A 57671-nucleotide genomic window follows, 5' to 3' on the forward strand; every position below is an offset into this window, starting at 1 on the left:
GTTCATGCGGGTATTGTCGCCGATGTGAGGCTACACGTGGGACGGGGCAAGGGATGGGGACTTGTTCAGAGGTTCCCAAACCGCGTGATCGACCTTTCCATATGCCATGCAGCAAAGGAGCGTCACGCCGCATGAGAACACTTGCATGGATCGCCTGCATTGCCACTGCTTCATCTACATCGGTATCAGCCACACCACCGGAGGCCTGTGCTGATCAGCCGCTTGCGACACTTTCGCTCCGCTATGAAACGAGCCCGGCGTGGGGCGAAGATGTCGGTTCCCGTGGAAAAGCGACCGTCCATCAGACAGGGAAAGGACTGCTGATCTGCGTCGCCGTCGAAGCCGAACAGATCAATGCCAGCCGAGCGCCGCACGACAAGTCAGCGATCGACGATCACGTAACTCTCTATATCCGCCCGCCGCAAGCTCAGTACGCGTATGAGTTCAAGGTCAACGCAGCAGGAGCCACGCGCGATGCGATCGTGTCCAGCACGACCCTCGGCAATAAGAGGTGGACAGGCCGTTGGACCGGCAGTGCAAGGCAGACAACTGCTGGCTACGTGGTTTCGTTCATTGTTCCTTGGAGGACTATCGGCATGAGTGGCTCAGCCGAAGTCGGGCTTCTGGTGGAGCAAGAGACCACTAGTGGCCGGAAAGCACGCTACAGCTCAGCGCCCATAGATACGCGGCTTCCATGCTTCGAATGCCAATTCCCTGCAATCACGGTTGAGGCCTCGCAAGATGAAATGAAAGACAAGGAGGCTGAAGTCCAGTGGCTACCGTACACCATCGGCTTCTCGGAAGAACGATGGGATCCGTTCACAGGCGAGGCCATCAGCGAAACAACAAATTTCGATGTCGGCCTTGATGTTTCTGCGAAATTCAGAGGCGGAAACACAGCGGCATTGACCATCAACCCGGACTTTTCCGACATTGAGTCCGACAGATTCGTATCGTCGATCAACCGTCGTTTCGCAGCGACGTACACCGAGCATCGGCCATTTTTCACACGAGAAGCAGGCGTGTTCCAGGACCCACTTGGCCTTGTCTACACCCGCGCAATCCGAAACCCGAACGTTGGAGTACAGGTTGTGCGACGTACGGCAACGTCATCTCGGGCATTTCTTCTGGCAGATGATGAAACCACGACGTATCGTGAACTCGGCAGCAGCAGCTCATACGAAGTCACAATGCCGACGCGCTCATGGAATCTGGTGTATCGATCCATTGAGTCGCGCGAAGACGGTTCTTCGTGGGGGACATTCGCGACTGCCCGTACAACTGACGGCTACACCAACGTTGTGGCGGCGATGGACGGCCGTTGGACCTCCGGCGCACATAGCTTGATGGGTGAAGTGGTGGGAACGCACTCTGCTGTCAGTCTAGAAGCCCAGAATGCGTCTGCAACGGGCTATGGCGGATTCATTTCCCACCGCTATGCGAAAGGTTCCTACGAATCTGTGACTTCTGCAACTTCATTCAGCGACGAATTTCGACCCGACCTCAGTAGTGGTGTTCGCGTAGGGACACAGGCGACATCACACGCATCGACTTGGACTGTAGTCCAATCACAAGGTCCGCAATACCAGTTCGGCATTTCCTCGGACGGGACATTTGACGGCTCGACCCTACTAGACGGAGAGGTTGGGGTCAGTGCAGGTGCCGGCCTCACAAACGGCATGACGTTAACCGGATCGATTGGCGGTATGACATCGCGAGTCGGCGGCAAGTTACTCGACGGCAAGCTCGCCTTGATCACGGTTGACGGGACGATCGGACCCTATCTTCTCGTTGCCGGAAGCATGGGTATCGGCTCAACCCCTGACTACGATGTTGGTGTAGATGGACGTGCCAAGCAGGCCAGCCTATTGCTTGCGTTGCAGGGTTTCGAAACTGTCGATGCATCCTTCTCGGCAACCCATGATTCACTGCGCTTGCCGGCAGGCGGTGGTTACACGATCAGGACTGTGACATTCAAGGCCGGCTTGCACCCAACTGAGCACCAGCACATCGCACTATTGGTCAACGGAGCGCGGTTTGATGACTATCGAGACCTGACTACACCACGCACTGAACCAGATGATCTCGTGCAGTATCAGTTTCGATATACCTATGAGCCAGCCAGATTCACACGCCTGATCCTGGGAGTTTCCAGCAGCGGCATCAGTGGCTTCGGTATCAATGGTATCGCCATGACAAAACGATTGATATTCTCCAAAATCGTAGTTGCCTTTTGAATCCCATTTCCGCCACAAGGCCTGCACTGAATTTTTCCACCAAGCGATGAAAATAATATCGACAGGCTCTATTGCCTGATCCATTTGAAGAATAGCCCCATCGACCGGGCGCTACTCTGCGACAGCCAGCCTCATCGCACCACCACCTCTCCCTATGCTTCCGTCGCTCGCCCCGCCTTCCGCACCCGCTTCAACACCCGCCGTGTCGCCAGCTGCAAGTCGTCCAAAATGGCGTAGATCGTCGGCAGGAACAGCAGGGTGACCACGGTGGAGAACGCCAGTCCGCCGGCGATGGCGCGCGCCATCGGGTAGTAGGGCGGGCCGCCGCCGGCGATCTGGGTGGTGGAGAGGCTGATCGGCACCATGCCCAGGATCGCGCAGCCCATGGTCATCAGGATCGGCCGCAGGCGATCGCGGCAGCCCTGCACCAGCGCCTCGGTGCGGGGCAAGCCGCCGCGCCGCAGCGTGTTGATGTGCTCCACCATCACGATGCCGTTGTTCACCACCACGCCCATCAGCACCAGGATGCCGATCGAGGCCATGATGGTGAAGGTGGTGCCGGTGAGCGCGAACAGCCAGAACACGCCGAGGATCGAGAACCCGATGCCCGAGAGGATCGCGGCCGGGAACAGCAGCGACTCGAACACCGCCGCCATCACCACATAGATCATCACCAGCGCGATCAGGGTGTTGAACAGCATCTGCTGGCCGGCTTCGTCGTTCTGCCGGAACGCGCCCTCGAAGGTGTAGCCGTAGCCGGCCGGCAGCGTGGTGGCCGCCATCACCGCCGCCATCGCGCGGCGCGCATCCGGCGCGGTGGCACCGGGCGCGAGATCGGCCTTCAGTTCCAGCATGGTCTGTCGATCCACGCGGGTGACCTGGGTGGCGGACGGGCGAAGGTCCGCGTCGATCAGGGTCATCAGCGGGATCTGCTCCCCGGCCGCCGAGCGCAGCATGAAGCCACTCAGGTCGGAGATGCGGGTCTCCTCGGCATCGGCGAAGCGCAGCTGCACCGGAATCTCGCTGCCCTCGCGGCGGAACTCGCGCAGCGGCGTGCCACGCAGCGCGATGCCGACGTAGCTGGCCACCTCCTGGGCGGAAAAACCGTAGCGCGCGGCGCGCTCGCGATCCACGTGGATGGCCAGCTCGCTGTTGCGGTCGCCGGTTTCCACGCGCACGTCGCGCAGTTCGGGGCGCTGCGCCAGCAGCGGCACCAGGGCATCACCCAGTTCGCGCAGGGTTTCCGACGAGTCGCCCACCAGCGCCATCGAGATGCCCTCCTGCGCGCTGCCTCCGCCGCCCTGCCCGCTGTCCTGGAATCCGATCGTGGCGCGCGCCGACTTGGGCAGCCCGCTGCGGATTTCCTCCATGATTTCCTCGGTGCCGCGCACGCCGCTGCCGCTCGAGCGCAGGGTGAGGCGCGTGCCGCCCCAGCCCTGCTCGCTGAACCAGGAATAGACCTGCTCCACCTGCAGCGCATCGCGGTGCCGGCCGACCCAGGCCTCGACCCGATCGATCTCCTGCTGCATCTGTTCCAGGGTGTAGGCACCGCGCCACTGGTAGTTGAGGTTCAGCGTGCGGCCCTGGTCGCTGGCGAACATGTCCACCTTCATGAACTTCATCGGCACCAGGCTCACCGCGACAATCACGAGGATCGCCATCACGCTCCATCCGCGATGCACCAGGCTCCAGCGCAGAAGGTCGGCGTAGCGCTGCCGCATCCTGCCGATGAATCCGCCTTCGTCGGTCGCCGCCGGCGGCGTCTTCATGCGCGCGGCCAGCATCGGTATCAGGCTGATCGCCACCAGCCACGAGGCCAGCAGCGAAACGGTGATGGTGACCGCGATCTGCACCATGAAGATGCTGATCTGGTTGGTTTCGCCGAACAGGTTGGGCACGAACACGATGCAGTGGCACAGGGTTCCGGCCGACAGCGCGATGGCGACGTGGCGGGTGCCGATCACGGCGGCGAGGCGCGGCCTGCCGGGATGCTTCTCGCGCTCCTGGTAGATGCTCTCCACCACCACCACGGCGTTGTCCACCAGCATGCCCACGGCCAGCAGCAGGCCCATCATCGAAAGCACGTTGAGGGTGACGCCGAAGAAGTGCATGAAGCCCAGCGTCATCACGAAACACACCGGGATCGCAAGCGACACCATCAGCGTGGATGGCCAGTGGCGCAGGAAGAAATACAGCACGCCGATGGCCAGCAGCAGGCCGATGATGCCGGCCTCGGTCAGCTCCAGCAGCGATTCGGTGACGTTCTTGCCCTGGTCGTCGAAGGAAATGAAGCGGATGCCGGCGAACTCCGGCTCCTGGGCAATGGCATCCAGCTCGGCCGACGCGGTGCGCGAAACGTCCACGAGGTTGGCATTGCGCTCGCGGTAGATGTCGATGCCCACCGCCGGACGCCCATCGAGCTGGCGGCGGTAGTTCATGCGCGCCGGCTTGAGCTGCACCTTGGCCACGTCGCCGAGACGCAGCCCGCGGGCATTCAGCACCAAATCTCGCAGTTCGGAAAGATCGCGCAGTTCGCCCACCGGCTGCACCCGCAGGCGGCGCGTGCCCTCGTCGATGCTGCCGCCTGATACGGAAAAATTCACCGCCTGCAGCTGGCGCGAAAGATCGTTGAGGCTCAACCCGTGCGCAGTCAGGCGGTCGGGATCGATGGCGATTTCCACCTCGCTGGGCGGCGCGCCGGAGACCTCGACCTTGGCCACCCCGGGAAGCCGCTCCAGCCGGCGCTTGAGACCGCGGTCGATCAGGTCATAGGCCGCGGTCAAGTCGATGGAATCGGACGCCAGGCGAATGCGCAGCACCGGATCATCGGTCGTGGAGAACTTGAAGACGAAATAGCGCTGGAAGTCGTCGGGCAGGTCGGCGCGGATCGCGTCGATGCGGTCGCGCGCCTCGGAAGCGGCGATCGCGATGTCGCGGTCCCAGTCGCTGAACTCCATGAAGATCGAGCCGCCGTCGGCGCGCGCCTGGGCGCGCATGCGCTTGATGCCGGGAAGCGTGGCGAGGGTTTCCTCCACCGGCCGCACCAGGGTGCGCTCCACCTCCTGCGGAGTGGAGCCGGCGTAAGGCAGCGACACCATCAGGAACGGCGCGTTGATCTCGGGGAACTGCTCCAGCGGCAGGCGCACGCTGGCGATCGCGCCGATCACGAGCAGCGAGAGGAAGAACATCACCACCGTCACCGGTCGGCGCAGGCTGGTCTCGACGATGCTCACGCCGGCAGCTCCCCGCCTTCGGCTTCGCCAATGGCCTTGGCGCGCTCGACGTAATGGGCATCGGCGCGGCGATCCAGCAGCGCGTACATCACCGGGATCACGAACAGGGTCAGCAGCGTCGATACCGCCAGTCCACCGATGACCGTGATCGCCATCGGCGCGCGCACCTCCGAACCTTCGCCACCGCCGATCGCCAGCGGCAGGAAGCCGAACAGCGCGGTGATCGTGGTCATGGCGATCGGTCGCAGGCGCGAGACCGCGCCCCCGGCGATGGCCTCGTACTTGGCCACGCCCGCCTCGCGCAGCTGGTTGACCTTGTCGATCATCAGGATCGCGTTCTTCACCACGATGCCCACCAGCAGGATCAGCCCGATGAACACCACCACCGAGAGGCTGTATCCGCTCATCCACAGCGCCAGCACCGCGCCCACCAGCGCCAACGGGATGGTGAAGAGGATAACGAAGGGATGCAGCAGCGACTCGAACTGCGAGGCCATCACCAGATAAACAAGGAAGATCGCGAGGGTGAAGGCGAACAGCAGCGACATCATCGAGTCGTTCAATTCCTCGCCCTGGCCGCCAATGTGCAGGCCGAGGTCGGCACCGATGGGATTGGCCGCCACGATGTCGCGCACTTCCTGCATCGCGCTGCCGAGATCGCCATAGGCCAGGTTGGAGGAAATCACCGCCACCCGCACCTGGTCGGCGTGGTGGATTTCGCTCGGCCCCTGCGTCGCCACGATCTCGGCCACGGCGTCCAGCGTCACCGGACGCGCGCTCTCGGGATTGACGATCAGGCGGTGCAGCGCGTCGACCGAGTTGCGGTCCGACTCGCGCGCGCGCACCAGCACGTCGATCTTGCGGTCGCGGAAGCTGTAGCGCGTGGCCACTTCGCCGCGCACCTTCTTGACCACCACGTCGGCCACCTGGCGCGTGGTCATGCCCAGCGCCGCTGCGCGCTCCTGGTCGAAGCGGATCTGGACTTCCGGGTAGCCGTCGGCCACCGAGGACTTCACGTCCACGAAGCGGTCGGACCGGCGCATCTGCTGCGCCAGCCGGTTGCCCGCGACCCGCAGGGCTTCGAGGTCGTAGCCACGCAGCTCGATCTCCAGCGGGGTGGAAAAGCTGAAGATCTCCGGGCGGCCGAACTTGGCCTCGATGCCGGGATAGCGCTCCAGCGTGCCGCGCAGGCTGTCGGTGAGCCGCGCCTCGGTGCCGCGCGGCACACCGTGCTCCATCACCACGCTGAGCTTGCCGATGTTGTCGCCTGACTCGGTCGGATTGGCGTCCATGCGCGTGCCGGTGCCGCTTACCCCGTACAGCGCGCGGATCCCGTCCTCGCCCCGGTGCGCCACGGACACCGCGCGCACCAGCGCGTCGGTATCGCGCAGCGGGGTGCCGGGCGGCAGCTTCATGGTCAGTTCGAAGCGATCCTGCGCGAGCTGGGGGATGAGATCCACGCCCAGCGTGGGCACCAGGGCCATGGTGCCGGCGAACGCCGCCAGCGCGATTCCCAGCACCAGTCCGGGACGATGCAGCGCGCGCGGCAGCAGTTCGGCGTAGCGCGCCGCGGCGACATCGTAGGGTTTCATCACCACCGCACCAACGCGCAGCAGGACGCCGCCCACCGCGCGCGACAGCAGCCGCGACAGGCGCGAAACGACGTATCCCAGCGCGAAGAACGCCGCGCCGATGGCGCGCCGGATGCCGCGGGAAACCGCTGCCAGCCCGCGCAGCGGGGCCTGGCGCGGCGCCCATTCCTGGCGCGGGGCTTCCTCCGGAAACTGCAGCGGCGCGCGTGATTTCAGCGACGACAGCATCGGAATCAGGGTGAGCGACACGACCAGCGACATCAGGATCGCGATGGACACGGTCAACGCCTGATCGCGGAACAGCTGGCCGGCCACGCCTTCCACGAACACCAGCGGCAGGAACACCGCGACGTTGGTGAGCGTCGAGGCCACCACAGCCATGCCCACCTCGCGCGTGCCTTCCACCGCCGCACGCAGCACACCCAGGCCGCGCTCGCGCGCCTTGGCGATGGATTCGAGCACCACGATGGAATCGTCCACCACCAGGCCCGTGGCCAGCGCCAGGCCGCCGAGCGACATCACGTTGAGCGACAGTCCGAAGCGCCCCATGAAGAAGAACGTGGCGATGATCGACACCGGCAGCGAAAGCGAGATGACGAAGGTGCTCCAGCCATCGCGCAGGAAGAAGAAGATCATCAGCACCGCGAGCAGGCCGCCGATCAGCGCATCCACGCGCACCTCGTGCAGGGCCTGGCGAATGAAGACCGCCTGGTCCTCGATCACGGTCAGCTCGGTGCCCGGCGGCAGCATCTGGCGGGCGGATTTGAGCGCCGCGTGCACCGCATCGGCCACGCTCACGGTGTTGGCGTCGCCTTCCTTGTAGATCGCAAGCTCCACCGCCTCGGTATCGCCCAGACGGATGATGGCCTCGCGCTCCTTGTAACCCTGCTCCACCGTGGCGATGTCGCGCAGGCGGATCGGCAGGCCGCCGCCGGGGGCGCTGGAATCACCCTGCGCGGCGGCATTCGCCGCCGCCGCCGCCGCCGCGGCCTCGGCCGACAGCGCGGCGATGCGCGAGGTCGCCAGCGCCGCTTCCTGCGCGGCTTCGCTGCCGCCGCCGGCGCTGCCGCCGGTGATCAGCAGGTCGCGCATCTGCTCCAGGTTCTCGAACTGGTTGATGGTGCGCACCAGGTAGCGCTGGCTGCCCTCTTCCAGGCGGCCGGCGGAAATGTTGACGTTCTCCTGCGACAGGCGGCTGATGACGGTGTCCAGCGGCAGGCGCAGCTGCGCCAGGCGGCCCTGGTCGATCAGCACCTGCACCTCGTCCTCCAGACCGCCGCCGACCTTGACCGCGGCGACGCCGGCGACCGGCTCCAGGCGCTTCTTGAGTTCGTCGTCGGCATAGCGGCGCAGGCGCATCAGCGCCGCTTCGGAACTTTCCCCCGCGCCATCACCGGTGAGCAGAAGGCGCAGAATCGGCTCGGTCGACGGATTGAAACGCAGCAGCACCGGTGCCTTCACCTCCAGCGGCAGATTCAGCGTTTCCAGCTTGTCGCGCACCTCCAGGCTGGCCTGGTCCATGTCGCTGCCCCAGGCGAACTCCAGCACCACATCGCTTTGCCCGGTGCGCGAGATCGACTTGAGCCGGCGCAAGCCCTTGACCACGCCCACCGCCTCTTCCACCGGCTCGGTGACGAGGGTTTCGATTTCTTGAGGCGCGGCACCGGTGTACTCGGTGCGCACCGTGAGGGTGGGATAGGAGAGGTCCGGCAGCAGGTTGACCTTGAGCTCGGCCAGCGCGATCAGGCCGAACAGGACGACCGTAAGCGTGGCCATCGCCACCGTGACGCGTCGGCGCACCGAAAACGCGGCGAGGCCACCGCCCTGACCCGCCGGCATCGAAGAAGGCGCGTCCATCAATAGCCGGCCGTGTCGGCGTTGCCGGGAAGCTCATCGGGAATCGCGGTCGCGCCGCCGATCACCTCGACCAGGGCACCGTCGCGCAGCGCCACCTTGCCCGTGGTCACCACGGCGTCGCCCTGCGCAAGCCCGCCGCGGATCTCGGCCAGCTCACCGGAGAGATAGCCCAGCTGCACCGGCGTGCGGACGGCCTTGCCATCGACCACCCGATACACCGCCGCCTCGCCATCACCTTCCAGCAGCGCCACACGCGGAACCGTCAGCACGTCCTGGCGCTGGTCGAACACCACCGCGATGCGGCCGAACATGCCGGGCCGCAGGCGCTCGTCCGGCTCGATCGCACACACCACGCGGAAAGTGCCGCTGCCCGCATCCACCACCGGGCTGACGCGATCGATGCGGCCGGCAAATACCTGCCCGGGCAGCGCATCGAGCCGCAGTTCGACCGGCGCTTCGGCGCGCAAGGTGCCGATTTCGCGCTCGGGGACGTTGAGCGTCGCCTCCAGGCGCGAGGTGTCGACAATGCGGAACACCGAGGCGTTGAGCTGGATCAGGTTGCCGACCTTGGCCGATCGCTGCGCGATCACGCCCGAGATCGGGGCCACGATGTCGGTGTAGGACAGCTCCAGCCGGGCCATGTTGTAGACCGCGCGCTGGGTATCCACGTCATAGCGGATCTTCTCGTAAAGATCGGCCGCCACCAGCTTGCGCTCGTACAGCTCCTTCGAACGCGCGAGCTCGGCTTCGAGCTTGCGCAGCAGGGCTTCGGCGCGCTGCACTTCCAGACGCGGGCGCTCGGGGTCGATCTTTGCCAGCACCTGTCCCGCCTTCACCCGATCGCCCTCCTCCACCAGGAGCTGCAGCAGCACGCCCGAGGTCTTGGCCACCACCTGCGCTTCATTGGGTGCCTCCAGCGCGGCGGTGGCGTTGTAGCTGGCGCTGATCGGCTGCAGGCTCGCCGTGGCGATTTCCACGACCACCGCCGCAGGTGCGGCGTCCGGGCCGGCCTTGCCGCCGGCAGCGGAACCGGGCTTGTCCGGCCCGCCGCAGGCGGCCAGCGTCAGGATCAGTGCGGCCAGCGCCAAGCGGCCGACACGCGGCGCGGGGCGGACAGTCGGGGATGAGAGGTTCATGCGAGCTGCTCCAATAGTGTTATAGCTAACTATAACACTAGATTATTCCAGTGTCACGGGTGCCGCAGCATGGGCGAGGTCACCGCGCGGCGCGCGTGTCGCAAGTCACGCCGCCGCGCGCGATTCAGCCGCCGGTGAGCCGCCCGATCGCCGTCCCGCCAGCGTGGGGAATGTCCGGACTATGGCCGCAATCGGCGCGGCGTGCGTATACTTGCCGGCAGCGTGCATCGTGATCGCGTTCAGGTGCCCGTCATCCACCCGTCAGTGCCGGAACCGCCCACCATGCCCATGCTTCGACTTGCCGCCACGCTCGCCCTGTCCCTCGCCACCTTCACCGCCTCCGCCCAGGGAGACGTCGAAGCCGGCAAGGTCAAGGCCTACACCTGCACCGGATGCCACGGCGTCACCGGCTACAAGAACATCTACCCGCACTACAGCGTGCCCAAGATCGGCGGGCAGAACTACGATTATCTGGTCGCCGCGCTGACCGAGTACAAGAACGGCAACCGCGCGCACCCGACGATGGAGGCGCAGGCCGGGAGCTTCACCGACCAGGACATCGCCGATGTCGCCGCCTACCTCGCCAGCCTCGCCACCGCCAAGTAAGGAGCCCCCCATGATCTTTCGAGCGGCCCTGCTGGCCACTACCCTGATCCTTCCCCTTTCCGCCCTCGCCGCCAACACCGGCGACGTCGATGCCGGCAAGGCCAAGTCCGTCATCTGCCAGGCCTGCCACGGTGCCGACGGCAACGGCATCGGCGATCCGCAGTATCCGCTGCTCGCCGGCCAGTTCCCGGACTACCTCGCCAAGGCGCTGCGCGACTACAAGTCCGGCGAGCGCGACAACGCGATCATGAAGGGCTTTGCCAGCACCCTGAGCGATCAGGACATGCTCGACCTCGCCGCCTACTTCGCCGCTCAGCCGACCAAGCTGCGCGACCTGCAGGGCATCCACTGACGCCTTCGTGACCGCGTCACGCGATGCGACACGCCCCACGATCCCGGCCTGCGCCGGGATCGTCGTTTCGGAGCGCCGGACACGGCCTTTGCGCAGCCATCCACCCGCGCGCCGCACCGGTCACGCCCTGTGCATCCGGCTAGAATGAGGCGATGAGCACCGCCACGTTTCCCGACTCCGCCCGCCTGTCGCACTGCATCGACGCGCTGATCCTCCATACCGGGGAACTTGCGCGCCTCGGCCAGACGCCGGCCACCAGCAGCAATTTCTCCATGCGCCTGGACGCCGACCACGCGGTCATCACCGTGTCCGGACGCGACAAGGGCCGGCTGGTGTCGGAAGATTTCATGGTGGTGGATCTCGACGGCCGCGCGGTGGGCAGCGATCACCGCCCGTCGGCGGAGACCGGCCTGCACACCCAGCTCTACCGACGCTTTCCCGACCTCGGCTGCGTGCTGCACACCCACTCGCACAACCAGACCGTGGCTTCGCGGCTGTTCGCCCGGCGCGGCTACCTGCGCCTTGCGGGCTACGAGCTCCTCAAGGCCCTTGCCGGCAATGACACCCACGACACCGCGGTCGAACTGCCGGTGCTGCCCAACAGTCAGGACATTCCGGCGCTGGCCGCGCGGGTCGAGCAACTGCTCGATGCCGGCCCGCACTGGGGCTACCTGATCGAAGGCCACGGGCTGTACGCCTGGGGCCGCGACATGACCGAAGCGCGGCGCCACCTGGACGCCTTCGAATTCCTGCTCGGCTGCGAGCTCCACCTGCAGAGGTTCACATGAGTCGCCTTCGCATCTTTTCCGACACCCGGCCCGCAACCGCGGAACTGGTCACCGAGAACTACTCGCGCATCCAGGCCGAACTGGACGCGCTGGGCGTGCGCTTCGAACGCTGGCCCGCGCCGCATGCGCTTTCCCACGACGCAAGCCAGGAAGATGTCCTGGACGCCTACCGCGCCGAGGTGGACGAACTGGTGAAAGAGTACGGCTTCCGCAGCATCGACGTGGCCCGGGTGACGCCCGATCATCCCGACCGCGCGGCGCTGCGCGGCAAGTTCCTGGAAGAACACTCGCACATGGAGGACGAGGTTCGGTTCTTCGTCTCCGGCTCCGGCCTGTTCTCCCTGCACGTCCGCGGCAAGGTCTACGAGGTGCGGTGCGAGGCCGGCGACCTGATCTCGGTGCCCGATGCCACCCCGCACTGGTTCGACATGGGCCCGGAACCCGACTTCACCGCGATCCGCTTCTTCACCGAGGCGGACGGCTGGGTCGGCCACTTCACCGGCAGCGACATCGCCCGGCGCTTTCCCCGCTACGAACCCGGGCAGGCGGGATGAAGCGCGCCATCCTCACCGACATCGAGGGCACCACGAGCTCGATTTCATTCGTGCGCGAGGTGCTGTTCCCCTACGCACGCGCCGCCCTGCCCGGCTTCGTGCGCGAACGCGGCCACGAACCCGAAGTGCGACGCTGGCTGGATGCCGCTGCCGTTGATGCCGGCAGCGTCTGCCAGGACGCGTTGCTGGCCGAAGTGCTGCAGGGCTGGATCGACGAGGATCGCAAGCACACCGCGCTCAAGGCCCTGCAGGGGCTGATCTGGATCGAGGGCTACCGCTCGGGCGACTACCGCGCCCACATCTATCCCGATTCCGCACCCGCGCTGCGCGCCTGGCATGCCGCCGGGCACGCGCTGCACGTTTACTCCTCCGGCTCGGTGGCGGCACAAAAGCTCTTCTTCGGGCACACCGAGGCGGGCGACCTGCGGGATCTTTTCTCCGGCTGGTTCGATACCGAAACCGGCGGCAAGCGCGAGGCCGCCAGCTACCGTGCCATTGCCCAGGCCATCGGGCGCGCGCCGGACGACATCCTGTTCCTCTCCGACGTGGTGGAAGAGCTCGACGCCGCGCGCGAAGCCGGACTTCGCACCGTGCTGCTGGACCGGCGCGAGGACTATCCGCAGCCGCGCTGCGGCGAAGCGGCGCACGGGCACCGCCGAGTCGAAAGCTTCGCGCAGGTGGATCCCCAGGCCGAATGAGTACGTTGCGCACCCTGCTGCGCGACGGCCTGCGCCTGGCGCTGCTGCGCGCGCCGCGCAAGATCCCGGCGCAGGTCGGAATCGGCCCGGTGCTGCTGCTGGTCGCGCTCGATGCCCTGCTGGGACTTCCACGCGTCTGGTCCTTGATCGAGGCTCCGCGAACCTTTGCCATCAACGGGCTGGCGGGGCCGCTGATCGCCTTGGCGCTGCTGCTCGTGGCCGGTGCCGCCCTCGCCCGACTGGCGCAGCGCCCGACGCTCACCTTCACCGTGGCCGCATGGCTGGCGACGGCGGGGCTGGTTCCGACCCTCGCAGGTGTACTGCCGGTCGCAACATCCTTTGCCAACGAACATCTCGCCGCGCGCTGGGTGATCCATGTGGTCTGGTGGTGCGCCATCGTGCTGCGCCTGGCGTGGTTCCTCGCTCCCGGCATCGGCCGCGCGTTGGCCGGGGCGGCGGCCGCCGCCGCCATCAGCGTGCTGCCCTGGCTGGCGATGGATGTTCCGGAACTGATCGAAACCGACTGGCTCGCCCATTACGAACAGATGGCCGCCCGCGGCGAAGGCGCGGACTACCGCGAGCCAGGCGAACTTTCCGACCCGGAAGCCACCTTCCATGCCCAGACGGCGCTGCTGGAACGCGCCCTGGAGCAGCTCGCGCCGCAGCGCCCCGGCCAGATCGACCTCTACGTCCTGGGCTTCGCCGGTGATGCCAGCGAAGGCGCGTTCCGCAACGAGGTGGATTTTCTTCCCGAACTGGCCGCACACCGCTTCGACGCCGCCGGCCGCAGCCTGCGGCTGGTCAATCATCCAGGCAGCGCCGACGCGGTGCCGCTGGCCACCGCCACCAACCTGGAGCGCGCGCTCCGGGGCATCGGGCAGCGCATGGACGTGGACGAGGACATCCTGTTCCTCTACCTCTCCAGCCACGGCAGCGAAGACCCCGAGCTGTACGTCAACCAGCCGCCGCTGCCGCTGGATCAGCTCGATCCGGCGCGACTGCGCGATGCCCTCGACGCCGCCGGCATCCGCTGGCGCGTCATCGTGATTTCGGCCTGCTACTCGGGCGGCTTCATCGACACCCTGCGCGGTCCGCGCACCCTGGTCATCACCGCCGCACGCGCCGACCGCACCTCGTTCGGCTGCGGCAACAGCGCCAACGCCACCTGGTTCGGACAGGCGTTCCTCGTGGACGGGCTCAACCACACCACCAGCTTCCGGCGCGCCTTCCTGCGCGCCCGCCACCGGATCGCCGAGCGCGAGAAGGCCGAGGAATACGATCCCTCCGAACCCCAATGGGCGGCCGGCGAGGCCATCACCGAACGCCTGGCGCGCTGGCGCGACGCGCTGCCGCCGGGCCGGGCCGTGAGTTTCATCCCCAGCGTGCAGGTGGTCGATGACGACAGCGCCACATCACGTCCTGCGGCGGCTCCACCGCCAGACGGCGACGATGAACCCGCCGACCCTCCCGCCCCCGCCAGCGACGGAAAAGAGGGCGTGTAAATCCACGGCCTGGCGTATGATGCGCGCTGCAGCACGCGGTGGGAGAAGCCGGTTCCACAACCGGCTGCCGAAGGCGCAACGCCCGTAATCGCTCAGGCCCCGTACCTTCGCGTGCACACAACTCTGGAGAGACCGGCCCGCGCCGGCGCCGAAGGGGCAAAGGTGCAGCACCACGCACCCCAAACTCTCAGGCAAAAGGACAGAGGGGCGAGCAGGGATTTCGAGCAGCGAAGCTGCGAGCCTGCGAGCGCCCGGCTGCATGCAAGCAGCCGGGCCGGGCAGGAAACTCGACAGCCAAGCCGCAAGCCTGCAAGCGCCAGTGGGCATGCAAGCCCACTGGCCGGAACGAGCAGGGATTTCGAGCAGCGAAGCTGCGAGCCTGCGAGCCCTCCCACTCCCGTCGCCCACCCTCCGGATACCCACCATGTCCAAGCCCACGCTCCACGATCTCGAACAGCACGACGCCTTCGTCGCCCGCCACATCGGCCCCAACGAGGCTGAAATCGCGCAGATGCTGCACACCATCGGGCACGATTCGCTCGATGCCATGACCCGCGCCATCGTGCCGGCGAGCATCGCCGGCACCGGCGAACTGGCCCTGCCCGAATCACTGACCGAAGTGGATGCGCTGGCGAAGATCCGCGCGATCGCCGACAAGAATCAGATGTTCCGCAGCTTCATCGGCCAGGGCTATTACGGCACCCACGTGCCGAACGTGATCCTGCGCAACATCCTCGAGAATCCGGCCTGGTACACCGCCTACACCCCCTATCAGGCGGAGATCTCGCAGGGCCGCATGGAAGCGCTGATCAACTTCCAGCAGATGGTCGCCGATCTCACCGGCATGGAGATCGCCAACGCCTCGCTGCTGGACGAGGCCACCGCCGCGGCCGAGGCGATGACGCTGGCCAAGCGTTCGGCCAAGTCCAAGTCCAACATCTTCCTGGCCAGCGGCGACACCCACCCGCAGACGCTGGAACTGCTGCACACCCGCGCCGAGCCGCTGGGCATCAGCGTCGAGGTTGCCAACTCGGAAGCCGAGTGGAACGCCGCGCTGGCCAAGGGCGATTTCTTCGGCGTGCTGGCGCAGTACCCCGCATCCAGCGGCTGGCTGGCGGACTGGGAGAAGGACGCCGAGGCGATCCATGCCAGCAACGCCCTGTTCGTCGTCGCCAGCGACCTGCTGGCGCTGACCCTGATCAAGTCGCCCGGCGAAATGGGTGCCGACATCGTGATCGGCAACTCGCAGCGCTTCGGCGTGCCGTTCGGTTTCGGCGGCCCGCACGCCGGCTTCATGGCCTGCCGCGACGCCTACAAGCGGCAAATGCCCGGGCGTCTGATCGGAGTTTCCATCGATGTCCACGGCAACCCGGCCTATCGCCTCACCCTGCAGACTCGCGAGCAGCACATCCGCCGCGAGAAGGCCACCTCCAACATCTGCACCGCGCAGGTGCTGCTGGCGGTGATGGCGGCCATGTATGCGGTCTACCACGGCCCCGAGGGCCTGACGCGCATCGCGCGCCGCGTGGCACGCTACACGGCCATCCTCAAGGCCGGCCTGCAGCAGCTTGGCTGCAACCAGTTCCACCACGACAGCGCGTTCGACACCCTGAGCCTGAAGACCGGCGAGAAGACCGACGCGCTGATGGCGCGCGCGGCATCGCTGGGTGCCAACCTGCGCAAGGCATGGGACGAATACATCTGCATCTCGCTGGACGAAACCACCACCCGCGCCGACATTGAACTGCTGTGGCGCATCTTCTCCAGCGACAGCGCTGCCCTGCCCTCGATCGACGCGCTGGACGCCAGCGCGCCGGATCTGATCCCGGCCGACTTGCAGCGCACCAGCGCCTTCCTGACGCACCCGGTGTTCAACAGCTACCACAGCGAGCACGAGATGCTGCGCTACCTGCGCCAGCTTGCCGACAAGGATCTGGCGATGGACCGCACCATGATCCCGCTCGGCTCGTGCACCATGAAGCTCAACGCCACGGCCGAGATGATCCCGATCACCTGGCCGCAGTTCGGCAACATCCACCCGCTGGCACCCGCCGAACAGACCGGCGGCTACCGCGAGCTGATCGATTCGCTCGAAGCCATGCTGGTGGACATCACCGGCTATGACGCGGTCAGCTTCCAGCCCAACTCCGGCGCGCAGGGCGAGTACGCGGGCCTGCTCGCCATCCGTGGCTACCACGCCTCGCGCGGCGAGGCACACCGCAACATCTGCCTGATCCCCGAGTCCGCCCACGGCACCAACCCCGCATCCGCGCAGATGGCCGGCATGAGCGTCGTTGTCACGAAGTGCGACGCCAACGGCAACGTCGACGTGGCCGACATCCGCGCGCAGGCCGAAAAGCACTCGGACAACCTCGCCGCGATCATGCTCACCTATCCCTCCACCCACGGCGTGTTCGAGGAAGACGTGGTGGAAATCTGCGAAATCGTGCACCGGCACGGCGGACAGGTGTATACCGACGGCGCCAACATGAACGCACTGGTCGGCCTGGCCAAGCCGGGCGCGTGGGGGTCGGACGTGTCGCACCTCAACCTGCACAAGACCTTCTGCATCCCGCACGGCGGCGGCGGGCCGGGCGTGGGTCCCTGCGCGGTGAAGTCGCACCTGGCACCGTTCCTGCCGCGCGGTCACAGGGCAGCCGACGGCTCGGTGTCCATGGTGTCCGCGGCCGCGCACGGCAGCGCCAGCATCCTGCCGATCAGCTGGATGTACATCGCGATGATGGGCCGCGACGGCCTGCGCCGCGCCACCCAGGTCGCGATGCTGGCCGCCAACTACGTCTCGCGCCGCCTGGCACCGCACTACCCGACCCTTTACACCGGCCGCAACGGCCTCGTCGCGCACGAGTGCATCCTCGACGTTCGCCCGCTGGAAAAGGCCACCGGCATCAGCGCCGAGGACGTGGCCAAGCGCCTGATCGACTTCGGCTTCCACGCGCCGACGCTGAGCTTCCCGGTACCCGGCACGCTGATGGTGGAACCGACCGAATCCGAATCCCTGCACGAGCTGGACCGCTTCATCGACGCCATGATCCAGATCCGCGAGGAGATCCGCCAGATCGAGCGCGGCGATCTGGATCGCGACGACAACCCGCTCAAGCACGCCCCCCACACCGCCGCCGCCGTCAGCGGCAGCGACTGGACCCACGCCTACCCGCGCGAGCTGGCGGCCTTCCCGCTCGCCTCCCTGCGCCAGTCCAAATACTGGCCACCGGTGGGCCGGGTGGACAACGTGCACGGCGACAAGAACGTGTTCTGCGCCTGCATCCCGGTGGATGCCTACAAGGATGAGGGCTGACCTGCGCCATGCGGTATAATCGGCCGCATGATCGAAAAGGCCCCGCGGTGCGGGGCCTTCATCATTGTGCGGCCACGAAAACCCTTCAGTCGCGGTGCCCTGCCCCGTGCACGTACACCAGCCGTCCGCCCATGTGGCCGGCACCGACCAGCAGCAGGAATCCGACGGCGCTGGTGCCCAGGGCAAGGGGGTCGGGCGCGACGGGCGTGGTGCCGTCCAGGCGCAGGAAGAGGCTTGCCGCATAGGCCACCCAGGCACCCAGCGCCAGCAGCATGTGGCGCGATGCATCGCGCGCGGCCGGATGCTCTACGGGAAGGCGGACCAGCTCGTGGAAACCTGCGGCCGCAGCCAGCAGGCCCGTCGCACAGCCAACGACCAGCAGCCAGAACGCCGGCTGCCAGAGCGGCCAGCGCGCCCACCACAGACCGCCGAAATCCGCCAGCGTGCCGAGCGTCCAGCAGGCGACGGGAAAATGCACCAGCGCCGGATGCAGCGGCTGCTTCACGGCATCAGGATCGCAAGGATCAGGAGGGTTACGCCGGTCACCGCGAACGCGGCGTGCGTGAACACATAGCGCTTGAGCGCCACGCGCTTGCCCAGATGCACCGAGGCCAGGAAAAAGCCCAGCAGCGCGGTCACGGTCAGGACACCCAGCGCGATCACGGGCAGGCCGCTGAGCTTGCCCATCAGGATCGCGATGATCAGAAGCGTGAGGCCGGCGGCACCGAACAGCGCGTGCAGCGCGGATACGACCCAGGGTGCAAGCCGGCCGCGCAGCACGTGCGTGGCCATGTAAAGACCGCCTGCGGCACCGATGAGGAAAATGATGAGTGCGTACTTGAGCATGGTTCGAACCCCCGGGTTTTCGTTGCTGGAATGGATCAGGTGTTGGCCGGGAAATGGCCGTCGAGGCGCGCAAGCACCGCGTCGGTCACGCGGCTGCAGCGTCGGCCGAGGAACGGGAAGGTGCCGCCCAGCGCCGCTTCGGCGCGCTCTCGCAGCTCGCTTTGCAGGAGCTGCCGGGCACGGTGCAGCCGGGTCTTGACGGTCTCGCTGCGGATCGCCAGCAGTTCGGCGGTTTCCTCGGTCGAGCAGCCTTCGACATCGCGCAGCAGGAAGACACTGCGAAACGTCGGCGGCAGGGTGGCCACTGCGCGTTCCAGCAGCCGGTGCAGCTCGTCGCGCGCGACCGCCGCCGCAGGATCGCCGTCCGCTGCGCGAAGCGGCAGGGAAACGACGCTGCCCGCGTCGGGCGCGGCATTGTCCAGGTTGTCGATGTCCACGGTCGGGTGCCTCCGGCGCAGGCGTTGGATGGCTTCGTTGATCGCGATGCGGCTGATCCAGGTGGCCAGCGAAGAAGCACCGCGAAAGGTCTCGATCTTCTCGAAGACCTTCAGGTAAGCCTCCTGCATCACGTCCTCGATCTCCGCTTCGTCGTCCAGCACGCCGCGCACCACGCGATACAGGCGCTGGTTGCAGCGTTGCATCACCTGCCGGAATGCCTCGCGCTCCCCGGCGCGCACGCACACCACCAGCGCGGCGTCATCGAGCGCCGCGTAGTCGCGCGCCAGCCTCGTATTTGCTTCGCTCACGGCGCTCCCCGTCGCGTTCATGCCGATGGCCCCGAAAGCATTGCATCACACCGCGGCGCAACGTAATGCGAGCGCGAAGCGGATCGTGTCCGGATCACGAGGTCGTGGAACAGCACGCCGGGCGGCGACTCGAACCAAGGGGACATCAGCCGACTCCGCAGGAGTGGATTCATCCAGGCAGACGCAGCGGCACGAAAAAGGTTCCCGCTACGAACCGGACAAGGCCGCATTCTCCAAAAGCCCATGGTGCCGCACCCGCGACAACCTGCCTGCGGCGGCACCTCAGGCAGGATCAGTGCGCGTCGCCATGCTCTTGCGCAGGTAGCGCCTGCACCACGATCCCGTTGGGGAGCATCCGGTCGCCCGGACGCATGTCGGCCGGGCAGTCGCCCAGCCGGCGTGCCGAAAATTCGCGCACCTCGCGGCAATCGGGCAGGTTACGCGGGCACGTGTCGCGGTAGCGGGTTTCAAAGCGGCCGCTGTAGTCGGTCCGGAAATCGCCGCCGAAGGTGAAGATCGTGTCGATACGATTGTCATGCACGCGACAGGCGGTGCGGACTTCCCAACCGGAACCGGTCTTGCGCACGTCGGGCGAGGCGCAGTGCTCCTGCCCGGGTGCCAGCGAAAGCAGCAGCCGCGCATCCACCTCGGCGCTGGTGCATTCGCGCGTCACCACGGGGCGCGGGCGGCGCGCGCCCTCGTCCACGAGAGTCACTTCCCAGAGGCCGGCATCGCGCCGGGGCAGCTCGACGACCGCGCCCCCCGCGCATCCGGCGAACAAAAGGATCAATGACAGGCCGCAGGCGGCGGAACGCATCGCCGGGCGTCTCCAGGAGGAACGGCAGATACGCAGACGCGCGGGGCGGATCGCCGCCCCGCGCGCTGCACTAAGGACATCAGTCAAACAGGCGGCGGCGGGTCGCAAGGCCACCCAGGCCGAGGATCACCAGGCCCATCAGGATCAGGCCCCACTGGCCCAGGGTCGGCACCAGCGTCGGCGGGGCACGGCAGATGTCGAGCACGGTGCGGACCAGCGGCCCAAGCTGCGTGATCAGGGCCGATGCCGGGTCGTTGCCGGAAATCGTGTAGTTGCCGTTGTTGAGCGAGTTGCCCGTGGCCGAGGCCGGCACCGAAACGGTCATGGTGAAGGTGCCCAGCTCACCCGGCTGCAGGGTACCGATGTTGCACAGCGCCGGATCGCCCGGGTTGGCCGGCGCGCTGCAGGTGCCGCCGCCAAAGGTCGGGTTGCTGATGCTCACGAACGTGGTGGTCAGCGGATCGCTGGTCTGGGGCATTTCGGCCTCGACCATGACGTTGGTCATCGGATCGCTGCCGTTGTTCTCGTAAGTGTAGGTGTAGGTCACGTTGCTGCCTGCGCAGGCCTGCGCGGGCCCGGTGGCCGAAATCCAGAGGCTGGCACCGGCCACCAGTCGCGCCGTGCGCGCGCCGCGCAGGTAAACCGCGCCGGCGTGGGCCGTGGGCGAACAGCCGGCGGCAATGGCCTTCAGCGTGATCGTGCTTCCCACCGTCACCACGCCCGGATCCAGGGCCACGTCGAAGGCCTGCCAGTCGGTGAACTTGTAGCCGCCGCTGGTCTGCCAGGGCACGCCGCTCTCACCGGCGAAGTTGTAGGTGTGGAACAGCGACGCACCGCCCGCCCCGGTGATCTCGATGAAAAAGTAGGGCTGCTCGTTGGCGGCGTGGCTCGGATCCTCGAGCACCGGCGCGGCGTTGAAGCGCACGTGCACCCGACCATCGGTATCCACATCGCCGGCGGCCACGGTGATGGTCTGCTCGATCGAGCTCACCGTCCTGTTGTAGCCGCTCACTTCGTCGTGGACCCGCGCGGTATTGCCCGACCACGAAAGCGCTCCGCCGGTGCTGGCGGCGCTGCCGGGTCCGAGCACGGCGGACATCGGCGCGCCGCTGGACGTGAGCTGCAGGTGGGCCTCGGTGGTCGGCGGGAAAGTGCCGGTGATGCCGCTGCTCGGCACGAGGTAGGCGTTCTGGGTCCAGCCGGTGAAATCGCCGGTGGCGAAATCGCCGTTGGTGAAGTCCGCCTGCGCGACCGATGCCAGGCCGAGGGACAGGGTTCCGAACAGGGCGGCGATCGCGAGGCGGGACCGGGCGCGGGGCGTGTGTTTCAGCATGGCAAATCCCTTCTTGAGGTGGTGAACAGGTACCGACAGAACGGGAAAAAAACGGAAAAGAGGACACGACCGCCTCATTCCCATGCAATCCCCTGAATTCCAGGCCCCGCCGCCAAGCCGGCACCGGGGCGGAAACGGGCGCACGATAACATGACCCAGTTCACGGAAATACCCCCCAAACGAGGGGGCACGAAGCCTGCGCGGCAGACGGTTTCCATGAGCCCGGCCAGCAATTCCTGCGCACCCGTTCAGGCGGTCCCGCGCGTTCTGCGCACGGCCTGCCAGGGCGTCCATTTCATCGCGGCAGCGGGGCGGCGCGCCGCAATCACCTGCGGAAAATCCCCGATCAGATGCCCCGCTGCCTGAGCCAGGCCTCGACGTGCGGCAGGCGCGCATCGCGCAGGCGCGCGCGGGTCTCGATGCCCACGGCGGCGGTTTCGGCCTCGCGGCGCGAGCGCGAATCCAGGTGCCGCTCGGCGAAGGCGCGGATGTTCGCGGCGGTCTCGACCTTGCGCGAGCCGGCACCAAGGCGCGGGTAGTAGCGGGCGCGGGAGGTGCTGTCCACGCGCTGATCCACCGCGGCGCGATGCGCCACGGCAAAATCGAAGGCGAGGTCCGGGTGTTCGACGGAAACGCCTGAAATCATCGCCGCGCCGTTGGTCGCCCCGGGCTCGTCGGTCAGAGCCATGTCGAGCGCGCGCCGTGCCAGCGTGACATCGGCAGCCGCGGCCAGCAGGCCGTAGTACTGGTCGCGCAGCAGGGACGAGGTTTCGCTGCGGGCCATGCCGCGGATCGTTTCCCAGGTGGCCACGTCGGCGCTGCGCGCCACCACACCCAGTACGGTGCGGCGAAGCTCGGCCGGCAGCGCGGCGGGATCGCTCGACGAGGCATCGAAACGCCGCCGAGCCTCGGCCAGCACCTGCGGATCCTCGAACCGGCCCAGGGTGCGGATGAGGCCGGTGCGGAGCTGACGCAGGCCTGCGTCATCCTCGCTGCGCACCTCCCAGCCCAGCGTCTGGAACTTCTCCACCAGGCGCTTGCGCGCGAAGGCCCGGAACGCCCGCTGCCGTTCCGCATCGCCCTGCAGCAGGGAGTCGACATCCTCCAGCGTGCCCGATACCAGCTGCCACAGCTCGGGCGCGGCATCGAGCGGCACCTGCATGGCCAGGTCCAGCAGGTCCGCCTCCGGCTGCAGCCCGACGCCGGCGAGCGCGCCGGCATCCAGCATCAGGCCGAGCTGGTCGACCGCCGGCAATGCCGCGAAGTCCGCCGCCAGAGCCTTGAACTGCGTGGGCTCGTAGAGCGTGCGGAAGTAGCCCTTCTGCCCGGCATTGACCCGCACCGGCGCCCCGCAGCCGGGAAGCTCCACCCGGGCCGTGCCATCGACCAATACGCGCACCGGCTCGCCCCCGCCGGCGCGCACGCTCACCGGCACGCGCCAGCGCAGCGGGGTCTTGTCGGGGCGATCCATCGTGAACTCGCCCTGCGTCAGCGCCACCACGGTGCGCCCGTCGACGCAGGTGCTGGACGCGCGGATCAGCGGAACGCCGGTCTGCCGGGTGAAGTCGTGCGCCACGGCCAGAAACTGGCGTCCGGGCGCAGCCTGTTCCATCGCCCGCCAGAGGTCGTCGGTCACGGCGTTGCCGTAGGCGTGCCTGCGGATATAGCTGCGCACGCCTTCGCGCCAGGCATTTTCGCCCACGTAGTCCTCCAGCATCGCGATCACCGCCGCGCCCTTGCCGTAGGTGATGCCGTCGAAGGCCTGGCTGGCCTGCTCCACGGTCTCGACGTGCTGCACCACCGGGTGGCTGGTGGCGTAGGCGTCCTGCCCCATCGCGCCGCGGCTGGTGAATGCCGGACGGACGCCGCTGCGGTCCCACTCCGGATGCAGGGCGCGCGTCGTGCGCCCGGCCAGCCAGGTCGCAAAACCTTCGTTGAGCCACAGGTCGTCCCACCACGCCATCGTGACCAGGTTGCCGAACCACTGATGCGCGATTTCGTGTGCGGTGAGGGAAAACACTCGCTGCCGATCAGAGGTACTGGCGATGGACGGATCGAGCAGGAAGGAGTGCTCGAAGGTGAAGATCGCGCCCCAATTCTCCATCGCGCTGAAGAACTGGCTGCGCCCCGGTGCGGCGATGTTGTCGAGCTTGGGAAGCGGATAGGAGACGCCGAAGTAGTCGTCATACTCGCGCAGGATGTCGGAAGTGGCATCGAGCGCGAACAGCGCCTGTTCCACCTTGCCGCGCTGCGCGATCACGCCGATCTCGACATCCGAATCATGGGCCATGGCGATGCGGTCGAACTCGCCCACGGCCAGGAACAGCAGGTAGGTGGACATCCTCGGCGTGGTCTGGAACACCACCTTGCGCCGGCCGTCGCCCAGGTCTTGCGAAGAGGAAACGGGCATGTTGCTGACCACCATCTCGCCATCCCTCGCCGTCACGGCGAGGTCGAAGGTGGCCTTGTGGAACGGTTCGTCCCACGAAGGAACGAAACGGCGCGCGTCGGAGTTTTCGAACTGGGTGAAGAGCGCGCGCTTTTGCCCTTCAGCGGTGGGGTAATCAAGCGCAAACAGCCCGTTGGCCTGCGTGCCGATCCTGCCGACGTAGCGCGTGTCCAGCGTGTAGGTGCCAGGCTTGAGCGTCCTGCCGAAACGAAACGTGGCGTTCTGGCTGGCCGCATCCACGCTCACCCGGGCGCGGCGCGACGTGCCGCCGGCATCGGTCAATGTGCTGTCGGAAAACGTCATGTCCACCGCCTGCAGCACGATGCGGTCGGTGGCTTCAAGCACCTCCAGGTCGATCTTCACCCGACCTTCGAAACGCAAGGCGCCCGCATCGGGCGCGATTTCGATGGCGTAGTGCGAAGGCCGCACTCCGCGCGGCAGCTGGGTGGTGACGGTGGCGGCCAGCGCCTCTCCGGCCGCTTCCGCGCCCCGCTCAGCCGATGCGAAACAGGGCGCGGTGCCGGCCAGCGCCAGCGCGGCGGCGAATGTGAGGATGCGGTGCATGGAGTTTCCTCGCAGGATGATCGGACACGAACTCCGGATCATCCCCCGTCCGGCGGCCAGACGCACTCCGCCGGAAGTCATGCCCTCATCCGGGTCGCGTCACTTCTGCTTCCAGGCCCCGCCCGCATCCTGGTACCACCAGCCGGCGCGCGCGCTGGAAACCCACTGCCGCGCGAAGGTCTCGCGGATCTGCTGCTCCCACTCGGGGTGGCCGTTGGCCACCGCGATCTCGCGGTAGACGGCAGCGCGGTCGCGGTTGTCGTCGGCCACCGCCTGGTTGACCGCCGCGCGATCCTTGAGCCCGAGCGAGCCCGCGTCGCGCACCACCACCAGCCCGTCGCGCCCGAAGCCCAGCGCGCCCTTGTCGAAGTGCGGCGCGAGCTGGCTCTGGAAGCGGTCGGCCATGCGCGCCTGGATCGCCTGGATGGCAGGGGTGCGAATGGTGATGTCGGGTATTTGCGCGTGTGCGCTGCTGATGAAGAAGGAAAGCAGCGCCATGCCGCCACCGTCCTGCTGCGGCACCGGCGCGGGCGGCTGGCCGCCGGGCATCTCGTCGCCGATCACCTTCTCGACGAACTCGCGGGCCGCTTCCTGGGCCTCGGCCGCAGGGAAGTACACGTTGATCGTGACGCAGGCCGAAAGCACCATCAGGCCGAACGCGGCGAGAAACCATCCCATCTTGCGCATGACAGACTCCGGTAGGAAACGAGGGGGACATTGGAACGCAAAGGCGGTCCGGATTGGAACAGGCGGCGCATGAACGCCGGGCGCACGCGGACACCGCCGATCAGTCGATCACCGGCATCCGGCCTTCGGTCGCGGCCTTGAGCCGGCCCACCAGCACCGGCCAGTCGACCTGCTTCTGGTGTCCGATCACGTTGACCCGCGGCAAACCGGAGCCATCGACGATGACATAGCCGCCGCCATCGGCCGGCCCTGCCCCGCCCATCGCGCAGACGTTGTTGGCGAGCACGCACGACAGGCCGATGCGCGAATAGCCGAAGCTCGAAAACGCCTTGAGCACCTGGTTCTGCAGGCCGGCGGCCAGGCCGCCGCCGCCCACTTCGGTCAGCTCGCGCACGGCGCGCTGGCTGATGCGCTGGCGCTCGCCGCGGCGAGGCACGGTGTGAAATGCGGCATCGAATGCCACCGGCTCCCAGTCCACCAGGCGCAGCCCGTGGATGCGTCCGTCGAGCCGGCCGGTGATCTCGCCGAAGCCGAAGACGCCGGTCAGGGGCGCAAGATCGAGCCCGGAAAAATCGATGCTTGCCGCCAGCATCGGCGCGACCCCGAACGGCCGCTCCATCGACAGCTGCGATACCCGCACCTGGCCATCGAAGAGCCCCGCGCTCAGGCCGCCGGCAAACTCCAGGCGCTGGTTTTCGTAGCGCACCTCGGGCAGCTCGCCCGACACTTTCCCGCTGAAGGCCGGCCAGCCGAACGCCGCGCTGAGCGTGCCCAGATCGGCATCCGCCAGCGCCAGCGACAGCTCCAGCCGCTCATCCTCCCCGCGCGGCGCGTAGCTCAGCTTCGCCAGGCGCAGGGTTCCACCGAGCAGGGACATCGAAACCGGCGCGGTGAGCGCCACCCCGCCATCGACGCTGCGCAGCGGCAGGCGCGCCGCGCCCAGCGCCAGGGTGTGCAGGTGCGCCGTGGCCCAGGACAGCGTGCCCTCGGCCGCATCGGATCCGTGCCGCAGGCGCAGACTGCCATCCACGCCGGTGGCCCCGAAACGCGCCTGACCGTCCTCCAGATTCACGCCCTGCGCGTCCAGATCGAGCGCGTGCCAATCCCCCTCGCGCAGCGCCAGACGCCCCTGCGCCGAACCGGACATCGCCAGCCCCGCCAGCCCGAGGCTGGCGGCCAGCGAGTCGAAATAGCGCGGCTGCGCCAGGGACAGATCGGGCAGCGCGAAGCGCAGTTCGGCGGCGCGCAGGTAGGACGCAGTGGAAAAATCCAGCATCGCGTTCGCCTCCAGGTCGAGGGCATCCGGGTCGCGCCAGCGCAGCGACTCGACCTGCCAGCGCCCGTCGTCGCGCCCGCTCAGCCGGGTGGAAAAACCGATCGCGTGATCGGGCAGCGCGACGTAAAGCGCCCCGACCAGGAATTCGCCACCGCTGAGGTCAAGGCTGGTTTCGATCCGCGTTGCCGCGTCTTCCAGCCTGAGCTGCGCCTTTCCCTTCGCGCGGATGCCCTCGGCGGCAATGCGGCCATCCGCGGTATCCATCCCGACGCCCGTCAGGGCCAGCGGTCCTCCCAGCGTTGCCGCATCCTCGCTCGACTGCAGCTGCCACTGCGCGTCGATGCTGCCCGCGGTCAGGCGCGCGTCGCGCCAGAGCGTGGCCAGAACCGGCTGCAGCCAGACCGCCGGAACCTTCACCAGCTCAAGTCCGAACACGCCCTCCCGATCGGAGGTGGACGCCGCCAGCCGGCTGCGCCCGCTGCCCAGCTCCAGCCGCAGCGCGCCCTCGTGCAGACGCAGCGAAAGATCCAGACCCGACGCACCCCGCGCCTTGACCCGTCCGATGCAGCGCCACGCGCCGTCCGCGTCGCGATCCAGCGCGCAGCGGCCGTCCAGCGCCCGCCAGCGGTAGCCCAGTTCACCCGCATCCACCAGCGTCGCGCGCAGGTTGAGCTGGCCGCGCGCCGCGCCGTCGGGCCAGTCCAGGGTGATCTCCACGCCCTCCGCACGCGCCACCGGCGTACCCAGACGGTCGATTTCCAGCACCGCCACGTTCGCCAGACACGGGATCGCGGCCTGCGCCAGCCAGAGGAGGGCGAGGATCACGGCGATCTTGCGCGTGGGCTGGCGACGTTCCATGCTCCGAGCATAGTCCCACGACCTTCCGAGACGATGAAGCGCGCCCTGCTCGCCGAAGACGACCCGGTCAGCCGCAGCTTCCTGTGCGAAGCGCTGGCGCTGTCGGGCTGGGAGGTCGATGCCTTCGAATGCGGCGAAACCGCAGCCGACGCCGCGATCGCGCGCGCTTACGCGGTGCTGATCCTGGACCTCAACCTGCCCGGCGAGGACGGCATCGCGACCCTGCGCCGCATCCGCAACCGCGACGATCACGCCAGCGCCGACGCGCCGGCGCTGGCGCTCACCGCCGATGACCGACACGAACAGCACCAGCACCTGCGCCGCGCCGGATTCGACGCGGTCGCCACCAAGCCGCTGACCATGGCGCGGCTCGACGTACTCCTGCTGGACCTCGCCGGGCCGTCACCCGGCCGGGACGCGGGTGTCGACGACGTCTCGCAGGATCCAGCCACGCTGCCGCTCTGGGATGACGCCAGCGCGCTCGCAGCGGTTGGCGGGCAGGCCGACATTCTTGCCACGCTGCGCCGCCTGCTGCTGGGCGACCTTCCCGGCCAGCGCAACCTCGTGCTGGCCGCACCGGACTCGCCGCAGGCGCGCGAAACCCTGCACCGCCTGCGCGCCGCCTGCGGCTTCTGCGGCGCGGCGCGGCTGGCGCACCTCGTCCGCGTGCTGGAATCCCGATCGCCGCCGCCAGCCGAGGCCCTGGCGCAGTTCGCGCGCACCGTGGAGGCGATGCTCTCCACGCACGTGGAGTGATCCTGCGGTCACAGTCCGCGGCAACGCCGGCCGCGCCCCACTTGACAGCACCCCGCCCGGCGGGTTCTTCTTGGGCCATGCTGCTTCGCACCATTACCACGACCATGATGACGACCACTCCACGCGGGGTGCGTCCGGTCGTGCGCTGAAAGCAACGAAACCGGCCCCGCACCCCGACGAGGATGCAGGGCGCGCCGCGACCTCATCCCCGAACGGTGCGGGCCCCACTCCAGAGGCCCCGATGAACGCTTACCAGTCCGACGCCCTTCCTTCCCACGCCGCCGCGCGCGACGCGTTCATCGCGCACAAGTTCGGCGGTTCCAGCGTCGCCGACGCGAGCCGCTACCGGCACGTCGCCATGATCCTTGCGGCGCGCGACGACACCGCGCAGATCACCGTGGTCTCGGCGATGAAGGGCGTGACCGATGCGCTGGTCGCGCTGGCCGACGCCGCGGCGCGCGGCGAGGACTGGCAGGCGGCGTTCGCCAGCCTGCACGAGCGCCACCGCGCCACCGCGCGCGAGCTGCTGGGCCAGCACGCCGATCTCACCTGTGCCTGGATCGACGCGCAGTTCCAGGAGCTTGCCGCGATCCTCGGTGCCATCACTCTGCTCGGCCCCTCGGGTGAAGCCGCCAAGGATCGCGTGCACGGGCTGGGCGAAGTGCTCTCGGCGCGCCTGCTGGCCGACGCGCTGCGCGGCCTCGGACACGACGCCATCGCGCTCGACGCGCGCGAGGTGCTGGTGGTTGGCCGCAACGAGCTGGGCATCGCGGTGGACTGGGACACCAGCGCCGCGCGCCTGGCGCAGTGGCGCGCCGAACACGGCCAGACCCGCATCGTCGTCACCGGCTTCATCGCGCGTGACGCCCACGGCGTGGCGACCACGCTGGGGCGCAACGGCAGCGATTTCTCCGGCGCGATCTTCGCCGCGCTTTTCCGCGCCGCCGAATTGCACATCTGGACCGATGTCGACGGCGTGCTTTCGGCCGATCCGCGCGTGGTGCCCGACGCGGTTTTCCTGCCGTGCATTTCCTACAGCGAAGCCTGCGAGCTGGCCTACTTCGGGGCCAAGGTCGTGCATCCGCAGACCATGGCACCGGCGATCGCGCGCAATCTGCCGATCCTGATCCGCAACAGCTTCAACCCCGCCCACCCCGGAACCCGCATCGACGCACAGGGCGATGCGCACAGCGCGGCGCTGGCCAAGGGCCTGTCGCTGGTTTCCGATCTCGCCCTGCTCAACGTGGAAGGCAGCGGCATGATCGGCGTGCCCGGCACCGCCGAGCGCGTGTTCGCCACCCTGCGCGACGCGCAGGTCTCGGTGGTGATGATCTCGCAGGGCTCGTCCGAGCACTCGATCTGCTGCGTGGTGCGCGCCAGCCAGGCCGCCGCCGGCAAGGCCGCGCTGGAGCGCGCTTTCGCCCAGGAGCTGGCGCAGGGGCAGATCCAGAGCGTGCATCTCGAAGCCGGCATCAGCGTGCTGGCCGCGGTCGGCGACGGCATGGCCGGGCGCCCGGGCGTCGCGGCACGCTTCCTCGCCACGCTCGCGCGCGCCCACGTCAACCTGCGCGCCATCGCGCAGGGCGCCTCCGAACGCAACATCTCCGTTGCCATCGCCAGCGCCGATGAAACCAAGGCGCTGCGCGCCGCGCACGCCGGCTTCTGGCTCTCGCCGCAGACCATTTCCATCGGCGTGATCGGTCCCGGGAAAGTGGGCGCGGCGCTGCTCGACCAGCTCGCCGAAAACGCGCCGCGCCTGCTGGCCGAGGCCAACATCGACCTGCGCCTGCGCGCCCTCGCCTCCAGCCGGCGCATGTGGCTGGGCGAGCACGACCCCGACTGGCAGACCAACTGGCAGCGCGCCGGCGCGGCGGATCTGGACGCCTTCACCGCCCACGTCCACGCCGCGCACCTGCCGCACGCGGCCATCATCGACTGCAGTGCCAATCCGGAAGTCGCCGACCGCTACGCCGACTGGCTGGCCGCCGGCATCCACGTCATCACCCCCAACAAGCAGGCCGGCTCCGGCCCGATCGAGCGCTACCGCAGAATCCGCGCCGCCGCCAAGGCCGGCAACGCGCGCTTCCGCTACGAGGCCACCGTCGGTGCCGGCCTGCCGGTGATCCAGACCCTGCGCGACCTCATCACCACCGGCGATGAAGTCCACGCCATCGAGGGCATCTTCTCCGGCACCCTGGCCTGGCTGTTCAACAAGTACGACAGCAGCCGGCCCTTCTCCGCCCTGGTGCGCGAAGCGCACGCGCTGGGCTACACCGAGCCCGACCCGCGCGACGATCTCTCCGGCACCGACGTCGCCCGCAAGCTGGTGATCCTGGCGCGCGAGGCCGGGCGCGAGCTGAGCCTTGCCGACGTCGAGGTCGAATCGCTGATCCCGCCCGGCCTGGAAAACGGCAGCGCCGAAGATTTCCTCAACGACCTCGCGGCGCACGACGCCACCATGCAGCAGCGCTTCGACGCCGCCCGCGCGCGCGGTGAGGTGCTGCGCTACGTGGCCACGCTCGATCGCAGCGGCCGCGCCCGCGTCGCCCTCCTCGCCCTGCCCGGCAGCCACGCCTTCGCCCACCTCAAGCTCACCGACAACATCGTCCAGTTCACCACCCGCCGCTACAGTGAAAACGCCATGGTCGTCCAGGGCCCCGGCGCCGGCCCGGAAGTCACCGCCGCCGGCGTCTTCGCCGACCTCCTGCGCGTGGCCGCAGCGCTGGGGGCGAGGGTGTGAGGGGCTGGGATTGGGGATTCGGGATTGGAGATTGGTGTAACGCCGGCAAGAACCCATTTCCACGGCACGCCCACCCGCTTTTCCCAATCCCTAATCCCCAATGACGAATCCTAGCCTAATGAAAAAAGCCTTCTCCCCCGCCAGCATCGGCAACGCCTGCGTCGGCTTCGATCTTCTCGGCCACAGCATCGCCGGGCCGGGCGACCGGGTCGGCGTGCGGAAGATCGACGAGCCAACGGTGCGCATCCGCGCGATCCGCGGGCTGGATCTGCAGCTGCCGCTGGAGGCGGAGCGCAACACCGCCGGGCGCGCGCTGATCGCGCTGCGCGAGGCGCTGGGGCTGGAGTTCGGTTTCGAGATCGAGATCGACAAGGGCATTCCGCTGGGCTCGGGCATGGGCGGCTCGGCGGCGAGCTGCGTGGCGGCGCTGGTGGCGGCCAACGCGCTGCTCGATGCGCCGCTGTCGCGCGAGGCGCTGTATCCCTTCGCGCTCGATGGCGAGGCCGCGGCCAGCGGTTCGCGCCACGGCGACAACGTCGGCCCGATGCTGCTGGGCGGGCTGGTGCTGACGACGGCCGAGCGCATGGTGCGGATCGAGGTGCCGGCGGCCTGGCACTGCACGCTGGTGCATCCCGAGCAGGTACTGGAAACCCGCCGCGCACGCGAGGCGCTCAGGGGCCACTACGCGCTGGGCGAGTTCGTGGCGCAGTCGGCCAACCTGGCGCAGGTGCTGGTGGGCTGCATGAAGGGCGATGAAGACCTGGTTCGCGCCGGCTTTGCCGACGTGCTGGTGGAGCCGCGCCGCGCGCCGCTGATTCCCGGTTTCGCGCAGGTAAAACAGGCCGCGCTCGATGCGGGGGCGTTTGGTGCCAGCATCGCGGGGGCCGGGCCCAGCGTGTTCGCCTGGTTTGCCACGCGCGCCGAAGCCGAAGCGGCCGCAGCACCCATGCGGGCCGCGTTCTCGCGGGCCGGTTTCGACAGTCAATCGCTGGTATCGCCGGTCGCAGGGCCGCGTGCGGAGGTTTTGTGATGCGTTTTGTTTCCACCCGCGGACAGGCCGCACCCGCCACCCTTTCCGAAGCCATCGCCGCCGGCCTTGCGCCCGACGGCGGGCTGTACGTGCCCGAATCCGTGCCGACGCTCGCGCCGGCCGATTTCGAGGGCAAGACCACGCTTGCGGACATTGCCGCCGCGCTGCTGCGCCCGTTCTTCGAGGGCGGCGCGCTGGCCGCCGAGCTGGACGCGATCTGCGCGCAGGCCTTCGACTTCCCTGCGCCGATGCGCTGGCTCGACGACGGCACCGGCCTGCTGGAGCTGTTCCACGGCCCGACCGCCGCGTTCAAGGACTTCGGCGCGCGCTTCCTTGCCGCCTGCCTGAGCCGGCTGCGCGCCGATGGCGACCGGCCGCTGACCATCATCGTCGCCACCTCGGGTGACACCGGCGCGGCGGTGGGCGGTGCCTTCCACGGGCTGGCCGGCGTGCGCGTGGTGATCCTCTATCCCGATGGCCGCGTCTCGCCGCGCCAGGCGCACCAGCTCGGGGCGTTCGGCGACAACGTGCGCGCGCTGCGCGTGGCCGGCAGCTTCGACGACTGCCAGGCGCTGGTGAAGCGCGCGCTCAACGACGCGGCGCTGCAGGCGCGGGTGCCGCTGAGCTCGGCCAACAGCATCAGCCTGGGCCGCCTGCTGCCGCAGATGGGCTACTACACCCACGCCGCGCTGGCGCACTGGCGGGAAACCGGCGAGGTGCTGAACTTCGCCATTCCCACCGGCAATCTCGGCAACGCGCTGGCCTGCATCCTCGCGCGCCGCATCGGGCTGCCGATCGGCGAAGTGCTGCTGGCCACCAACGCCAATGACGTGCTGCCCAGCTTCTTCGACGGCGGCCCCTACGAACCCCGAGCGAGCGTGGCAACGCTGGCCAACGCCATGGACGTGGGCGCGCCGAGCAACTTCGAGCGCCTGCGCTGGCTGGTTCCGGACGACGGGGCGCTGCGCGAGGGTTTCCGCGCGATTGCGGTCGGCGACGCGGCCATCCGCGACACCATCGGCGAGGTCTGGACCCGCCACGGCGTGGCGGTCTGCCCGCACACCGCCACCGCCATCCACGCGCTCGACAGCCTCGCGCCCGACGGGACCTGGGCGGTCGTGGCGACCGCGCATCCGGCCAAGTTCGAGAGCATCGTGGAACCGATCATCGGCGAACCTGTCGCGCCGCCGCCGGCGCTGGCCGCGCTGCTGGCGCGCCCGGCCCATGCCGACCCGATGCCGGCCGATTACGCTGCGTTCCGCGCGCAGCTGGAGGCCCGCTGAGGGCAGCGACGCGCGAGCCGGACGGCCGCCGGCTTGGCTACACTTCCCGCATGAACGTCGGAATCCTGCTCATCACCCATCCGGGCGTCGGGGCGCACCACGCGGCGCTGCTGGAGCGCCTGCTCGGGCGCGTGCCGCTGCCGCTTGCGCACTTCGAGGTGCCGTTCGACGCGAACCCGGACGCGATTCTTCCCGATGCCAGCGCCGCCCTGCGCCGGGTCGATCGCGGCGAAGGCGTACTGGTCCTGACCGATCTCTACGGTGCCTCGCCGAGCAACCTGGCAGCGCGCCTGGCCCAACTCGGCACGCGGGTGCGGCGGGTGTCCGGGCTGAACCTGCCGATGCTGCTGCGGGTGTGCAACTACCCCGAGCAGGCGCTGGACGAACTGGCCCTCACCGCGGTGGCCGGCGGCAAGACCGGCGTGGTGCTCGACCATGCGTGAACAGGAACTGGTCATCGTCAACGCGCTCGGCCTGCACGCACGCGCTGCGGCGCGGGTGGTGCGACTGCTGTCGGGATTCAGCAGCCAGGCCACGCTCGAATTCCGCAATCGCAGCGTCAACGCCAAGAGCATCATGGGCGTGATGCTGCTCGCCGCCGCGCAGGGCGCGCGCGTCGTGCTCCGGCTCGACGGTCCGGACGAGGACGAGGCGATGGCCGCTGCCGCCGCGCTGTTCGAGCGCGGCTTCGACGAGCAGGAAACCGCATGAGCGCGATCGTGCCGGCACGGCGCGCGCGCGGCGGCTCGCGGAGGTGGCGCTGAGATGCGCGCCCGGCTGTCCGGCGTCACCGCCTCGCGCGGGCTGGCGCTCGGGCGCGCCCGGGTTCGCGCGCCGCACGTGGTCGAAGCCGAGGAGCGCAGGCTGTCGTCCGAGGCGGTCGAGCCGGAGATCGCGCGCCTCGTCGACGCCATCCGCTTCACCCGCGCCGAACTGGCAGCCCTGCGCGACCAGCTCCAGGGCGCACTGGCGCAGGAAGTGGGCGAGTTCCTCGACGTGCATGCCCTGCTGCTGGACGATCCCGACCTGGTTTCCGGCCTCGTCGAGATGATCCGCAGCGGCCGCTACGCCGCCAGCTACGCGCTCAAGCTGCAGCGCGACCGCCTCGCCGCCGTATTCAGCGCGATGGAGGACCCGTACCTGCGCAGCCGGCGCGAGGATCTCGACCACGTGATCGGCAGGCTGCAGGCGGCGCTTCAGCGCGGCACGGCTGAGGACGACATCATCGGCCTGGCCGGCGAGGTGCTCGTTGCCGACACGGTATCGCCCACCGAACTGGTGCCGATGGTCGAACGCGGGGTGCTGGCGGTGCTGGTGTCGCGCGGCAGCCCGATGTCGCACAGCGCGATCCTGGCGCGCAGCCTCGGCCTGCCCATGCTGATCGCGCCGGCCGAGGCGCTCGCGGCCATTCCCGACGGCGTGGCGGTGATGGTGGACGCCGGGCGCGGTGAAGTCATCGTGGAACCGGGGCCGGAAGACCTCGCGGACCTGCGCGAGCGCGAGGCTGCCGAGGCGCGCGAACAGCGCTCCCTGGTCCGTCTGCGCGTCGCCGCCACCCGCACCCGCGACGGCGTCGACATCGCCCTGATGGCCAACGCCGAATCGCGCGATGACGTGGCCCGCGCCCGCCAGCTCGGTGCCGCAGGCGTGGGCCTGCTGCGCACCGAGTTCCTCTTCCTGCAGCGCACCGAAGTGCCCGACGAAGAAGAACAGTACGCCGCCTGCCGCGACGCCGTGCTGGCGATGGAAGGCCGACCGGTGACGCTGCGCACGCTCGATCTCGGTGCCGACAAGGCCGACGCCTCCGGCATCGCGCTGCCGCGCGAGCCCAACCCCGCGCTCGGACTGCGCGGCGTGCGCCTGGCGCTGGCGCGCCCCGCCCTGCTGCGCACCCAGCTGCGCGCCATGCTGCGCGCCTCGGCCCACGGCCCGGTGCGCATCCTCGTGCCGATGGTCAGTCAACGCGAGGAAATGCTCGCGGTGCGCCGCCACCTGCGCGAGTGCGAGCGCGAACTGCGCCGCGAAGGCCATCCCGTCGGCGCGCATACGCCGCTGGGCGCAATGATCGAGGTTCCCGCGGCGGCATTCGCGCTGGCGACGCTGCTCGACACCATGGATTTCGTCTCGATCGGCACCAACGACCTCATCCAGTACCTGCTCGCGGCCGACCGCGGCAACGATGCCGTCGGCGCGCTGTTCTCGCCGCTGCACCCGGCGGTGATCCGCGCCCTGCACGAGATCCTCGCCGCCTGCCGCCGGACGCGAAAGCCGGCATCGATCTGCGGCGAGATGGCGGGCGACCCGCAGTACACCCGGCTGCTGCTCGCGCTCGGCCTCACCGAGCTTTCGATGCACCCGGCCAACATCCTGGAAGTTCGCGCCGCGGTGCGCCGGTGCGAACTTTCCGCCCTGCGCCGGCGCGCCGGCGCGCTGCTGCGCGCGCGCGACCGCAGCGCCGTGGAACGCGCGGTGGCGCGGCTGTAGGCCGAAGCGCACGCGGGGCGGCGGTATCATGGCCGTCCCGCCTCCACCGGAAACACCGCCATGGCCGACTGGCTGATCCGCAATGCCCGCCTCGTCAACGAAGGCCGCGAATTCGAAGGCGACCTGCGCGTGCGCGGCGAGCGCATCGAGGAGATCGGCATGGGCCTGTCTGCCCGACCCGGCGAGCAGGTGCTGGACGCGCACGGGCGCTGGCTGATGCCTGGCATGATCGACGACCAGGTGCACTTCCGCGAGCCCGGCCTCACCCACAAGGGCGACCAGGCCACCGAATCCGCGGCGGCGGTGGCCGGCGGCATCACCAGTTTCATGGACATGCCCAACACCCGCCCGCCGACGCTGGATTCGGCCGCGCTGGAAGAAAAATACGCGCACGCCGCCGGGCGCTGCCGCGGCAACTACGGCTTCTACCTGGGTGCCAGCAACGACAACCTCGCCGCCATCCGCGCGCTGGATCCGAAGGCCGCGCCCGGCATCAAGGTGTTCATGGGTGCGTCCACCGGCAACATGCTGGTGGACGATCCCGACACCCTCGATGCGATCTTCCGCGACGCGCCCGTGCCGATCATCACCCACTGCGAAGACACCCCGATGATCGAGGCCGCGCAGGCGGCGGCGCAGGCGCGCTTCGGCGACGAGGTTCCGGTATCGATGCACCCGGACATCCGTTCGCGCGAAGCCTGCCTGAAATCCACGCGACTGGCCGTTTCGCTGGCGAAAAAACACGGCGCGCGGCTGCACGTACTGCACATCAGCACCGCCGACGAGCTGGCCCTGTTCGAAGCCGGCCCGCTGCTGGATGAAAACGGGCGCTTGCGCAAGCGCATCACCGCGGAAACCTGCATCCACTTCCTGCGCTTTTGCCGCGAGGACTACGCCGCACGCGGCAACTTCATCAAGTGCAATCCGGCGATCAAGGATGCCGGCGACCGCGACGCCCTCATCGCCGCGCTGGCCGGCGATGTGATCGACGTGCTCGCCACCGACCACGCCCCGCACACGCTGGAAGAAAAACGGCAGCCCTATCTGTCCGCGCCCTCCGGCCTGCCGCTGGTGCAGGAGGCACTCGTCGCCGCGCTGGAGCTGGTGCACGAAAAGAAGCTGCGCGCCGCGCAGGTGGTGCAGAAGTTCGCCCACGCCCCGGCGCAGCTCTTCGACGTGGCCGAACGCGGCTTCCTGCGCGAAGGCTTCTTCGCCGACCTCGTGCTGGTGGACCCCTTCACCGGCTACACCGTCGAGCGCGAAAAGGTCTTGAGCAAGTGCGGCTGGTCGCCGTTCGAGGGCACGCGCTTTTCCTCCCGCATCGCCGCCACCTTCGTCAACGGCGAGCTGGCCTGGGACGGCCAGCGCCTGATCGGCGAACCGCAGGGGCGGCGGCTGGCGATTGCGCGATGAGGGGTGCGCTGCACCGGCTTCTCCCGCCCGGCACGCTGCTTGCGTGTGCATTCGTGTTATCAGGCACTTCAGACGACGCGCGCGCCACCCCGACACACCGCACCGCCCTGCCCGAATCGGTGCAGCAGGGCAGCCTCGTCTTCGGCCGGACCCGCCCCGGCAGCACCGTCGCGCTGCACGGCAAGGCGCTGCGGGTTTCGTCGGACGGACGCTTCGCTTTCGGCGTGGGCCGCGACGAAGTGCGCAACGCGCGGGTGGATGTCGCCCTGCCCGACGGCACGCGCGAGCGCATCGACGTAGCCGTGAAGAAACGCGACTGGCCAGTGGAGCGAGTGACCGGCGTGCCGCAGAAAACCGTCGATCCACCGCCCGAAATCGCCGCGCGCATCGCGCGCGAACAGGCCGCGGTCGCGGCCGAGCGCAATCGCGACGACGACCGGCCCGATCTTTTCAACGGCTTCATCTGGCCGCTCGATGGCCGCATCAGCGGCCGTTTCGGACGCCAGCGCATCTACAACGGCACGCCCGGTGCGCCGCACTCGGGCACCGACATCGCCGCACCTCAGGGCACGCCGATCCGCGCGCCGGCGGCCGGCGTGGTGGTGTTTGCCGATGCCGACCTCTACCTCACCGGCGGCACCGTGCTGATCGACCACGGCCACGGCGTCGGCTCCAACTTCCTGCACCTGTCGAAGCTGGACGTGGCAGCGGGCCAGCGCGTGGAACAGGGCGACGTCATCGGCCGGGTCGGTGCCACCGGGCGCGCCACCGGCCCGCACCTGCACTGGGGCCTGACCTGGTTCCAGACGCGCCTGGACCCGCAGCTGCTGGAGCTTCCGCCGCGCTGAATCAGCGCGGCCCGACGTACTTCTTCTCGCCGGCCCGCACCGCGAGATCCAGGCGGTTTTCCGGCGGCGGCAGCGGGCAGGTGGAAAACGCATTGAAGGCGCACGGCGGGCTGTAGGCGAGGTTGAAATCCACCAGCACGCGGCCATCCTTCGGCACCGGTGTATCGAGGAAGCGGCCGGCACCGTAGGTCTCGCGGCCCGAGGTGCGGTCGGCGAAGATCAGGAACAGGCTGCCGTCGGAATTGGCCAGCGCCTCGATCCGATAGGTTTTGCCCTCGCGTTCGAACACCACCGCGCCCGGATTCGGCTCGTGGCTGAGCTGGCCGATGACGTTGGCGATCTCGATGGTCGCGCCTTCCGGGTGCGGCTCAAAGCGCGCCTCGATGCGCCAGGCGGGGTCGGTGTCGAAGTAGTCCAGGCCCGCAAACGCGGTTCGGGTGCGGGCCCTGGCATCGCGCACCCGCAGCGCGAAACGCCCGTCGCGCTCGATCAGGTTGAAGCCGGCGGCACCTCCGTCAAAGGTGACCTGGGTCGGCTCACCGTGGCTGTCGGGACGCAGCGCCAGCTCCCCAACCGCGGCCGGCACACCGTCGATCTCCACACCCTTCGCATGGGCGAGCACCAGAGTCACGACGCCCTCACTCAAGCGAATCTCGCCCAGATGCTCCGGACCGACCGCCAACACGATGTCGCTGTCGGAGGCCGCACCCACGCGGTGGGATCCCGGCTCGATCCAGTGCAGCCCCACCAGCGACAGCCAGCCGAGCGGCTGGCGCAGCCCCTCCTCGCGCGCCTGGCGCTGCTGCGCAACCTCGGCGAGATAGTCTCCAGTGTCATCCGCTGCCGCGACAACCGGCAGGAGAAGCGACAGGACAAGCAGCAGGCGGCTCATGGGCAATTCCAAAGGTCGGCGTCACGATTGGCGCATTATGCGTCGCTGCCGCGCAAACAGCCGCAAACCCGCAGTCAAACGTCGGCCACGTAGGGCCGACCTACAGCATCGTGTCTGCAGTAGTGTTCTGCGACAGGTCGGGGCTACGTCCCCGACGCGGTATTCTGCGGCCGTCGCCGAGTTCGCGCTGCGCGCTCAACTTCGATCCGACAGGCGGGAAATCATCAACACCCGCAGGTCCATCTCGCTGATGCCCAGAGGCGCAAGCTTCCGGGCGGCAGCCGCGATACGCCTGCCTGCCTCGCTACGGGCGCCGCCGCGCCAGGTTCCGATGGCCGGAATCGCACACTCGGTGCCGGGCACTCGAACAAGCAGGGTGTCGACGTCGTGCAGGAGCAGAGCCTGTCCCGCACTGTGGCGACGCACCCTTACGCAGTGCTTCCCGCCGATGCGTGAAGGATGGCGCACACCGGTCTCAGAGGTTGAGACCGGCAGACGCATGGTCGGAAAAGATTCGAGTGATCCGGAATGGGACCCACAGCCCGCCAATCAGCGCCCGCGCAGGAACAATCGGTCTAGCTGGGCCTTGTCGAGCAGCACCCAGGTCGGGCGGCCGTGGTTGCACTGGCCGGAGCGTTCCGTGGCCTCCATGTCGCGCAGCAGCGCGTTCATTTCGGCCAGCGTCAGGCGGCGGTTGGCGCGCACCGAGGCGTGGCAGGCCATGGTGCCCAGGAGCGCGTTGCGCTCTTCCTGCACCCGGCGGGTGTTGCCGTGGGCCATGAGATCGGCGATCACGTCGAGCGCGAGCTGGCGCGTGTCCACGCCTTCCAGCAGCGCGGGAATGGCGCGCACGGTGAGATTCTGCGGGCCGCTGCGGTCGATTTCGAAACCCAGCGCGGCGAGCGCCTGCGCGTGTTCTTCCGCCGCCCCCGCCTCGCGCTCGCTCACCGACAGCGCCATCGGCACCAGCAGCGGCAGGGCGCGGATGCCCTCGCCGTCCTGCGCGGCCTTGAGGCGTTCGTAGCTGATGCGCTCATGCGCCGCGTGCATGTCCACCACCACCAGACCTTCGGCGTTCTCGGCCAGGATGAAAATGCCGTGCAGCTGCGCCAGGGCGTAGCCCAGCGGCGGCGGCGCGGAGTCGGAATCGGTCACCGGCAGAGAAAAAGCGCCCGGCTCGCGCGGCGTGGACGGGGTTCCGTAAAGCGCCGCGAGCGCGCCGACCTGCTCGCGCACGTTGAGGCGCAGCGTTCCCTGTCCGGCACCAAGCGGCGCGGACGCGGAATAGCCGGAGGGCGAAACGGACACCGGCGGCGCGGCCGCCGCCCCATCGGGAATACGCAGCGGATCCGACTCCACCGCGCCGGCGCGGGTTCCGGCGAGCGCGCGATGCAGGGTGCGGTAGAGGAAATCGTGCACCAGCCGCTGATCGCGGAACCGCACCTCGCTCTTGGCCGGGTGCACGTTCACATCCACGCGCGTCGGATCCAGCTCCAGGAACAGCACGTAGGCCGGATGGCGACCGTGGTAGAGCACATCGGCATAGGCCTGGCGCAGCGCGTGCGCCACGGTGCGGTCGCGCACCAGGCGCCGGTTCACGTAGAAATACTGCTGGTCGGCCTGCGAGCGCGCGGCCGTGGGCAGACCGACCCAGCCGCTCAGGCGAAAACCCGCCGCGGATTCGTCCAGATACAGGCTTTGCGACGGAAACCCGGTGCCGAGGGTTTCCCCCAGACGGCGCAGCAGCTCGTCCTCGCTGCGCGACGGCCGCCAGCTGCGCACCAGCTTGCCGTTGTGCGAAAGCCGGAACTCCACGTCCATGCGCGCCAATGCCAGCGCGCGCAGCAGGTCCTCGACATGGCCGAACTCGGTGCGCTCGGCGCGCAGGAAGCGCCGCCGCGCCGGCACGTTGTAGAACAGCTCGCGCGCCTCGACCGTCGTTCCCGGCGGATGCTGCGCCGGCTCCGGTTCGCCCAGCCGCCCGCCGTCGCACTCGAGGCACCAGGCACGCTCGGCGTCCGCCTTGCGCGAGGTGATGGTGAACTGCGACACCGAGGCGATGGACGGCAGCGCCTCGCCGCGAAAACCCATCGTCGCCACCGCCTCCAGATCCTCCAGCGAGGCGATCTTGCTGGTGGCGTGCCGCGACAGCGCCAGCGCCAGCTCGTCCCTCGCGATGCCCGCACCGTTGTCGCGGATGCGGATCAGCCGCGCGCCACCCTCCTCCAGCTCCACCTCGACGCGCGTGGCCCCCGCGTCCAGCGCGTTCTCGACCAGCTCCTTCACCGCCGACGCCGGCCGCTCCACCACCTCGCCGGCGGCGATCTGATCTACGAGGGTGTCGGGAAGAAGCTGGATGGGCATGGCGTCCTGCGGGCGATGGCGCGATCAGCCGACAGCGTAACTGCCCTGCCCGCCGCAGCGCAGCATGGCGGACGATGAACACACCGAGGCGTCCGTTGCGCTGCGCGCGAAACCCGCCGCGCAGGCCGGCGGAACGTGGGCGCTACGCGCTGCGCGCGCTCGCGCCCGGCTGCGACAGGGCAAAATCCAGCGCCGCGCATACGGCCGCGACCTGGGCGTCGTTGCACTGCGCCGGCGAGGCGCGGGGACTGTCGGGATAAACTTCGGTGGTGGTGGTGTAGCGCGCGCCGGTGATGCCGGCGCACAGGCCGAGCGGACGCAGCGCATATTCGATCACTCCGCGCGAAATCACCGGCGAGCCGATGATGGTGCCGTCCGGATCGGCCGGCGCGATGTGGGTGACTTTCTCCACCGCGTTGATGATTGCCCGCTGGAAGGCGGGCTGCGGGTTGTCGCTGTCGTCCACGAGGTAGAAACCGTCGGGAATGGTGCCCGGCTCGAAGGGTTTGCCGTCGCGCGCGGCCAACGCCGGGCGGAACTCGCCTTCGTCCGAATCGGTGGTTTCGTGCAGGTCGATGTGCAGCAGGAAGCGTCCGGCGAGCGGTGCCACCAGGCGCATCAGCGCGGCCGATTCGGCGGCGGGGCTGGGTTTGCGGAAGCTGCGGTTGGGATCGATGGCGGCGGGATTCCAGCGCTGGATGCGCTCGTAGGCCCAGGGACTCACGCAGGGCACGACCAGCAGGTTGATGCGCCCAGCGTACTGCGGCGCGTGGCGTTCGAGAAACTGCAGCGCGCCGTGCACGCCGGACGTCTCGTAGCCGTGCACGCCGCCGGTGACCAGCGCCACGGGCAGGTTTTCATCCCAGCCGCGGCTGCCCACGGCGTGGAGCGGATAGCGGTCCGGCGCGTAGTCGAGCATGCCGTATTCGGAAACTTCAAAGCGCGATCGCAGCGCTTCGACGCGCGGCAGCACGTCCTCGGCGTGGCGACGCCGGACCGGATGCATCGCGCGCCACTGCGCCACCTCGGCCGCTCCCCACGGTTGCCCGGGCGTGCCGATGGGAAAAGGAACGGGTGTGTTCATCCTGTGCGCCTCGCAAAATACCGATCGCGGGACTTTAGCACCGGCCGCTGTGCCAGCCGGCCGACGACAGCACACCGCGCTCTTGCGGCCTGATGCGACGCCGCATTTCCTTGACCGTGATCGCGGCGGCGCACTATCCTTCCATCCTTGAATCGCGATAGAAGGATATAACGTGGATCTGGACGCCTGGTCAGCCTGCCTGCGCGTGCTTTCCGACGCGACCCGCGTGCGCCTGCTGGCGCTGCTGGAGCGCGAGGAGCTGACCGTGGCCGAACTGGCCGCGGTCACGCGACTGGCGCAGCCGCGCGTCTCGACCCATCTGGCCAAGCTCAAGGAGCACGGTCTGGTGCGCGACCGCCGCGCCGGGGTTTCGGCCTACTACCGCTTTGCCGAAGACGAGATGGACAAGGCCCAGCGCGCGCTGTGGTCGGCGCTGTCTGCCGGTGCCGACGATCCGCTGCTGCGCTCGGACGCCGAGCGCCTGCCGGATGTGCTCGCGGCGCGCGCCACCGAGCAGAACTGGGCCGATTCGGTGGCCGGCGACATGGAGCGCCACTATTCGCCCGGCCGCACCTGGGAAGCCTTGGCGCGCACCGCGCTGCCGCTGCTGTGGCCCGGCGACGTGCTCGACATCGCGTCGGGCGACGGCGTGCTGGCGGAACTGCTGTCGCCACACGCCGAACGCTACGTCTGCATCGATTCCAGCCAGCGCGTGGTGAATGCGGCGAGCGAGCGCCTGCGCCGCTTCGAAAACGTGGAAGTCATCGAGGGCGACATGCACGCCCTGCCCTTTCCCGACGCCAGCTTCGACCTGGTGGTGCTGATGCACGCGCTCACCTACGCCGAGAAGCCGGCAAAGGCGGTCGCCGAGGCGGCCCGCGTGCTGCGCCCGGGCGGACGCCTGCTGCTCTCCAGTCTGGCGCGGCACGAGCACCGCGCGGTGGTGGAAGCCTACGGCCACGTCAACCTGGGCTTCACCGAACGCGAGCTGCGCCGCTTCGCCGAGAAGGCCGGGCTCACCATCGCCAACTGCGAAACCGTGACCCGCGAGCGCCGGCCGCCGCACTTCGAGGTGATCTCGCTGACCGGCATCAAACCCTGATCCGCCGTGGAGCGGCGGTGGGAACTGGTCGGATGGCGGAGCAAGTTCGGGTAGCGGAGCAGGCTCCGCTCTACGGTAACGATGAAAAACAACCACTGCAGCGGAGCGGGCTCCGCGTTACGGGGAAAGACGCTATGCACGCATTGCCCTGGAAAAATCCCGCGCGCGTCGCGGCGCTGCACGCCGCGCTGGCGCGGCGCATCCTCATCATCGACGGTGCGATGGGCACGATGATCCAGCGCGAAGGGCTGGAGGAAGCCGACTATCGCGGCGAGCGGTTCGCGCATGGCTACGACGCGCTTTTCGCCGATCCCGGCCACGCGCACGGCCCCGGCTGCGGCTGCGAGGCGCACGATCAGCGCGGCAACAACGACCTGCTCTCGCTCACCCGCCCCGGACTCATCAGCGAAATCCATCGCGCCTACCTCCAGGCCGGCGCGGACCTGGTCGAGACCAACACCTTCAACTCCACCGGCATCTCGCTGGCCGATTACCGCCTGCAGCACCTGGTGCGCGAATTGAACCGCGAGGGCGCGCGCCTGGCACGCGCGGAATGCGACGCCATCGAAGCCGACGACCCGTCGCGCCCGCGCTTCGTGATCGGCGTGCTCGGGCCCACCAGCCGCACCGCCTCGCTCTCGCCCGACGTCAACCGCCCGGGATTTCGCGCCGTCACCTTCGACCAGCTCGCCGAGGCTTACCGCGAGGCCGCGCGGGGCCTGATCGACGGCGGGGCCGACGTGCTGATGGTGGAGACCATCTTCGACACGCTCAACGCCAAGGCCGCACTGTTCGCCATCGACGATGTGTTCGAGGAAACCGGCGCGCGCCTGCCGGTGATGATCTCCGGCACGATCACCGACGCCTCCGGCCGCACGCTGTCGGGCCAGACCGCCGAGGCGTTCTGGTATTCGCTGCGCCACGCGCGTCCGCTGTCCATCGGCCTCAACTGCGCGCTGGGCGCAAAAGACCTGCGCCAGCATATCGACGTCCTGGCGCAGGTGGCCGATGCTTTCGTGAGCTGCCACCCCAACGCCGGCCTGCCCAACGCCTTCGGCGGCTACGATGAAACGCCGGAGGACATGGCGCGGGTGCTGGCGCAGTTCGCGCGCGGTGGCCTGCTCAATTTCGTCGGCGGCTGCTGCGGCTCCACGCCCGAACATATCCGCGCCATTGCCGAGGCGGTGGAAGGCGTGGCACCGCGGATGGTGCCTGAACTGGTATCCGCGGCGTCCCCGTCGCAACCAAGCGAAGACACGCGCCCGCGGCTTTCCCGCTACACGCGACTTTCGGGTCTGGAGCCGCTGGCCATCACGCCCGAGTCGAACTTCATCAACGTCGGCGAGCGCACCAACGTCACCGGCAGCGCGCAGTTCAAGAAGCTGATCCTGGAAGGGCGCCTGGACGACGCCGTGGCGGTCGCGCGCCAGCAGGTGGAAAACGGCGCCCAGGTCATCGACATCAACATGGACGAGGGTCTGCTCGATGCCGAGAAGGCGATGGTCGAGTTCCTCAACCTGATCGCGGCGGAACCGGACATCAGCAGGGTGCCGGTGATGATCGACAGCTCGAAGTGGACGGTGATCGAAGCCGGCCTCAAGTGCCTGCAGGGCAAGGGCATCGTCAACTCGATCTCGATGAAGGAAGGCGAGGCGGAGTTTCTCGAACACGCGCGCCTGGTGCGCCGCTACGGCGCGGCGGTGGTGGTGATGGCCTTCGATGAGGTCGGCCAGGCCGATACCGCACAGCGCAAGGTGGAGATCGGCGCGCGCGCCTTCGAACTGCTCACGCAAGCCGTCGGCTTTCCGCCCGAGGACATCATCTTCGATCCCAACTGCTTTGCCATCGCCACCGGAATCGAGGAACACAACAACTACGCGGTGGACTTCATCGCGGCGGCCGGCGAGCTGCGCCGGCGGTTTCCCTTCAGCCACATTTCCGGCGGCGTTTCCAACGTCAGCTTTTCCTTTCGCGGCAACGAGACGGTGCGCCAGGCGATCCACGTCGTGTTCCTCTACCACGCGATCCGCGCCGGCATGGACATGGGCATCGTCAACGCCGGTGCGCTGCCACTGTACGACACGCTGGATCCGGCGCTGCGCGAGCGGGTGGAGGATGTGGTGCTCAACCGCCGCAGCGACGCCACCGAGCGGCTGCTGGAGATCGCCGACCGCTACCGGAAGAAGAAGGGCGAAAAAAAGGTCGAGGACCTCGCTTGGCGCGAGCTGCCGGTGGCCGCGCGGCTCTCGCATGCGCTGGTGCACGGCATCGACCAGTACGTGGTGGAAGACACCGAGGCGGCGCGGCTCGAAGCCAAGCGCCCGCTCGATGTGATCGAAGGCCCGCTGATGGACGGCATGAACGTGGTCGGCGACCTGTTCGGCGCGGGCAAGATGTTCCTGCCCCAGGTGGTCAAATCCGCGCGGGTGATGAAAAAGGCCGTCGCCCACCTGCTGCCCTTCATCGAAGCGGAAAAGCTGCGCACCGGCGATGCCGGCAAGAGCAACGGCAAGATCGTGATGGCGACCGTCAAGGGCGACGTGCACGACATCGGCAAGAACATCGTCGGCGTGGTGCTGGCCTGCAACAACTTTGAGGTGATCGACCTCGGGGTGATGGTGCCGGCGCAGAGGATCCTCGACACCGCGATCGCCGAGAGCGCCGACATGATCGGCGTTTCGGGCCTGATCACGCCCTCGCTGGAAGAGATGAGCCACGTCGCCAAGGAAATGCAGCGCCAGGGCTTCACCATGCCGCTGTTGATCGGCGGCGCCACCACCTCGCGCGCGCACACGGCGCTGAAGATCGACCCGCACTACACCTCGCCCACGATCTGGGTCAAGGATGCCTCGCGCGCGGTGGGCGTGGCGCAGTCGCTGATGAGCCCGGAGCTGCGCGGCGATTTCGTGCAGGCCGCCGCCAACGATTATGCCGACGTGCGCCAGCGCCACCGCCAGCGCGGCGATGGCAAGCGCCTGGTGCCGCTGGAAAAAGCGCGCGCGCAGTCGTTCAAGTTCGACTGGGCCGGCTACACCCCGCCTGCGCCGAAGCAGCCGGGGCTGCACGTGTTCGACGACTATCCGCTGGCCGAGCTGGTGGAATGCATCGACTGGTCGCCGTTCTTCAGCGCCTGGGAACTGGCCGGGCGCTTCCCCGACATCCTCACCGACGAGATCGTCGGCCCGCAGGCCAGCGAGCTCTACCGCGACGCACGCACGATGCTGGAGAAGATCGTCGCCGAGAAGTGGCTCACCGCCCGCGCGGTCTGCGCCTTCTGGCCGGCCAACAGCATTGGAGACGATGTGGAGCTGTTCCTGCCGGAACAGCGGGATTCGGGATTCGGGATTCAGGATTCGGAAACCGCGGGGACCGGCGAATCCTCACCATCCAATCCCCAATCCAAGCGCTTTTTCCGCTTTTTGCGTCAACAGGCACAAAAACCCGTCGAACGCCCCAACCTGTGCCTGGCCGATTTCATCGCGCCGAAAGACAGCGGCAAACAGGACTGGATCGGCGGCTTCGCGGTCACTGCGGGGCTTGGCATCGAATCGCATCTGGAGCGCTTCCGCGCCGATCACGACGACTACAGCGCGATCCTGCTCAAAGCCCTGGCCGACCGCCTGGCCGAAGCCTTCGCCGAGCGCCTCCACCAGCGCGTGCGCACCGAGCTGTGGGGCTATGCGCCGGACGAGAATCTCGACAATGCCGCGCTGATCGCCGAGGCGTATTGCGGCATCCGCCCCGCGCCCGGCTACCCGGCCTGCCCCGAGCACAGCGAAAAACACGCGCTGTTCGATCTGCTCGACGCCACCGCCAACGCCGGCGTGATCCTCACCGACCATTTCGCCATGTACCCGGCCGCCAGCGTGTCCGGCTTCTACTTCAGCCATCCCGACAGCAAGTATTTCGTCGTGGGCCGCGTTTCCAGGGAACAGGTCGCCGACTACGCGCGGCGCAAGGGCGTGGACCTCGCACAGGCCGAGCGCTGGCTGTCGTTCAACCTCGATTACGACCCGGATTGACGCAGGATCACCCAGCAAGTCGACGCAACATAGTTCGAACCGGCCGCCAGCACCGACCACGAATGCCGCAGAACCTGCTGCGCAGGGTTTTCGGACACTCCGCACCATGACGAGGACTTAACCGCGCCGGTTGGCGGCGAGCCGACGTCCGTCATATGGCTCCAGGCACGTAGGTCGGGGCTACGCCCCCGACGGGGTGTTTGATGCCCCGCCACGGTGTTCAATGCACGGCCACGTCGGCCGCGTAGAGCCGACCTACGGAAGAAACGTCGGCCGCGTGGCGGCTGCGTGACGGCACCACGGCGGAATCGTCTGCGGCGGTTTCCTACCGTTCGGATGGCTCCGGGGTTGCGGCGGAGGCGTCTTCGCCGCCATCTTCTTCTCCGCCGTCATCCAGCGAGGTATCCACCGCCACCACACCGGTCAGGCTTTCGCCCTCGCCCAGGCGAATCAGGGTCACGCCCTGGGTGTTGCGGCTGATGCGTGAAATGCCCTCGGCCGGCGTGCGCACGAGGGTGCCGGCATCGGAGATCAGCAGCACTTCGTCGCTGGCGCGCACCAGCACGGCGGCCACCAGCGGGCCGTTGCGCTCGGTGGTCTGGATGCCGATCACGCCCCGGGTGCCGCGCCCCTTGCGCGGATATTCGGCCAGCGGGGTGCGCTTGCCGTAGCCGTTGCGGGTGGCGGTGAGAACGCACTCCAGATCATCGGGCTCGCTGCCGCCCTGGATCGGCGTCTCGTCGCCGGAGGCTTCGATGATCTCCTCCTCGGCCTCATCGACGCCGCAGTCCTCCATCCCGGCGGACTGCGCCACGATCAGGCTGACCACGCGCTCGTCCTTTGCCAGACGGATGCCGCGAACGCCGGTGGCGGTACGGCCCATCGAGCGCACCGTGCTTTCGGCGAAGCGCGCGGCGCGGCCATTGCTGGCGAACAGCAGGATGTCCTTGCCTCCATCGGTGAGCTGCGCATCGACCAGGGCATCGCCCTCGTCGAGGTTGATGGCGATCTTGCCGCGCGCCAGGCGGTAGGCGTACTCGGTGAGCGGGGTCTTCTTCACCGTGCCGTTGGCGGTGGCGAAGAACACGTAGCGATCCTCGGCGTATTCGCGTACCGCCTGCACGGCCTGGATCTTCTCGCCCTCTTCCAGCGCCACGAAGTTGACGATGGGCCGGCCGCGCGCGTTGGAGCCGGCTTCGGGCAGCCGGAACACCGGCAGCCAGAACACCCGGCCGGCACTGGTGAAGGTGAGCAGGGTGTCGTGGGTGTTGGCGATCCACAGCTGCTCGATGAAGTCCTCGTCCTTGGTCGACGCGGCGCTGCGCCCGCGCCCGCCGCGGCGCTGCGCGCGGTAGGCGCTGACCGGCTGGCGCTTGACGTAGCCGGTGTGCGAAAGCGTCACCACCATGTCCTCGGGCGCGATCAGGTCGAGGATGTCGAGGTCTTCCTCACTCTGGCGGATTTCGCTGCGGCGCGCGTCGCCGTACTCTTCCTTGAGGTTGCGCAGCTCGGTGCGGATGACCTCCAGCAACACGTCGGGGTTTTCGAGGATCTCGATCAGGCCGCGGATGGTTTCCAGCAGCGCCTTGTATTCGTCGGTGAGCTTGTCCTGCTCCAGTCCGGTGAGGCGGTGCAGGCGCATTTCGAGGATCTGCTGGGCCTGGACCTCGGTGAGCTGATAGCCACCGGCCTGCAGACCGACGCCGGCGGGAAGGTCTTCGGGACGCGATGCCGCAGCACCGGCCGCAGCCAGCAGCGCGCCGACCAGGCCCGGCTGCCAGGTGCGCGCCAGCATCCGCTCCTTGGCGACCTGCGGATTTTCCGAGGTCTTGATCAGCTCGATCATCTCGTCGATGTTGGCCAGCGCAACCGTCAGACCTTCGAGGATGTGGGCGCGGGCGCGCGCTTTGCGCAGCTCGAAGATGGTGCGGCGGGTCACCACCTCGCGGCGGTGGCGGATGAAGGCTTCGAGGATCTGCTTGAGGTTGAGGAGCTGCGGCCGGCCGTCGACCAGGGCCACCATGTTGATGCCGAACACCGACTCCATCGGCGTCTGCGAATACAGGTTGTTGAGCACCACGTCGGCGGCATCGCCGCGCTTGATCTCGATGTAGATGCGCATGCCGTCCTTGTCGGACTCGTCGCGCAGCTCGCTGATGCCTTCGAGCTTCTTTTCCTTGACCAGCTCGGCGATCTTCTCGATCAGCCTGGCTTTGTTCACCTGGTAGGGAATCTCGCTGACGATGATCGATTCGCGCCCGGTCCTGGCATCCACCTCGATCTCGGCGCGGGCGCGCATCCGCACCCGGCCGCGGCCGCCGTGGTAGGCCGCGTGCACACCCGAGGTGCCGTTGATGATGCCGCCGGTGGGAAAGTCCGGTGCCGGCAGGTGTTCCATCAGGTCGGAAATCGTCGCCTCGGGATCGTCGATCAGCGCGAGGGTGGCATCGACCACTTCACCCAGATTGTGCGGCGGGATGTTGGTCGCCATGCCCACGGCGATACCGGCGGAACCATTCACCAGAAGGTTCGGGACGCGGGTCGGCAGGACCGTGGGTTCCTGCTCCTTCTCGTCGTAGTTGGGCTGGAAATCGACGGTTTCCTTGTCGATGTCCGACAGCAGCTCGTGCGTCAGGCGCGTCATGCGCGCCTCGGTGTAACGCATCGCCGCGGCCGAGTCGCCGTCGACCGAACCGAAGTTGCCCTGGCCATCGACCAGCAGGTAGCGCAGCGAGAACGGCTGCGCCATGCGCACCAGGGTGTCGTACACCGACTGGTCGCCGTGCGGGTGGTATTTACCGATCACGTCACCGACGATGCGGGCCGACTTCACGTGCGGCTTGTTGGCGTGGGTACCCAGCTCGTTCATCGCGAAGAGCACGCGCCGGTGCACGGGCTTGAGGCCATCGCGCACGTCCGGAAGGGCGCGCCCGACGATCACGCTCATGGCGTAATCCAGATAGCTGCGGCGCATCTCGTCTTCGAGATTGACCGGGATGATTTCCTTGGCGTGATCGGTCACTTTTTTTCCTGATTCATCCGTGGGATATCCCATGTGCCGGCATCAGGGCACGAACCCTGCGGGCGCCCCTCGAAAGGCGTTGGGACAAGCGTCACAGTCTACCACGCGCGCGGTCCGGACCCGACTTGCGCGGGGGTCGGCCCTGCGCGCGAAGCTAACCGGGCTCAGGCCGAGGCGGCGGCCGCGCGAAGCGCCGCGTCGAACGGCGCGCGCAGCACGCCGCGTTCGGTCACGATGGCGTCGATCAGGGCCGCCGGGGTCACGTCGAACACCGGGTTGAGGGCGCGCACGCCCTCGGCCACGGTGCGCCGGCCGCCGGAGGTCAGCAGTTCGGCCGGATCGCGTTCCTCGATCGGGATGTCGGCACCGCTGCGAGTAGCCATGTCCACCGTCGACCACGGTGCCACCACCATGAACTTCACCCCGAAATGCCGCGCCGCGATGGCCAGCTGCAGGGTGCCGATCTTGTTGGCGACATCGCCCTGCGCGGTGATGCGGTCGGCACCGACGATCACCCACTGCACCTGGCCGGTGCCCATGAGGTGCGCCGCGGCCGAATCGGCGATCAGGGTGGCGTCGATGCCGTCCTGCTGCAGTTCCCAGACGGTGAGCCGCGCGCCCTGCATCCAGGGCCGGGTTTCGGTGGCGAACACCCGCGCGATGCGCCCCAGCGCCACGCCCGCGCGGATCACGCCCAGTGCCGTACCGAAACCGGCGGTGGCCAGGGAACCGGTATTGCAATGGGTAAGCACGCCGCTGCCGGGCGCGATCAGCGCCGCGCCCTGCGCGCCCATGCGGCGATTGGCGGCAAGATCCTCGCGCTCGATGGACTCCGCCTCGGCGCGCACGCGCGCGCGCCAATCGTCGCCCGCCTCCGCCAGCACCCCGCGCATCCGCGCCAGCGCCCAGGCCAGGTTCACCGCCGTGGGGCGGGCCGCGTTGAGCCGATCGAGCACCGGCACCAGCGACACGCGCGCCTGCGCCGCGGAAACCTCGCCCAGCGCGCCAGCCGCCAGCACCACCGCCCAGGCCGCGGCGATGCCGATGGCCGGCGCGCCGCGCACGGCCAGGTCGGCAATCGCCTGCGCCACCGCATCGGCATCCTCGCAGTCGATGAACACCTCCTCGAACGGCAGCCGGCGCTGGTCGAGCAGGCGCAGGCGGTCATCGCGAAAGACAACCGCGCGAACGCGGTCGTAGCGGGCATAGTCGATCATGGCCAGGGCGAAAATTGCGGGGGCGTCACTCTAGCAGCCCGCAGTCCCCAGGAACCGGAGCCGCGTCGCCAGGCCCGGCGGAAACACCCGTCGCCCCGAGCATGCGCACCGTTCCGGCCGATGGCATTGATCCACCAGACGCCCTGTGCCGGCCCGCGCGGCGATGTCGCAGGCTAGAATCCGACGCTGGCTCTCTGCGCACCCGGAAACCTCCCGTGAACACCATCCTCGTCGGCAAGTCCATCACCACCCCCGAATCCGGCCAGGTCCATCTCCTGGCCAAGTACGGCAACCGCCACGGCCTGGTGGCCGGGGCCACGGGAACCGGCAAATCGGTGAGCCTGATGGTGATGGCCGAGGGCTTTTCGCGCCTCGGCGTTCCGGTGTTCATGGCCGATGTGAAGGGCGATATCGCCGGTCTGGCGGTGCCGGGCAGCAGCAATGACAAGATCGCCGCGCGCGTGGCGCAAATCGGCATCGAGGGCTACGCCAACGAGGGCAATCCAACCGTCTTCTGGGACGTGTACGGCAAGGACGGGCACCCGGTGCGGACCACGATGTCCGAAATCGGCCCCACCCTGCTCGCGCGCATGCTCGAACTCAACGACATCCAGTCGGGCGTGCTCGACATCGTGTTCAAGCTGGCCGACGACAACGGCTGGCTGCTCCTGGACATCGACGACCTGCGCTCCCTGCTCGCCTTCGCCAGCGAGGAGCGGCAGGCGATTTCGGCGAGCTACGGCCTGGTCAGTCCGGCCTCGATCGCCGCGATCCAGCGCGCGCTGCTGCGGCTGGAACAGGAGGGCGGCAACCACTTCTTCGGCGAACCGGCGCTCGATCTCACCGACCTGATGCGGACCGACCTTTCCGGCCGCGGCATCATCAACATCCTCGCGGCCGACAAGCTGTTCCTGAAGCCGCGCCTGTACTCCACCTTCCTGCTGTGGCTGCTTTCGGAGCTGTTCGAAAACCTGCCGGAGGTGGGCGATCTGGACAAGCCGCGCCTGGCCTTCTTCTTCGACGAGGCGCACCTGTTGTTCGACGACGCGCCGGCGGCGCTGCGCCAGCGTATCGAACAAGTCATCCGGCTGATCCGCTCCAAGGGCGTGGGCGTCTACTTCTGCTCGCAGTTCCCCGATGACGTGCCCAACGAAATCCTCGGGCAGCTCGGAAACCGCGTGCAGCACGCGCTGCGTGCCTTCACTCCGCGCGACCAGAAGGCGGTGAAGACCGCCGCCGAGACCTTCGTTCAGAACCCGGCGCTGAATGTGGTCCAGGCGATTTCCCAGCTTGGCACCGGCGAGGCGCTGACCTCGATGCTGATGGACAAGGGCATCCCCTCGCCGGTCGAGAAAACCGTCGTTTGCCCGCCGCGCTGCCGCATGGGTGCGATCACGCCGGAAGAGCGCGCCGCGGTGCGCGCCCGCAGCCCGATCGGGCTGCGCTACGACACCCCGGTCAACCGGGAATCCGCGCACGAAATCCTGACCCGGCGCGCCCAGGAGGCCGCCGCAGCGCGCGAACAGGCCACCGCCGCCAAGGAGGCCGCACGCGGCAAACCCGCGCAGGCCGAGGAAGGCGGCATGGGGCAGAAGGTGAACGAATGGCTGTTCGGCACCAAACGCCGCCAGGGCGTGGTGGACACCATGGCCAAGCAGACCGCGCGCACCATGGGCACCAAGCTGGGCAACCAGATCCTGCGCGGCGTGCTCGGCGGCATCTTCAAGAAGTGAGCGTCAGCGCCGGAGCCGCGCGCTGGCGGTGCGTCAACCGCGTACCAGCAACACCAGCACCGCGCCGCTGCCGCCCTCGGGTGCCGGCGCGGATGCGAACGCCAGCACGTCCGAGCGCAGCCGCAGCATGCGGTCCACCAGCGCCTTGAGCACCGGGCCGGCATCGCCGGAGCGCAGGCCCTTGCCGTGCACGATGCGCACGCAGCCGTGGCCTTCGCGGCGCGCCTCGGCCAGAAACTCGCGCAGCGCGGACTCGGCCTGGGTCTGGGTCATGCGGTGCAGATCGATTTCGTCGCGCACCGCGTAGTGCCCGCGCTTCAGGCGGCGCAGGAGGCGTGGCGAATGGCCTTCGCGCAGGTATTCGAGCACGTCGCCCGGCCCCAGCGGCGAGGCGGAAAAGGGCGCGAAGCGCGACTGGTGCAAAGCCAGCGCCTCATCCGCCTCGCGCGAGCGCGGCCGCGGCGGCTGCGGGTCCGCGCGCGGCGGTTCCTCAACAACCTCCGCCAGCTTGCGCACCGGCCCGATCGCCTCGTGGAACAGGGCGATATCGTCGGCAGAAGGCGGCACGGAGCGTTTCGGCACGGGGCCTCCGGGTCAGGCCGCAAGACCGATGCGGCGACGCAACCCATGATAGTGCGCCATCCGCCGGTACCCGCGATGCAAACGGCGGCGTCGCGCCGTGGCCTCAACCGCGCCCAAGCTCGGCCAGCTCCGCCTGCACCTGGTCGAAGGTGGCCTGGACCTGCGGCGACGGGGCGCGGTCGGCGAGACTGGCGACGACGATGGCCAGGCTGGCCAGCGCGAAACCGGGGATGATCTCGTAGAGGCCGAACCAGCCGCCCTGCCCCCATGCCAGCACGGTGATGGCACCGACCAGCATGCCGGCGAGCGCGCCGTTGCGGGTCATGCGCCGCCACAACAGAGAGAACAGGATCACCGGGCCGAAGGCCGCGCCGAAGCCGGCCCAGGCGTAGCTGACCAGTCCGAACACGCGCGACTCCGGATCACTGGCGAGCACAATGGCCAGCACCGCGACCAGCAGCACGGTGATGCGCCCGACCCACACCAGTTCGCGCTGCCCGGCGCGCGGGCGCATCAGGGCGCGGTAGAAGTCCTCGGTCAGCGCGCTGGCGCAGACCAGGAGCTGGGCGCTGAGCGTACTCATCACCGCGGCCAGGATGGCCGACAGCAAGATGCCGCCGATCCACGGGTTGAAGAGGGTCTGGGCGAGCACGATGAACACGCGCTCGGAGTTGGCGGCCACCTCGGCATTCGGGTACAGGGCGAACCACGCCGAGCCGAACAGGCCGACCGCGATGGCACCGGCGAGGCACAGGATCATCCAGGTCATGCCGATGCGTCGCGCGGCGGGAATCGATGCGGCGGAATCGGCCGCCATGAAGCGCGCCAGGATGTGCGGCTGGCCGAAGTACCCCAGGCCCCAGGCCAGCAGCGACACGATGCCGACGGCGCTGGCACCGCGCAGCATGTCGAGATGGCCGGGGTTGAATGCTTCGACCAAGGCCAGGCTTCGGACCGGGCCACCCAGCAGCACGATCACCACGACCGGCGTGACGATCAGGGCAAGAATCATCAGGCTGGCCTGCACCGTATCGGTCCAGCTCACGGCAAGAAACCCGCCGACCAGGGTGTAGAGGATGGTGGCCGAGGCACCGGCCCACAGGGCGCTGGTGTAGCTCATGCCGAAGATGCTTTCGAACAGGCGCGCGCCGGCGACCACGCCCGAGGCGGCGTAGATGGCGAAGAACACCAGGATGACCAGCGCGGAAAAGATCCGCAGCAGCCTGCGGTCATCGGCAAAGCGCTGGGTGAAGTAGTCCGGCAACGTCAGCGCGTTTCCCGCACGCTCGGTGTAGACGCGCAGCGGCGCGGCCACGAACTTCCAGTTGAGATAGGCACCGATGATCAGGCCCACGGCGATCCAGCCTTCCACCAGGCCGGAGAGGTACACCGCGCCGGGCACGCCCATCAGCAGCCAGCCGCTCATGTCCGAGGCCCCGGCCGCCAGCGCCGTGACGAAGGGGTTGAGGCTGCGCCCGCCGAGGATGTAATCGGACAAGGTGTGGGTGCGCCACCAGGCGTAGAAGCCGATCCCGACCATGGCCAGGATGTAGACGACAAAGGTGGTGACGAGCGGAACGTTGACGCCCATGCGGTCTTCCCCTGCGCCAGACGCGGATGCGCGGCTTTGGCGCGCTAGCTTCGGGGCAGCGCGGGCTGCAGGTCAACGCCGCACCGATCACCGTTCCCGCCCCCCCATCGCGGCCAAGGCCACTCCTACAGCGCATTTCCAATGCGCGCGGCTACGCCGACGTCGGCCATGTAGCAGGGTCGACCTACGGCAACGCTGCGCGCAGGTCGGCCCTGCGCCCCCGACGGGAGGCATCGGCACACAGCCACCGCCATCCCTGGAGCGGGCTTGCCCGCGACCGCAGAAGACTCCCTCAGGAAACCAGCGCCTCCAGCGCTTCCCAGCGCGCGTAGCAGGCGTCCAGCTCGCGCCGGGTCTGGTCGAGCGCGGCCTGATGGGCGGTCACGGCGTCGTGCGGCTGGCGGAAGAAGGCCGGCTCGCCCATCGCCCGGCTCTGTTCGGCGATCTGCGCTTCCAGTGCTTCGATGCGCGCCGGCAGCAGGTCCAGCTCGCGCTGGTCCTTGTAGCTGAGCTTGCGGCGGGCGGGCGGCGGAGCGACCGCGCGGGGCGGCGCGCTGGCCGCTGGCGACGATGCCGCGGACGGCTGGGCGGGAAGCTCGCGCTGGCGCAGCCAGTCGCTGTAGCCACCCACATACTCGCCCACGCGCCCGTCGCCCTCCATCACCAGGGTCGAGGTGACGACGTTGTCGAGGAACTCGCGGTCGTGGCTGACCAGAATGAGCGTTCCGGCGTAGTCGGCCAGCAGCTCTTCCAGAAGCTCCAGGGTTTCCACGTCGAGGTCGTTGGTGGGCTCGTCCATCACCAGCAGATTCGCCGGCTGGGCAAAGAGTTTGGCCAGCAGCAGGCGGTTGCGCTCGCCGCCGGAAAGGCGCGTGATCGGAGCCCGCGCGCGCTCCGGCGTGAAGAGAAAATCCTGAAGGTATCCAAGCACATGCTTGCGCTTGCTGCCAATTTCGATGAACTCGCGGCCTTCGGCCACGTTGTCCAGCGCGTTCCAGTCCTCGCGCAGGGTGGCGCGGTACTGGTCGAAATAGGCGATGGCAAGGTTGGTGCCCTGCACGATCTCGCCGCGCTGCGGTGCCAGTTCGCCCAGAAGCAGCTTGAGCAGGGTGGACTTGCCGCTGCCGTTGGGGCCGATCAAGCCGATGCGGTCGCCGCGCAGGATCGTGGTGGAAAATCCGCGCACGATGGGCGCATCGCCGAATGAAAAATCGACGTCGCGCGCCTGGATCACCTTCCTGCCGGAGGCCTCGGCCTCGGCCAGCGCCATCTTCACGTTGCCCTGCAGTTCGCGCCGCTGCGCGCGTTCGCTGCGCAGCGCCTTGAGCCGCCGCACGCGGCCCTCGTTGCGGGTGCGACGCGCCTTGATGCCCTGCCGGATCCAGACCTCCTCTTCGGCCAGAAAGGTGTCGAAGCGCGCGTTTTCCACCGCCTGGGCGTGCAGGCGCTCCTCGCGCCGGCGCAGGTAGTTGTCGAAGTCGCCCGGCCAGCTGCTCACCTGCCCGCGGTCGATTTCGACGATGCGGGTGGCCAGCGTGCGCAGGAAACGGCGGTCGTGGGTGACGAAGACGAGCGCGCCGGGCCAGTTCGCCAGAAATCCCTCCAGCCAGTCGATCGCCGCGATGTCCAGGTGGTTGGTGGGTTCGTCCAGCAGCAGCAGGTCGGGCGCGCACACCAGCGCGCGCGCCAGCAGCACGCGACGCTTCATCCCGCCCGACAGGCTGGAAAACGCGGCCTCGCCGTCAAGCTCCAGGCGCTTGAGCGTATCGGCCACGCGCTGATCGGCCGACCAGCCGTGCGCCGCCTCGATCCGCGCCTGCACCTCCGCCAGCGCCTGGGTATCCACGTCCGCCGCATGGCTCAGGCGATGGAACAGCGCCAGGTCCGCGCCCACGCTGCCGAGGCCTTCGGACACCACGTCGAAGACGCTGCCCGTAGCGCCCGGCGGCACTTCCTGCTCCAGCCGCGCGATGCGCGTGCCGCTTTGCACGCGAACCTGCCCGTCATCGGGCGGAATCTCGCCGGCCAGGATGCGCAGCAGGGTGGATTTGCCGGCGCCGT

The 57671-nt window shown here is 68.5% G+C and carries 38 protein-coding genes, 1 pseudogene and 1 riboswitch (1 of these 40 running past the window's edge); of the genes and pseudogenes, 20 read left to right on the forward strand and 19 right to left on the reverse strand.

What is annotated here, in order from left to right:
* Positions 1-131: 131 nt before the first annotated feature.
* Positions 132-2237: a DUF5916 domain-containing protein gene (locus WB794_RS07000; RefSeq protein WP_337335136.1), complete on the forward strand. Its 2106-nt coding sequence runs from the start codon at positions 132-134 to the stop codon at positions 2235-2237.
* 152 nt (positions 2238-2389) lie between these two features.
* Here the strand turns inward: WB794_RS07000 and WB794_RS07005 are convergent, their stop codons facing one another.
* Genes WB794_RS07005 through WB794_RS07015 form a run of 3 tightly spaced genes read right to left on the reverse strand, consistent with a single transcriptional unit; the run spans position 2390 to position 10055 of the window.
* Positions 2390-5470, reverse strand: a complete 3081-nt coding sequence (locus tag WB794_RS07005) for an efflux RND transporter permease subunit (RefSeq protein ID WP_337335137.1) — start codon at positions 5468-5470, stop codon at positions 2390-2392.
* On the reverse strand, positions 5467-8919 hold the full coding sequence (locus tag WB794_RS07010) for an efflux RND transporter permease subunit (RefSeq protein WP_337335138.1): 3453 nt from the start codon (positions 8917-8919) through the stop codon (positions 5467-5469). The genes WB794_RS07005 and WB794_RS07010 overlap by 4 nt, the downstream gene beginning before the upstream one ends.
* Complete coding sequence (locus WB794_RS07015) at positions 8919-10055, reverse strand: efflux RND transporter periplasmic adaptor subunit (RefSeq protein ID WP_337335139.1); 1137 nt, start codon at positions 10053-10055, stop codon at positions 8919-8921. The genes WB794_RS07010 and WB794_RS07015 overlap by 1 nt, the downstream gene beginning before the upstream one ends.
* 288 nt (positions 10056-10343) lie before the next feature.
* On the opposite strand from WB794_RS07015, the gene WB794_RS07020 reads away from it, so the two are divergent.
* From WB794_RS07020 to gcvP, 7 genes are all read left to right on the forward strand, one after another.
* Positions 10344-10661 carry a c-type cytochrome gene (locus tag WB794_RS07020; protein ID WP_337335254.1) on the forward strand — a complete coding sequence of 106 codons (318 nt, stop codon included), beginning with the start codon at positions 10344-10346 and terminating at the stop codon, positions 10659-10661.
* Between the two features lie 10 nt (positions 10662-10671).
* Positions 10672-11013: a c-type cytochrome gene (locus WB794_RS07025; protein ID WP_337335140.1), complete on the forward strand. Its 342-nt coding sequence runs from the start codon at positions 10672-10674 to the stop codon at positions 11011-11013.
* Between the two features lie 152 nt (positions 11014-11165).
* Positions 11166-11801 (forward strand): methylthioribulose 1-phosphate dehydratase, encoded by a 636-nt coding sequence (locus WB794_RS07030; protein ID WP_337335141.1) that lies wholly within the window; start codon positions 11166-11168, stop codon positions 11799-11801.
* A complete protein-coding gene (locus WB794_RS07035) occupies positions 11798-12355 on the forward strand; it encodes a 1,2-dihydroxy-3-keto-5-methylthiopentene dioxygenase (protein ID WP_337335142.1) in 558 nt (185 codons plus the stop codon). Before WB794_RS07030 ends, WB794_RS07035 begins: the two co-directional genes overlap by 4 nt.
* Positions 12352-13053, forward strand: a complete 702-nt coding sequence (mtnC, locus tag WB794_RS07040; RefSeq protein ID WP_337335143.1) for an acireductone synthase — start codon at positions 12352-12354, stop codon at positions 13051-13053. The genes WB794_RS07035 and mtnC overlap by 4 nt, the downstream gene beginning before the upstream one ends.
* Positions 13050-14555, forward strand: coding sequence for a C13 family peptidase (locus WB794_RS07045; RefSeq protein ID WP_337335144.1), 1506 nt, complete (start codon positions 13050-13052; stop codon positions 14553-14555). Before mtnC ends, WB794_RS07045 begins: the two co-directional genes overlap by 4 nt.
* A 113-nt stretch (positions 14556-14668) precedes the next feature.
* A riboswitch (glycine riboswitch) is annotated at positions 14669-14768 on the forward strand.
* A 211-nt stretch (positions 14769-14979) separates the two neighbouring features.
* Positions 14980-17871: an aminomethyl-transferring glycine dehydrogenase gene (gene gcvP / locus WB794_RS07050; RefSeq protein WP_415926661.1), complete on the forward strand. Its 2892-nt coding sequence runs from the start codon at positions 14980-14982 to the stop codon at positions 17869-17871.
* A gap of 85 nt (positions 17872-17956) precedes the next feature.
* Here gcvP and WB794_RS07055 read toward each other — a convergent pair whose 3' ends face one another.
* The 8 genes from WB794_RS07055 to WB794_RS07090 all read right to left on the reverse strand — a co-directional run bounded on the left by WB794_RS07055 (position 17957) and on the right by WB794_RS07090 (position 27447).
* Positions 17957-18376 carry a DUF2231 domain-containing protein gene (locus WB794_RS07055; RefSeq protein WP_337335145.1) on the reverse strand — a complete coding sequence of 140 codons (420 nt, stop codon included), beginning with the start codon at positions 18374-18376 and terminating at the stop codon, positions 17957-17959.
* A complete protein-coding gene (locus tag WB794_RS07060; protein ID WP_337335146.1) occupies positions 18373-18717 on the reverse strand; it encodes a hypothetical protein in 345 nt (114 codons plus the stop codon). Before WB794_RS07060 ends, WB794_RS07055 begins: the two co-directional genes overlap by 4 nt.
* A gap of 35 nt (positions 18718-18752) precedes the next feature.
* The gene (locus WB794_RS07065) at positions 18753-19463 is read right to left on the reverse strand and encodes an RNA polymerase sigma factor (RefSeq protein ID WP_337335147.1); all 711 of its coding nucleotides are present in this window, start codon (positions 19461-19463) and stop codon (positions 18753-18755) included.
* Positions 19464-19755: 292 nt separating this feature from the next.
* Positions 19756-20388: a DUF3617 domain-containing protein gene (locus WB794_RS07070; protein ID WP_337335148.1), complete on the reverse strand. Its 633-nt coding sequence runs from the start codon at positions 20386-20388 to the stop codon at positions 19756-19758.
* Positions 20360-21613 (reverse strand): IPTL-CTERM sorting domain-containing protein, encoded by a 1254-nt coding sequence (locus WB794_RS07075; protein ID WP_337335149.1) that lies wholly within the window; start codon positions 21611-21613, stop codon positions 20360-20362. Before WB794_RS07075 ends, WB794_RS07070 begins: the two co-directional genes overlap by 29 nt.
* A 346-nt stretch (positions 21614-21959) precedes the next feature.
* Positions 21960-24626 (reverse strand): M1 family metallopeptidase, encoded by a 2667-nt coding sequence (locus WB794_RS07080; protein WP_337335150.1) that lies wholly within the window; start codon positions 24624-24626, stop codon positions 21960-21962.
* A gap of 99 nt (positions 24627-24725) precedes the next feature.
* Positions 24726-25313: a YdbL family probable chaperone protein gene (locus WB794_RS07085; RefSeq protein ID WP_337335151.1), complete on the reverse strand. Its 588-nt coding sequence runs from the start codon at positions 25311-25313 to the stop codon at positions 24726-24728.
* A 100-nt stretch (positions 25314-25413) separates the two neighbouring features.
* Positions 25414-27447: a translocation/assembly module TamB domain-containing protein gene (locus WB794_RS07090; protein WP_337335152.1), complete on the reverse strand. Its 2034-nt coding sequence runs from the start codon at positions 27445-27447 to the stop codon at positions 25414-25416.
* 33 nt (positions 27448-27480) lie between these two features.
* On the opposite strand from WB794_RS07090, the gene WB794_RS07095 reads away from it, so the two are divergent.
* From WB794_RS07095 to WB794_RS07135, 9 genes are all read left to right on the forward strand, one after another.
* Positions 27481-28203 carry a response regulator transcription factor gene (locus tag WB794_RS07095; RefSeq protein WP_337335153.1) on the forward strand — a complete coding sequence of 241 codons (723 nt, stop codon included), beginning with the start codon at positions 27481-27483 and terminating at the stop codon, positions 28201-28203.
* Between the two features lie 241 nt (positions 28204-28444).
* Entirely contained in the window at positions 28445-30943 is a 2499-nt protein-coding gene (gene thrA, locus WB794_RS07100; RefSeq protein WP_337335154.1) for a bifunctional aspartate kinase/homoserine dehydrogenase I, read from the forward strand.
* 118 nt (positions 30944-31061) lie between these two features.
* On the forward strand, positions 31062-31973 hold the full coding sequence (locus WB794_RS07105) for a homoserine kinase (RefSeq protein ID WP_415926662.1): 912 nt from the start codon (positions 31062-31064) through the stop codon (positions 31971-31973).
* On the forward strand, positions 31973-33256 hold the full coding sequence (gene thrC / locus WB794_RS07110) for a threonine synthase (RefSeq protein ID WP_337335156.1): 1284 nt from the start codon (positions 31973-31975) through the stop codon (positions 33254-33256). Before WB794_RS07105 ends, thrC begins: the two co-directional genes overlap by 1 nt.
* Positions 33257-33306: 50 nt before the next feature.
* Positions 33307-33699 (forward strand): PTS sugar transporter subunit IIA, encoded by a 393-nt coding sequence (locus WB794_RS07115; protein ID WP_337335157.1) that lies wholly within the window; start codon positions 33307-33309, stop codon positions 33697-33699.
* Entirely contained in the window at positions 33692-33967 is a 276-nt protein-coding gene (locus WB794_RS07120; RefSeq protein WP_337335158.1) for an HPr family phosphocarrier protein, read from the forward strand. The genes WB794_RS07115 and WB794_RS07120 overlap by 8 nt, the downstream gene beginning before the upstream one ends.
* A 54-nt stretch (positions 33968-34021) precedes the next feature.
* The gene (gene ptsP / locus WB794_RS07125; protein ID WP_337335159.1) at positions 34022-35740 is read left to right on the forward strand and encodes a phosphoenolpyruvate--protein phosphotransferase; all 1719 of its coding nucleotides are present in this window, start codon (positions 34022-34024) and stop codon (positions 35738-35740) included.
* A 60-nt stretch (positions 35741-35800) separates the two neighbouring features.
* Complete coding sequence (locus tag WB794_RS07130) at positions 35801-37153, forward strand: dihydroorotase (protein WP_337335160.1); 1353 nt, start codon at positions 35801-35803, stop codon at positions 37151-37153.
* Positions 37150-38001, forward strand: coding sequence for a M23 family metallopeptidase (locus WB794_RS07135; protein WP_415926663.1), 852 nt, complete (start codon positions 37150-37152; stop codon positions 37999-38001). Before WB794_RS07130 ends, WB794_RS07135 begins: the two co-directional genes overlap by 4 nt.
* Position 38002: 1 nt before the next feature.
* Here WB794_RS07135 and WB794_RS07140 read toward each other — a convergent pair whose 3' ends face one another.
* The 3 genes from WB794_RS07140 to WB794_RS07150 form a co-directional block, all read right to left on the reverse strand.
* Positions 38003-38893 (reverse strand): DUF1684 domain-containing protein, encoded by an 891-nt coding sequence (locus tag WB794_RS07140; protein WP_337335162.1) that lies wholly within the window; start codon positions 38891-38893, stop codon positions 38003-38005.
* Positions 38894-39442: 549 nt separating this feature from the next.
* Complete coding sequence (mutL, locus tag WB794_RS07145) at positions 39443-41257, reverse strand: DNA mismatch repair endonuclease MutL (RefSeq protein ID WP_337335163.1); 1815 nt, start codon at positions 41255-41257, stop codon at positions 39443-39445.
* Positions 41258-41399: 142 nt separating this feature from the next.
* Positions 41400-42341 (reverse strand): M14 family metallopeptidase, encoded by a 942-nt coding sequence (locus tag WB794_RS07150; protein WP_337335164.1) that lies wholly within the window; start codon positions 42339-42341, stop codon positions 41400-41402.
* Between the two features lie 172 nt (positions 42342-42513).
* On the opposite strand from WB794_RS07150, the pseudogene WB794_RS07155 reads away from it, so the two are divergent.
* A pseudogene (locus tag WB794_RS07155) lies at positions 42514-43440 on the forward strand (ArsR/SmtB family transcription factor); the annotation flags it as partial.
* Positions 43441-43577: 137 nt separating this feature from the next.
* Positions 43578-47465 carry a methionine synthase gene (metH, locus tag WB794_RS07160; RefSeq protein WP_337335165.1) on the forward strand — a complete coding sequence of 1296 codons (3888 nt, stop codon included), beginning with the start codon at positions 43578-43580 and terminating at the stop codon, positions 47463-47465.
* 325 nt (positions 47466-47790) lie between these two features.
* Here metH and gyrA read toward each other — a convergent pair whose 3' ends face one another.
* Positions 47791-50487: a DNA gyrase subunit A gene (gyrA, locus tag WB794_RS07165; protein WP_337335166.1), complete on the reverse strand. Its 2697-nt coding sequence runs from the start codon at positions 50485-50487 to the stop codon at positions 47791-47793.
* A gap of 164 nt (positions 50488-50651) precedes the next feature.
* The gene (mtnA, locus tag WB794_RS07170; RefSeq protein WP_415926664.1) at positions 50652-51704 is read right to left on the reverse strand and encodes an S-methyl-5-thioribose-1-phosphate isomerase; all 1053 of its coding nucleotides are present in this window, start codon (positions 51702-51704) and stop codon (positions 50652-50654) included.
* 215 nt (positions 51705-51919) lie between these two features.
* On the opposite strand from mtnA, the gene WB794_RS07175 reads away from it, so the two are divergent.
* Positions 51920-53437: a helicase HerA-like domain-containing protein gene (locus WB794_RS07175; RefSeq protein ID WP_337335167.1), complete on the forward strand. Its 1518-nt coding sequence runs from the start codon at positions 51920-51922 to the stop codon at positions 53435-53437.
* Between the two features lie 33 nt (positions 53438-53470).
* On the opposite strand, the gene WB794_RS07180 is transcribed toward WB794_RS07175, so the two are convergent.
* From WB794_RS07180 to WB794_RS07190, 3 genes are all read right to left on the reverse strand, one after another.
* The gene (locus tag WB794_RS07180) at positions 53471-54019 is read right to left on the reverse strand and encodes a Smr/MutS family protein (RefSeq protein WP_415926665.1); all 549 of its coding nucleotides are present in this window, start codon (positions 54017-54019) and stop codon (positions 53471-53473) included.
* A 103-nt stretch (positions 54020-54122) separates the two neighbouring features.
* On the reverse strand, positions 54123-55610 hold the full coding sequence (gene putP / locus WB794_RS07185; protein WP_337335169.1) for a sodium/proline symporter PutP: 1488 nt from the start codon (positions 55608-55610) through the stop codon (positions 54123-54125).
* A gap of 292 nt (positions 55611-55902) precedes the next feature.
* Positions 55903-57671: the 3' portion of an ATP-binding cassette domain-containing protein gene (locus WB794_RS07190; protein ID WP_337335170.1), read on the reverse strand. Its footprint extends 112 nt past the window's final position; only the last 1769 of its 1881 coding nucleotides appear in the window; the start codon falls outside the window, past its right edge — the gene reads right to left on this strand; its stop codon occupies positions 55903-55905.

Origin of the sequence: Denitratimonas tolerans (genome assembly GCF_037203605.1) — a bacterium.
Classification (GTDB): domain Bacteria; phylum Pseudomonadota; class Gammaproteobacteria; order Xanthomonadales; family Xanthomonadaceae; genus Denitratimonas; species Denitratimonas tolerans.

What these genes read in the sequence shown, in the direction of transcription:
- WB794_RS07000 (WP_337335136.1), top strand. Translation starts at nt 132, where the DNA reads ATGAGAACACTTGCATGGATCGCCTGCATTGCCACTGCTTCATCTACA.
- WB794_RS07095 (WP_337335153.1), top strand. Translation starts at nt 27,481, where the DNA reads ATGAAGCGCGCCCTGCTCGCCGAAGACGACCCGGTCAGCCGCAGCTTC.
- thrC (WP_337335156.1), top strand. Translation starts at nt 31,973, where the DNA reads ATGCGTTTTGTTTCCACCCGCGGACAGGCCGCACCCGCCACCCTTTCC.
- WB794_RS07030 (WP_337335141.1), top strand. Translation starts at nt 11,166, where the DNA reads ATGAGCACCGCCACGTTTCCCGACTCCGCCCGCCTGTCGCACTGCATC.
- WB794_RS07130 (WP_337335160.1), top strand. Translation starts at nt 35,801, where the DNA reads ATGGCCGACTGGCTGATCCGCAATGCCCGCCTCGTCAACGAAGGCCGC.
- WB794_RS07090 (WP_337335152.1), bottom strand. Translation starts at nt 27,447, where the DNA reads ATGGAACGTCGCCAGCCCACGCGCAAGATCGCCGTGATCCTCGCCCTC.
- mtnC (WP_337335143.1), top strand. Translation starts at nt 12,352, where the DNA reads ATGAAGCGCGCCATCCTCACCGACATCGAGGGCACCACGAGCTCGATT.
- WB794_RS07020 (WP_337335254.1), top strand. Translation starts at nt 10,344, where the DNA reads ATGCTTCGACTTGCCGCCACGCTCGCCCTGTCCCTCGCCACCTTCACC.
- WB794_RS07115 (WP_337335157.1), top strand. Translation starts at nt 33,307, where the DNA reads ATGAACGTCGGAATCCTGCTCATCACCCATCCGGGCGTCGGGGCGCAC.
- thrA (WP_337335154.1), top strand. Translation starts at nt 28,445, where the DNA reads ATGAACGCTTACCAGTCCGACGCCCTTCCTTCCCACGCCGCCGCGCGC.
- WB794_RS07075 (WP_337335149.1), bottom strand. Translation starts at nt 21,613, where the DNA reads ATGCTGAAACACACGCCCCGCGCCCGGTCCCGCCTCGCGATCGCCGCC.
- WB794_RS07150 (WP_337335164.1), bottom strand. Translation starts at nt 42,341, where the DNA reads ATGAACACACCCGTTCCTTTTCCCATCGGCACGCCCGGGCAACCGTGG.
- mutL (WP_337335163.1), bottom strand. Translation starts at nt 41,257, where the DNA reads ATGCCCATCCAGCTTCTTCCCGACACCCTCGTAGATCAGATCGCCGCC.
- WB794_RS07015 (WP_337335139.1), bottom strand. Translation starts at nt 10,055, where the DNA reads ATGAACCTCTCATCCCCGACTGTCCGCCCCGCGCCGCGTGTCGGCCGC.
- WB794_RS07105 (WP_415926662.1), top strand. Translation starts at nt 31,062, where the DNA reads ATGAAAAAAGCCTTCTCCCCCGCCAGCATCGGCAACGCCTGCGTCGGC.
- WB794_RS07035 (WP_337335142.1), top strand. Translation starts at nt 11,798, where the DNA reads ATGAGTCGCCTTCGCATCTTTTCCGACACCCGGCCCGCAACCGCGGAA.
- WB794_RS07060 (WP_337335146.1), bottom strand. Translation starts at nt 18,717, where the DNA reads ATGCTCAAGTACGCACTCATCATTTTCCTCATCGGTGCCGCAGGCGGT.
- ptsP (WP_337335159.1), top strand. Translation starts at nt 34,022, where the DNA reads ATGCGCGCCCGGCTGTCCGGCGTCACCGCCTCGCGCGGGCTGGCGCTC.
- mtnA (WP_415926664.1), bottom strand. Translation starts at nt 51,704, where the DNA reads ATGATCGACTATGCCCGCTACGACCGCGTTCGCGCGGTTGTCTTTCGC.
- gcvP (WP_415926661.1), top strand. Translation starts at nt 14,980, where the DNA reads ATGTCCAAGCCCACGCTCCACGATCTCGAACAGCACGACGCCTTCGTC.
- WB794_RS07045 (WP_337335144.1), top strand. Translation starts at nt 13,050, where the DNA reads ATGAGTACGTTGCGCACCCTGCTGCGCGACGGCCTGCGCCTGGCGCTG.
- WB794_RS07085 (WP_337335151.1), bottom strand. Translation starts at nt 25,313, where the DNA reads ATGCGCAAGATGGGATGGTTTCTCGCCGCGTTCGGCCTGATGGTGCTT.
- WB794_RS07140 (WP_337335162.1), bottom strand. Translation starts at nt 38,893, where the DNA reads ATGAGCCGCCTGCTGCTTGTCCTGTCGCTTCTCCTGCCGGTTGTCGCG.
- putP (WP_337335169.1), bottom strand. Translation starts at nt 55,610, where the DNA reads ATGGGCGTCAACGTTCCGCTCGTCACCACCTTTGTCGTCTACATCCTG.
- WB794_RS07080 (WP_337335150.1), bottom strand. Translation starts at nt 24,626, where the DNA reads ATGCACCGCATCCTCACATTCGCCGCCGCGCTGGCGCTGGCCGGCACC.
- WB794_RS07025 (WP_337335140.1), top strand. Translation starts at nt 10,672, where the DNA reads ATGATCTTTCGAGCGGCCCTGCTGGCCACTACCCTGATCCTTCCCCTT.
- metH (WP_337335165.1), top strand. Translation starts at nt 43,578, where the DNA reads ATGCACGCATTGCCCTGGAAAAATCCCGCGCGCGTCGCGGCGCTGCAC.
- WB794_RS07135 (WP_415926663.1), top strand. Translation starts at nt 37,150, where the DNA reads ATGAGGGGTGCGCTGCACCGGCTTCTCCCGCCCGGCACGCTGCTTGCG.
- WB794_RS07010 (WP_337335138.1), bottom strand. Translation starts at nt 8,919, where the DNA reads ATGGACGCGCCTTCTTCGATGCCGGCGGGTCAGGGCGGTGGCCTCGCC.
- WB794_RS07120 (WP_337335158.1), top strand. Translation starts at nt 33,692, where the DNA reads ATGCGTGAACAGGAACTGGTCATCGTCAACGCGCTCGGCCTGCACGCA.